The organism is Rhodococcus sp. NPDC003348, from assembly GCF_053589375.1.
The window spans coordinates 1-57,671 of sequence record NZ_JBSFRT010000034.1 but is presented as its reverse complement, the minus strand read 5'-3'; the positions used below and the strand labels follow the sequence as shown (position 1 = coordinate 57,671).

The 57,671-nt window shown below is 70.4% G+C and carries 44 protein-coding genes, 1 tRNA gene and 1 pseudogene (1 of these 46 running past the window's edge); 25 read left to right on the top strand and 21 right to left on the bottom strand.

The window, feature by feature from the left end:
* A protein-coding gene (locus ACWDU4_RS20740) for a class I adenylate-forming enzyme family protein (RefSeq protein ID WP_450115801.1) crosses the window boundary here: on the top strand, positions 1-1,098 show its 3' portion. Its footprint begins 546 nt before the window's first position; the window shows 1,098 of its 1,644 coding nt (coding positions 547-1,644); its start codon lies off the left edge, out of view; it ends in the stop codon at positions 1,096-1,098.
* Between the two features lie 180 nt (positions 1,099-1,278).
* Positions 1,279-1,905, top strand: a complete 627-nt coding sequence (locus ACWDU4_RS20735) for a malonic semialdehyde reductase (RefSeq protein WP_450115800.1) — start codon at positions 1,279-1,281, stop codon at positions 1,903-1,905.
* 72 nt (positions 1,906-1,977) lie between these two features.
* Here ACWDU4_RS20735 and ACWDU4_RS20730 read toward each other — a convergent pair whose 3' ends face one another.
* The 3 genes from ACWDU4_RS20730 to ACWDU4_RS20720 are packed head-to-tail and all read right to left on the bottom strand — an operon-like array spanning position 1,978 to position 4,196.
* Positions 1,978-3,000: a pirin family protein gene (locus ACWDU4_RS20730; RefSeq protein WP_450115799.1), complete on the bottom strand. Its 1,023-nt coding sequence runs from the start codon at positions 2,998-3,000 to the stop codon at positions 1,978-1,980.
* A gap of 7 nt (positions 3,001-3,007) precedes the next feature.
* On the bottom strand, positions 3,008-3,469 hold the full coding sequence (locus tag ACWDU4_RS20725) for a GNAT family N-acetyltransferase (RefSeq protein ID WP_450115815.1): 462 nt from the start codon (positions 3,467-3,469) through the stop codon (positions 3,008-3,010).
* Positions 3,470-3,497: 28 nt separating this feature from the next.
* Positions 3,498-4,196: a FadR/GntR family transcriptional regulator gene (locus ACWDU4_RS20720; RefSeq protein WP_450115798.1), complete on the bottom strand. Its 699-nt coding sequence runs from the start codon at positions 4,194-4,196 to the stop codon at positions 3,498-3,500.
* A gap of 123 nt (positions 4,197-4,319) precedes the next feature.
* Between ACWDU4_RS20720 and ACWDU4_RS20715 the strand changes: the two genes are divergently transcribed.
* The 8 genes from ACWDU4_RS20715 (at position 4,320) to ACWDU4_RS20680 (ending at position 15,921) form a co-directional block, all read left to right on the top strand.
* Positions 4,320-5,606, top strand: a complete 1,287-nt coding sequence (locus tag ACWDU4_RS20715) for a CynX/NimT family MFS transporter (protein ID WP_450115814.1) — start codon at positions 4,320-4,322, stop codon at positions 5,604-5,606.
* 172 nt (positions 5,607-5,778) lie between these two features.
* Positions 5,779-7,212 carry an MFS transporter gene (locus ACWDU4_RS20710; protein WP_450115813.1) on the top strand — a complete coding sequence of 478 codons (1,434 nt, stop codon included), beginning with the start codon at positions 5,779-5,781 and terminating at the stop codon, positions 7,210-7,212.
* A 12-nt stretch (positions 7,213-7,224) separates the two neighbouring features.
* Positions 7,225-9,366 carry a molybdopterin oxidoreductase family protein gene (locus ACWDU4_RS20705; protein WP_450115797.1) on the top strand — a complete coding sequence of 714 codons (2,142 nt, stop codon included), beginning with the start codon at positions 7,225-7,227 and terminating at the stop codon, positions 9,364-9,366.
* Positions 9,363-10,862 (top strand): NAD(P)/FAD-dependent oxidoreductase, encoded by a 1,500-nt coding sequence (locus tag ACWDU4_RS20700; protein ID WP_450115796.1) that lies wholly within the window; start codon positions 9,363-9,365, stop codon positions 10,860-10,862. Before ACWDU4_RS20705 ends, ACWDU4_RS20700 begins: the two co-directional genes overlap by 4 nt.
* Positions 10,859-13,393 (top strand): nitrite reductase large subunit NirB, encoded by a 2,535-nt coding sequence (nirB, locus tag ACWDU4_RS20695; protein WP_450115795.1) that lies wholly within the window; start codon positions 10,859-10,861, stop codon positions 13,391-13,393. The genes ACWDU4_RS20700 and nirB overlap by 4 nt, the downstream gene beginning before the upstream one ends.
* Before the next feature lie 103 nt (positions 13,394-13,496).
* Positions 13,497-13,916, top strand: a complete 420-nt coding sequence (gene nirD / locus ACWDU4_RS20690) for a nitrite reductase small subunit NirD (protein WP_450115794.1) — start codon at positions 13,497-13,499, stop codon at positions 13,914-13,916.
* A gap of 8 nt (positions 13,917-13,924) precedes the next feature.
* A complete protein-coding gene (locus tag ACWDU4_RS20685) occupies positions 13,925-15,142 on the top strand; it encodes a uroporphyrinogen-III synthase (protein ID WP_450115793.1) in 1,218 nt (405 codons plus the stop codon).
* The gene (locus ACWDU4_RS20680) at positions 15,139-15,921 is read left to right on the top strand and encodes a sirohydrochlorin chelatase (RefSeq protein ID WP_450115792.1); all 783 of its coding nucleotides are present in this window, start codon (positions 15,139-15,141) and stop codon (positions 15,919-15,921) included. Before ACWDU4_RS20685 ends, ACWDU4_RS20680 begins: the two co-directional genes overlap by 4 nt.
* Here the strand turns inward: ACWDU4_RS20680 and ACWDU4_RS20675 are convergent.
* From ACWDU4_RS20675 to ACWDU4_RS20660, 4 genes are all read right to left on the bottom strand, one after another.
* Positions 15,863-17,614, bottom strand: a complete 1,752-nt coding sequence (locus ACWDU4_RS20675; RefSeq protein WP_450115791.1) for an NTP transferase domain-containing protein — start codon at positions 17,612-17,614, stop codon at positions 15,863-15,865. The genes ACWDU4_RS20680 and ACWDU4_RS20675 overlap by 59 nt on opposite strands.
* A gap of 163 nt (positions 17,615-17,777) precedes the next feature.
* Positions 17,778-18,446 carry an LppP/LprE family lipoprotein gene (locus tag ACWDU4_RS20670; protein ID WP_450115790.1) on the bottom strand — a complete coding sequence of 223 codons (669 nt, stop codon included), beginning with the start codon at positions 18,444-18,446 and terminating at the stop codon, positions 17,778-17,780.
* Between the two features lie 95 nt (positions 18,447-18,541).
* On the bottom strand, positions 18,542-19,255 hold the full coding sequence (locus ACWDU4_RS20665; protein ID WP_450115789.1) for a transglutaminase domain-containing protein: 714 nt from the start codon (positions 19,253-19,255) through the stop codon (positions 18,542-18,544).
* 18 nt (positions 19,256-19,273) lie between these two features.
* The gene (locus ACWDU4_RS20660) at positions 19,274-19,699 is read right to left on the bottom strand and encodes a PaaI family thioesterase (protein ID WP_450115788.1); all 426 of its coding nucleotides are present in this window, start codon (positions 19,697-19,699) and stop codon (positions 19,274-19,276) included.
* Between the two features lie 52 nt (positions 19,700-19,751).
* Here ACWDU4_RS20660 and ACWDU4_RS20655 point away from each other — a divergent pair, with 52 nt between their 5' ends.
* From ACWDU4_RS20655 to ACWDU4_RS20645, 3 genes and pseudogenes are all read left to right on the top strand, one after another.
* Positions 19,752-20,219 carry a winged helix-turn-helix transcriptional regulator gene (locus tag ACWDU4_RS20655; protein WP_450115787.1) on the top strand — a complete coding sequence of 156 codons (468 nt, stop codon included), beginning with the start codon at positions 19,752-19,754 and terminating at the stop codon, positions 20,217-20,219.
* Between the two features lie 188 nt (positions 20,220-20,407).
* Positions 20,408-20,701, top strand: coding sequence for a hypothetical protein (locus ACWDU4_RS20650; RefSeq protein WP_450115786.1), 294 nt, complete (start codon positions 20,408-20,410; stop codon positions 20,699-20,701).
* Positions 20,702-21,028: 327 nt separating this feature from the next.
* Positions 21,029-22,945: pseudogene (locus ACWDU4_RS20645) on the top strand (thioesterase domain-containing protein); the annotation flags it as partial.
* A 149-nt stretch (positions 22,946-23,094) separates the two neighbouring features.
* Here the strand turns inward: ACWDU4_RS20645 and murJ are convergent.
* From murJ to ACWDU4_RS20625, 4 genes are read right to left on the bottom strand one after another with little or no spacing between them, the layout of a single operon-like run.
* Positions 23,095-24,576, bottom strand: a complete 1,482-nt coding sequence (murJ, locus tag ACWDU4_RS20640) for a murein biosynthesis integral membrane protein MurJ (protein ID WP_450115785.1) — start codon at positions 24,574-24,576, stop codon at positions 23,095-23,097.
* Complete coding sequence (locus ACWDU4_RS20635) at positions 24,489-25,250, bottom strand: lysophospholipid acyltransferase family protein (RefSeq protein WP_450115784.1); 762 nt, start codon at positions 25,248-25,250, stop codon at positions 24,489-24,491. The genes murJ and ACWDU4_RS20635 overlap by 88 nt, the downstream gene beginning before the upstream one ends.
* Positions 25,186-25,491, bottom strand: coding sequence for an MGMT family protein (locus ACWDU4_RS20630; protein ID WP_450115783.1), 306 nt, complete (start codon positions 25,489-25,491; stop codon positions 25,186-25,188). Before ACWDU4_RS20630 ends, ACWDU4_RS20635 begins: the two co-directional genes overlap by 65 nt.
* A complete protein-coding gene (locus ACWDU4_RS20625; protein WP_450115812.1) occupies positions 25,492-26,277 on the bottom strand; it encodes an alpha/beta fold hydrolase in 786 nt (261 codons plus the stop codon).
* A gap of 243 nt (positions 26,278-26,520) precedes the next feature.
* Here ACWDU4_RS20625 and ACWDU4_RS20620 point away from each other — a divergent pair, with 243 nt between their 5' ends.
* Both ACWDU4_RS20620 and ACWDU4_RS20615 read left to right on the top strand, forming a co-directional pair.
* The gene (locus ACWDU4_RS20620; protein ID WP_450115782.1) at positions 26,521-29,796 is read left to right on the top strand and encodes an ATP-dependent helicase; all 3,276 of its coding nucleotides are present in this window, start codon (positions 26,521-26,523) and stop codon (positions 29,794-29,796) included.
* Positions 29,793-33,209, top strand: coding sequence for an ATP-dependent helicase (locus ACWDU4_RS20615; RefSeq protein WP_450115781.1), 3,417 nt, complete (start codon positions 29,793-29,795; stop codon positions 33,207-33,209). Before ACWDU4_RS20620 ends, ACWDU4_RS20615 begins: the two co-directional genes overlap by 4 nt.
* On the opposite strand, the gene ACWDU4_RS20610 is transcribed toward ACWDU4_RS20615, so the two are convergent.
* Positions 33,153-33,524 (bottom strand): DoxX family protein, encoded by a 372-nt coding sequence (locus ACWDU4_RS20610; protein ID WP_450115780.1) that lies wholly within the window; start codon positions 33,522-33,524, stop codon positions 33,153-33,155. The genes ACWDU4_RS20615 and ACWDU4_RS20610 overlap by 57 nt on opposite strands.
* Before the next feature lie 207 nt (positions 33,525-33,731).
* Here ACWDU4_RS20610 and ACWDU4_RS20605 point away from each other — a divergent pair, with 207 nt between their 5' ends.
* On the top strand, positions 33,732-34,793 hold the full coding sequence (locus ACWDU4_RS20605) for a potassium channel family protein (RefSeq protein ID WP_450115779.1): 1,062 nt from the start codon (positions 33,732-33,734) through the stop codon (positions 34,791-34,793).
* A gap of 180 nt (positions 34,794-34,973) precedes the next feature.
* Here ACWDU4_RS20605 and ACWDU4_RS20600 read toward each other — a convergent pair whose 3' ends face one another.
* Positions 34,974-36,263, bottom strand: a complete 1,290-nt coding sequence (locus ACWDU4_RS20600; RefSeq protein ID WP_450115778.1) for an MFS transporter — start codon at positions 36,261-36,263, stop codon at positions 34,974-34,976.
* Between the two features lie 262 nt (positions 36,264-36,525).
* Here ACWDU4_RS20600 and nudC point away from each other — a divergent pair, with 262 nt between their 5' ends.
* A complete protein-coding gene (gene nudC / locus ACWDU4_RS20595) occupies positions 36,526-37,407 on the top strand; it encodes an NAD(+) diphosphatase (RefSeq protein WP_450115811.1) in 882 nt (293 codons plus the stop codon).
* A 151-nt stretch (positions 37,408-37,558) separates the two neighbouring features.
* Here the strand turns inward: nudC and ACWDU4_RS20590 are convergent, their stop codons facing one another.
* Positions 37,559-37,816 carry a mycoredoxin gene (locus ACWDU4_RS20590; RefSeq protein WP_450115777.1) on the bottom strand — a complete coding sequence of 86 codons (258 nt, stop codon included), beginning with the start codon at positions 37,814-37,816 and terminating at the stop codon, positions 37,559-37,561.
* A 132-nt stretch (positions 37,817-37,948) separates the two neighbouring features.
* Between ACWDU4_RS20590 and ACWDU4_RS20585 the strand changes: the two genes are divergently transcribed.
* A complete protein-coding gene (locus tag ACWDU4_RS20585; protein WP_450115776.1) occupies positions 37,949-40,138 on the top strand; it encodes an ATP-dependent DNA helicase UvrD2 in 2,190 nt (729 codons plus the stop codon).
* A gap of 501 nt (positions 40,139-40,639) precedes the next feature.
* On the top strand, positions 40,640-40,933 hold the full coding sequence (locus ACWDU4_RS20580) for a WhiB family transcriptional regulator (protein ID WP_450115775.1): 294 nt from the start codon (positions 40,640-40,642) through the stop codon (positions 40,931-40,933).
* Positions 40,934-41,007: 74 nt separating this feature from the next.
* Here the strand turns inward: ACWDU4_RS20580 and ACWDU4_RS20575 are convergent, their stop codons facing one another.
* The gene (locus ACWDU4_RS20575) at positions 41,008-41,946 is read right to left on the bottom strand and encodes an exodeoxyribonuclease III (RefSeq protein WP_450115774.1); all 939 of its coding nucleotides are present in this window, start codon (positions 41,944-41,946) and stop codon (positions 41,008-41,010) included.
* Between the two features lie 173 nt (positions 41,947-42,119).
* Here ACWDU4_RS20575 and ACWDU4_RS20570 point away from each other — a divergent pair, with 173 nt between their 5' ends.
* Positions 42,120-44,477 (top strand): arylsulfatase, encoded by a 2,358-nt coding sequence (locus ACWDU4_RS20570; protein ID WP_450115773.1) that lies wholly within the window; start codon positions 42,120-42,122, stop codon positions 44,475-44,477.
* 13 nt (positions 44,478-44,490) lie between these two features.
* Entirely contained in the window at positions 44,491-45,489 is a 999-nt protein-coding gene (locus ACWDU4_RS20565) for an HAD family hydrolase (protein ID WP_450115772.1), read from the top strand.
* A gap of 149 nt (positions 45,490-45,638) precedes the next feature.
* Here ACWDU4_RS20565 and ACWDU4_RS20560 read toward each other — a convergent pair whose 3' ends face one another.
* The gene (locus ACWDU4_RS20560; protein WP_450115771.1) at positions 45,639-46,811 is read right to left on the bottom strand and encodes an aromatic ring-hydroxylating oxygenase subunit alpha; all 1,173 of its coding nucleotides are present in this window, start codon (positions 46,809-46,811) and stop codon (positions 45,639-45,641) included.
* Between the two features lie 171 nt (positions 46,812-46,982).
* Between ACWDU4_RS20560 and ACWDU4_RS20555 the strand changes: the two genes are divergently transcribed.
* Positions 46,983-47,600 (top strand): TetR/AcrR family transcriptional regulator, encoded by a 618-nt coding sequence (locus ACWDU4_RS20555; RefSeq protein ID WP_450115770.1) that lies wholly within the window; start codon positions 46,983-46,985, stop codon positions 47,598-47,600.
* A 14-nt stretch (positions 47,601-47,614) separates the two neighbouring features.
* On the opposite strand, the gene ACWDU4_RS20550 is transcribed toward ACWDU4_RS20555, so the two are convergent.
* The 3 genes from ACWDU4_RS20550 to ACWDU4_RS20540 all read right to left on the bottom strand — a co-directional run bounded on the left by ACWDU4_RS20550 (position 47,615) and on the right by ACWDU4_RS20540 (position 51,346).
* Positions 47,615-48,955: an ABC1 kinase family protein gene (locus tag ACWDU4_RS20550; protein ID WP_450115769.1), complete on the bottom strand. Its 1,341-nt coding sequence runs from the start codon at positions 48,953-48,955 to the stop codon at positions 47,615-47,617.
* 22 nt (positions 48,956-48,977) lie between these two features.
* Positions 48,978-49,835 carry a hypothetical protein gene (locus ACWDU4_RS20545; protein WP_450115768.1) on the bottom strand — a complete coding sequence of 286 codons (858 nt, stop codon included), beginning with the start codon at positions 49,833-49,835 and terminating at the stop codon, positions 48,978-48,980.
* 98 nt (positions 49,836-49,933) lie between these two features.
* Positions 49,934-51,346, bottom strand: a complete 1,413-nt coding sequence (locus ACWDU4_RS20540) for a zinc-dependent metalloprotease (RefSeq protein WP_450115767.1) — start codon at positions 51,344-51,346, stop codon at positions 49,934-49,936.
* A gap of 146 nt (positions 51,347-51,492) precedes the next feature.
* Here ACWDU4_RS20540 and ACWDU4_RS20535 point away from each other — a divergent pair, with 146 nt between their 5' ends.
* On the top strand, positions 51,493-52,515 hold the full coding sequence (locus ACWDU4_RS20535) for a YlbL family protein (RefSeq protein ID WP_450115766.1): 1,023 nt from the start codon (positions 51,493-51,495) through the stop codon (positions 52,513-52,515).
* A 139-nt stretch (positions 52,516-52,654) separates the two neighbouring features.
* Here ACWDU4_RS20535 and ACWDU4_RS20530 read toward each other — a convergent pair whose 3' ends face one another.
* Positions 52,655-53,275 carry a PPA1309 family protein gene (locus ACWDU4_RS20530; RefSeq protein WP_450115765.1) on the bottom strand — a complete coding sequence of 207 codons (621 nt, stop codon included), beginning with the start codon at positions 53,273-53,275 and terminating at the stop codon, positions 52,655-52,657.
* A 158-nt stretch (positions 53,276-53,433) separates the two neighbouring features.
* Here ACWDU4_RS20530 and ACWDU4_RS20525 point away from each other — a divergent pair, with 158 nt between their 5' ends.
* Positions 53,434-56,412 carry a UPF0182 family protein gene (locus tag ACWDU4_RS20525; RefSeq protein WP_450115764.1) on the top strand — a complete coding sequence of 993 codons (2,979 nt, stop codon included), beginning with the start codon at positions 53,434-53,436 and terminating at the stop codon, positions 56,410-56,412.
* A 76-nt stretch (positions 56,413-56,488) separates the two neighbouring features.
* Here the strand turns inward: ACWDU4_RS20525 and ACWDU4_RS20520 are convergent, their stop codons facing one another.
* Positions 56,489-57,061, bottom strand: a complete 573-nt coding sequence (locus tag ACWDU4_RS20520) for a transglycosylase family protein (protein ID WP_450115763.1) — start codon at positions 57,059-57,061, stop codon at positions 56,489-56,491.
* A gap of 502 nt (positions 57,062-57,563) precedes the next feature.
* Here ACWDU4_RS20520 and ACWDU4_RS20515 point away from each other — a divergent pair.
* Positions 57,564-57,640: transfer RNA gene (locus ACWDU4_RS20515), tRNA-Met, on the top strand.
* Positions 57,641-57,671: the final 31 nt, after the last annotated feature.

Sequence of the window (57,671 nt, the reverse complement as noted above, 5' to 3'; positions counted from 1 at the left end):
CCTGCACTCGAGGTGAACGAGGACGATCCAGCGGTCATCCTCTTCACCAGCGGTACGACCGGTCGGCCCAAGGGCGCCACGCACTCGCAGCGGAACATGGTGGCCGCGGTGGACTTCCACCGGTTCAACGATTCGCTCGCCGCCGAACTGGGCCGAGTTCCGGCCAGCCGGCGATTTCTGCTCGCGACACCGCTCTTCCACATCGCCGCCCTGCACAACCTCGCCGTCCCCCGCCTCGCCTTCGGCGACACCGCGGTGATCACCACCGGTCGGTTCGACATCGACCGGGTCCTGCGACTGGTCGAGCGTGAGCGTCTCACCAACTGGGGCGCCGTCCCCACCATGGTGAGCCGGCTCGTCGAGCACGGGGATCTCTCCGCGTACGATCTCTCGTCGCTCCAGACGATCTCGATCAGTTCCGCGCCGTCTTCCGCCATGCTGAAGGACAGACTTCGGGAGATGCTGCCCGCGGCGGGACAATCCCTCGGAACGTCCTACGGCCTTACCGAGTCGTCCTCGGCGGCGACCCTGGCGACGGCCGCAGACCTGGTGGAGCGTCCGGGCACCGTCGGCACCGCCGTGCCCACGATGTGCGTCGAGGTTCGGGGCGAGCACGGTGGCCGAGTCCCGGACGGTGTCGAGGGCGAGATCCACGTGCGGGGTCCGCTCGTCATGCTCGGTTACTGGAACAACCCGGACGCGACCGCGGCGGCGATCGACGACACCGGCTGGATGCGCACCGGCGACCTGGGCATCATGGAGGACGAATACCTCCGGATCAGCAGTCGCCGTTCCGATCTGATTCTTCGTGGCGGTGAGAACGTCTACCCGGCCGAGGTCGAGGACGTGCTCGCGGAGCATCCGCGGGTGCGTGAGTGCATCGTTCTGGGTACCGAGCATCACGACTACGGCGAGGAGGTCTGTGCCGTGGTGGTCCGGTCGCCGGACGCGGAGGTGACGGAAGAGGACCTGATCGGGTACATGTCCGAGCGGATTGCGCGATACAAGATCCCCACCAGGTGGATCTTCCGGACCGACGAACTGCCGCGCAACGCCACCGGCAAGGTCAAGCGTGCGGACGTCCTGGCTGCGCTTTAGTGGTCCGACTGCGAAATCTGTTGTAGCAAAGCATATCCGGACGGTGCATACCGTGTGGGTGTGTGCCGGCTCGGTGCTGCCCGGTATTTCGGGAACCTTCCCGTGTTGCCGAAGCCCACGAGCTGCTACCTTTCGACTAGGTACTAGTTTTTTCCTAGAAGCATCGGAGTTGAAAGTCTCATGACCGATCTCATCGAAGGCGCCGCGGACCAGGTTGCCGATCGCCTCGACGACGCGGGCCGTGCGCTGCTGTTCACGCAGGCCCGCACCGCGAACACCTTCTCCTCGGCTCCCGTGACCGACGAGGAGCTCGCCGGGATCTGGGAGCTCGCCCGCTGGGCGCCGACTGCCGCGAACACCCAGCCCCTGCGTGTCGTGTACGTCCGCACCGAGGAGGGCAAGGCTCGCCTGCTGCCGCACATGGCGGAGGGCAACCGCGCCAAGACGGAGTCGGCGCCCGCGGTCGCCGTGCTCGCCGTGGACACCGAGTTCCACGAGCACATTCCGGCCCTGCTGCCGTTCCGGCCGGAGATGAAGGACTACTACGCCGCCGACGAGGCCGCACGCACCGGCGCGGGTCGTTTCAACTCCGCGATGCAGGCCGCGTACTTCATCCTCGCCGTCCGCGCCCAGGGTCTCGCGGCCGGACCGATGGCCGGATTCGACGCCTCCGGTGTCGACGCGGAGTTCTTCGCCGACGGCCGGTTCAAGTCGATTCTCGTGGTCAACATCGGCCACCCGGGCGTCGACCCCTGGTTCGACCGGTTGCCGCGGCTGGACCACGACGACGTGATCGCCTGGGCCTGACGCCCTCCCGCCCTGATGCAGCGGCCCCCACGCCGATCCGGTGTCGGGGCCGCTGCGCTGCGACGGCCGAGGTCAGGGGGTGTCGACGTGGCCACCCGGGTGCCGGGCGAAGCGGCCTGCGTCGGCGGGGTGGACCGGGTCGTCCGCCGGCCACGGCCAGCCGCCGAACCCGGTGCGGCGGTAGTCCTCGAACGCCTGCTGCAGTCCGGTGGCGTCGTTCATCACGAACGGACCGTGCTGGGCTACGGGTTCGCCGATCGGCCGGCCCTGCAGCAGCAGGATCTTGATGCCGCCGTCACCCGCGGTGAGGGTCACCGGTGCGGCGGCGTCAACGAGTGCCCCTGATCCGCTGTCCACGTGAGTGTCGCCGATCCGCACCGCGGAGCCCTCGTAGACGTACAGCACCCGGTGGGTCTCGGGTCCCGATGCGGCGGGGAGCTCGAAACGTGCGCCGGGCGCCAGGTCGAGATGCCAGATCGCCAGGTCGGAGTCGGTGTTCGACGCCCACGACTCGGGCGGAGGCGCGAGCGGGTCGACCTCGTCGAGGCTTCCGGCGATCACGGTCACCTCGGTGGCCCGACCGGCATCGTCGGTCCGCACCACGCGCGGGGTCTGCTCGCCCCAGAACATCGAGAAGTGCGGGTCGGCGGTCTTAGACGCGGCAGGCAGGTTCAGCCAGATCTGGAACAGTTCGAGGGGGTTGGGCCGGTCCCGCTTCAGGAGCGGGAACATCTCCGAGTGCGAGACGCCGCTGCCGGTGGTCAGCCACTGGGTGTCGCCGTCGCCGTAGCGTGCGGTGGCGCCGAGGGAGTCGGCGTGGTCGACGGTGCCCTGCCGCACGTATGTGACGGTCTCGAAGCCGCGATGCGGATGCTGGGGGAAGCCGGGGATGTGCCGCCCGTGGTACATGTTCCAGCCCGACGGGTGGCCGAAGTCCTGGCCGAGCGGACGTCCCGCGAGGGAGGCGTCCGGTGCGAGGTCGGCGGTGCCCTCCGGGTAGGCGTCGTGGTGGTACGCGACGAACAGGAAGGGGTCCACGGCCTGCCACGGACTGCCGAGGCGGAACTGCTGAAGCACGGGATCGCTGGTGTTCATGCAACCTTCAACTATCTGTGCGGTTGAGTTGATTCCCGCCCGCGCCGGGCGGGACGCGCCGCATCGGCACGTGGTCGATGCCGGCCTCGATGTGGCCCGGGCCGGTACGGACGAACCCGAAACGGCCGTACCAGGATTCGAGGTACGCCTGCGCGGAGATCTCGACCACGCCCCGGCAGGTGGCCAGCGCCGCCTCGATCAGCTCGCCCGCGAGACCGCGTCCGCGCGCGGTCGCGGCGGTCGCGACCCGGCCGAGGTGGGCGACGGGACCGTCGGTCAGAACCCGCAGGGTCGCGAGAATCTCGCCGTCCTCCTCCGTCCAGTACAGCGTGGTGCTCGGCTCGAGGTCGCGGCCGTCGAGTTCGGGCTCGGAGACGATGCCCTGCTCGTGGACGAACACCTCGACGCGCAACCTGATGATCCGGTACAACGTCGCCGGCGCGATGCGGGCGAGCGGTGCGTGGTGGATGGACGGCGCCGCCTCATCGTAGGAAGTGTCAGGCCGGTTCGGGGGGTCGGCGCAGCTCGATCAGATCGGTGAGGAAGCGGCTCGCCGCGGTCGCGGCGCGCTCGGGGTCGCCGTCGATCACGGACTGCACCAGTTCGCCGTGCTCGGACTCGAACGAGTTCGCCGCGTCGACGGGGTGCCCGGTGACGATCTGCTCGATCGTGGGGAGAAGGGAGTCGTAGAACTCGAGGTAGACCTCGTTGTGGCTGGCCGCGACGATCGCCCGGTGCAGTGCGACGTCGGCGGTGACCGCGGCCCGCCGGTCGTCCGGGGTCATCGGTTCGGTGCTGCGCCAGAGGAGGTTTCGCTTCTCCAGCAGCGCCTGGAGGTTCTCGACGTCGCCCTCGTCGCGGCGGCGGGCGGCGAGTGCGGCGGCGGTGACGTCGAGGGCCTGGCGCAGCTCGAGCACGTCCCTCTCGTGGGCCGACGCGAAGTACTTGCCGAGTGTGCAGCCGAGGTCGCTGGTCGCGATCACGTAGGTGCCGGATCCCTGTCGTCGCTCGAGCATGCCGGCGTGCGCGAGGGCCTGAACCGCCTCGCGAATGGTGTTGCGGCCGGTTCCGGTCAACTCGGCGAGCTCGGGTTCGGTGGGGATCCGGCTGCCGACGGGCCAGCGCCCGGATGTGATCTCGGCGCGGAGTTGCTCTGTGACCTGCGCGATCAGACTGGTACGGCGAACGGGTTGCACGGTGGCCTTTTCTCCGGGCGGGTGGGACGGCGCCGAGTTTAGTCGTTTGCCCGGATTCATCCAGTCATCCTATGATTTCTGGATTCCGCGTGAGTTCGACTACATGTGAGGTGAGTGGTGGCGGTGCAGGACACGAGACGGTCCGACTCGGAACCGTCGACGCAGGGGCTGTCGACGCGATCCCTGGTCGCCGGACGGCTCACCGTTCTCGTCGCGATCGTGCTCTCCGCCCTCACCCTGCGTATCGCGGTCACCTCGCTGACCCCGCTGCTCGACGAGATCGGGGCCGAGATCGGCTTCGACTCCACGGTCATCGGTGTCTTCGGCATGCTGCCGACCGCGATGTTCGCGGTGTTCGGCCTGCTCACCCCGCGCCTGACCGTGCGGTTCGGGCTCGAACGGGTCGCGTTGACGGCGATGGTGATGACCGCCGTCGGACTGGGAACCCGCGCGGTGATGTCCGGGACGGCCGGGTTGCTGGTGTTCTCCGCGCTCGCGCTCGGCGGCATGGGTATCGGCAATGTCGTGATCCCGCCGCTGGTCAAGCGGTACTTCTCCGACCGGCTCGGGGCGGTGAGCACCGTCTACATCGTGTGCGTGCAGATCGGCACCATGGTGCCGGCCGCGGTCGCGGTCCCGCTCGCCGACGCGTTCGACTGGCGGGTCTCGCTCGGCGTGTGGACCCTGCTTCCGGTCGCCGCCGCGCTGCCCTGGATCTCGGTGGTCGCCTCCCGCCGCGGCCGGGATGCCCGGGACGTCACCGCGGGGCCTTCCGCCGCGGACGAGGAGCCGCGGGGACAGGTGTGGCGTTCGCCGGTGGCGTGGGGCATGGCCGGGATGTTCGGCATGACGTCGCTGATCACCTACTCGATGTTCACCTGGATCCCGAAGATCCTCGCCGAGGCCGGCGCGAGTGCCGGATTCGGCGGATCCATGGTTGCCCTGTTCAGCGCGGTCGGGTTCATCGCCGCGGTCGGGGCCCCGTCGCTGTGCATTCGCATCGCCAACCCGTACCCGGTGGTGCTCGCCTGTGGGGTCGCCTACCTGATCGGGTTCGCCGGACTGCTGTGGGCGCCGATGACCGCGCCGCTGCTGTGGATCGTGGCCGTCGGCCTCGGTCCGAGCACGTTCCCGATGTCGTTGACGCTGATCAACCTGCGCACCCGCACCGGCGCCGGTTCCGCCGCCCTGTCCGGATTCACGCAGGGTCTCGGTTACACGGTGGCCTGCATCGGACCGCTGATGTTCGGTGTCCTGCACGACCTCACCGGCGGCTGGACGTGGCCGTTCGCCCTGCTCCTGGTCGCGGTCGGGGTGGTCATGGTCGCCGGGTACGTGGCGTGCAAGCCGCGGTTCCTCGAGGACAGCTGGGCCCCCGATGCGGGCCGAGGCGTGGATCACACCGCGTAACACGCCGTTCACCTGCGCAAATGTTCTCACACCGGGCCTGAACGTGGGGTGAGAGCAAGTTCATTGCGGGGTCACCGACGGCAGCACCGGGGCAACATCGCGCTCGTAGTTTCTGGGTCATCCAATCCAACGAGGAGGCCCGGTGACCACACGTTCGGACGACGCCACGGCAATGACCGTCGGCGTCGACGCGCCCGCGTCGACGCCCAAGCACCACATCGCGTACTGGGACGCGGAGGACGTCGAGGCATGGGAGGCCGGCGGCAAGGACGTCGCCAAGCGCAACCTGATCTGGTCGGTGGTCGCCGAACACGTCGGGTTCTCGGTCTGGTCGATCTGGTCGGTGATGGTGCTGTTCATGCCGACCGACGTCTACGGCATCGACGCGGCGGGCAAGTTCTTCCTCGTCGCGGTGCCGACACTGGTCGGGGCGGTCCTGCGCATCCCGTACACCGTCGCAACCGCGCGGTTCGGTGGCCGTAACTGGACGGTCTTCAGCGCGCTGGTGCTGATGGTGCCGCTGCTCGCGACGCTGTACCTGATGCTCAATCCCGGCTTCTCGTACACGACGTTCCTGCTGGTGGCCGCGCTCGCCGGCGTCGGCGGCGGCAACTTCGCCTCCTCGATGACCAACATCAACGCGTTCTACCCGCAGCGACTGAAGGGCTGGGCGCTCGGGCTCAACGCCGGCGGCGGCAACATCGGTGTGCCTGTGGTCCAGCTCATCGGCCTGCTGGTGATCGCGACGGTCGGCAACACCGAGGCGTGGATCGTCTGTGCGATCTACCTCGCCCTGTGCGGTGTCGCGGCGGTCGGTGCCGCACTGTTCATGGACAACCTGGGCAACCAGAAGGCCGACCTCCGGGCGATGGGGCAGACGCTGCGATTCGGTGACTCGTGGGTCATCGCCTTCCTCTACATCGGCACCTTCGGCTCGTTCATCGGATACAGCTTCGCGTTCGGCCAGGTCATGCAGATCAACTTCCTCGCGGGCGGCGACAGCCCGGCGCAGGCCGCACTGCACACCGCGCAGATCGCGTTCATCGGCCCGCTGCTCGGCTCGATCGCGCGCCCGTACGGCGGCAAGCTCGCCGACCGCATCGGCGGCGGCAAGATCACCCTGTACACGTTCGCCGCGATGACCCTGGCCGCCGGACTCCTGGTCACTGCGAGCACGCTCGACGATCGGACCGCCGGCGCCGCCGGCACCGGTGTCCTGGTGACCCTGGTGCTCGGCTTCATCGCCCTGTTCCTGCTCTCCGGCCTCGGCAACGGGTCCGTCTACAAGATCATTCCGTCGATCTTCGAGGCCAAGGCCCAGGGGCTCGACCACCTGGACGCCGAGCAGAAGGCGACCTGGTCGCGGAACATGTCCGGCGCGCTGATCGGCTTCGCCGGCGCCATCGGCGGTCTCGGCGGTGTGGGCATCAACCTGGTGCTCCGCGCGTCCTACAACAGCGACGCCAAGTCGGCGACCATGGCGTTCTGGGTGTTCCTCGCCTTCTACGTGGCCTGCATGGTCGTCACCTGGGCGGTGTTCATGCGGCGCCCGTCCGAGCGCACGCACGCCGCCGACGCCAAGTCCCCGGCACTGGTCACAGACTGAGGCGGTTCGCACATGCTGGTCTCCACCCCCACCCACTGTCCCTACTGCGGGCTGCAGTGCGCGATGACGATCTCGCGTGATTCTGCCTCCGCGACTCCCGGAGCCACGGCGGCCGTCACCGGCCGCAGCTTTCCCACCAACCGGGGTGGGCTGTGCCAGAAGGGCTGGACCAGCGCGGAACTGCTGCGCAACCCGAATCGGCTGACCGCCCCGCTGATGCGGCGGGGTGGTCGGCTGCGGCCCACCACGTGGGAGCATGCGCTCGACGTCGTCGCCGACGGCTTCGCCGCCGCGCAGGCCGCCGCGGGCAGGGATGCGGTCGCGATCTTCGGCGGCGGGGGGCTGACCAACGAAAAGGCCTATCTCCTGGGCAAGTTCGCTCGTGTCGCACTCGGTACCTCGAACATCGACTACAACGGGCGGTTCTGCATGTCTTCCGCGGCCGCGGCGGCGGGCAAGGCGTTCGGCCTCGACCGCGGCCTGCCGTTCCCGGTGCGCGATCTCACCTCCGCTCGCGCCATCCTGGTGCTCGGGGGGAATGTCGCGGAGACGATGCCGCCCTTCCTCGGACATCTCGCGGCGGCCGCCGAGGCCGGCGGCCTGATCGTCGCGGATCCGCGACGGACCGCGACCGTGGAGCGGGCGCTCGCCGGCGGGGGCATCCACCTGCAGTTGCGGCCCGGCACCGATCTGCCCCTCGCGTTGGGTCTGCTGCACATCGCCGTTCTCGACGGCCGGATCGACCGCGGCTACATCGCCGAGCGCACGGAGGGTTTCGACGACGCCTGGCTCGCGGCCGCGCAGTGGTGGCCGGAGCGGACCGAGCGGGTCACCGGGGTGTCCGTCGCGCTGCTGCGCAGGACGGTCGAGATTCTCTGGCGGGCAAGGCAATCCGACTCGGGCTCGTACATCCTCACCGCCCGCGGGGCCGAGCAGCACGCGACCGGCACGGACACCGTTTCCGCGGTGATCAACCTGGCGCTCGCGTTGGGGCTGCCCGGCCGGCGCGGCAGCGGGTACGGCCCGATCACCGGGCAGGGCAACGGGCAGGGCGGCCGCGAACACGGCCAGAAGGCGGACCAACTGCCCGGCTACCGCAAGATCACCGACCCCGCCGCGCGCGCCCACGTCGCCGGGGTGTGGGGCGTGGACCCCGACTCGCTGCCCGGTCCCGGCCGCAGCGCGTACGAACTGCTGGACTCGCTCGGCACGCCCGAGGGTCCGCGGGCGCTGATGGTGCACGGCGCCAACCTCGCCGTGTCCGCGCCGCGCGCCGGGCACGTCACCGACCGGCTCGCTGCGCTGGATCTGTTGGTGGTGAGCGACTTCCTGCTCTCCGAGACCGCGGCGATGGCGGATGTGGTGCTCCCGGTGCTGCAGTGGGCGGAGGAGGAGGGCACCATGACCAGCCTCGAGGGCCGGGTCCTGCGTCGCCGAGCCGCCGTTCCCGCCCCCGCCGGAGCACGTTCGGAACTCGAGGTGTGGGCGGAGCTGGCGCGCCGCCTCGGCCAGCCCGAGGGGCGATTCCCCACCGACCCCGGAGTCGTGTTCGAGGAGCTGCGCGCCGCGTCCGCCGGCGGCATCGCCGACTACTCCGGTGTCAGCTACGAACGGCTGGACGCCGACGAGGCACTGTACTGGCCGTGCCCGGCAGGCACCGACGAGGACGGCGCCCACCCCGGCACACCGCGAGTGTTCCTGGACCGCTTCGCCACCGACGACGGCCGGGCCCGGTTCGTGGCCGTCGAACACGACGGACCCGCCGAGTCCGTCGACCCCGACTACCCGCTCGTGGCAACCACCGGCCGGGTGCTCGCGCATTACCAGTCCGGTGCGCAGACCCGCCGGATCGCCGAACTCTCGGCCGCCGCGGGCCCGATGTTCGTGCAGATGCACCCGGACACCGCCACCCGGATGGGCCTGGTCGACGGTCGGATGGCGGCGGTGCGCAGCCGCCGCGGCAGGGTGCTCGCGACGGTCCGCTGCGACGACGGGATGCGCCTGGACACGGTGTTCCTGCCGTTCCACTTCGCGGGCGACGAGCGGGCGAACCTGCTGACCAACCCGGCGCTGGACCCGACCAGCCGGATGCCGGAGTTCAAGGCGTGCGCGGTGACGCTCGAGCCGGCAGCCGAAAAGGAGGCGGTGGCATGAGTACGGACCGGAAGCGAATCGTGGTGGTGGGCAACGGGATGGCCGGTTCCCGTGTCGCCGAGGAGCTGCGGCGACGAGACCCCGAGCATGCCCGGCTGGAGATCGTGGTGATCGGCGGCGAGCCGCACCCCGCCTACAACCGGATCCTGCTGTCGAACGTGCTCGCCGGATCGATCACCGCCCGCGACACGCGGCTCAAGCCGGACGGCTGGTGGGACCGGCAGGGCATCGAGGTGCGCTCGGGCGTCCACGTCACCGGCGTCGACACCGAGACCCGCACCGTCGGGTGCGACGACGGCCGCGAGCTCGGCTACGACGAGCTGATTCTCGCGACCGGCAGCCGATCCTTCCTGCCGCCGATCGAGGGTGCGGTGCTCCCGGACGGAACCCTCGCCGACGGTGTGGCGGCGTTCCGCACCATCGGCGACTGCGAGCAGATCGCCGCCGCCGCCGAGAGCGGCGGGAAGGCCGTCGTGCTCGGCGCCGGGCTGCTCGGCCTCGAGGCCGCGCGCGGGCTCCTGCTGCGCGGCATGGACGTGACCGTGGTGCACCCCAAGGACTTTCCGATGGAACGCCAGCTCGATGCAGGGGCAGGCGCCGTGCTGGTGCGGGTACTCACCGAGCTCGGCATGACCGTGGTCCTCGGCAGGCGGGCCGTTGCCCGCGACGTCGACGCGGTGGTCCTCGACGACGGCACCCGGCTGCCCGCCGAGCTGCTGGTGCTCTCCGCAGGGATCCGGCCCGAGGTCGAGTTGGCCCGGGGCGCCGGGATCCACGTCGATCAGGCGATCGTGGTCGACGACCACCTGCGCACCAGCGTGCCGCACGTCTCCGCGATCGGCGAGTGCGCGCAGCACCGCGGCGAGGTCTACGGCCTCGTGCAACCGGGATGGGAACAGGCCGGGGTCGTCGCGGAGCGCCTGGCGGGCAAGGACGCCGCGGCCCGCTACGACGGCACCGCGAACGTCACCCGGCTCAAGGCCCACGACATCGACCTGGCGTCGATGGGGGAGATCGACGCCGACCTGCACTCCGCGCACAGCGAGGTGCTCACCGTCGCCGACCCCACCCGCGGCCGGTACGCGAAGCTCGTCGTCCGCGACGACCGAGTCGTCGGAGCGGTACTGCTGGGCAACCCGGACGTCGTGGGCACACTGACCCAGTTGTTCGACGCCCGGCTGCCGGTCCCGGCGGACCGGATGTCGCTGCTGATCGGCCGCGGCTCCGGCACGGGCGGCGAGATCGCCAGCCCCGCAGGCATGCCCGGATCCGCGGTGATCTGCCGATGCAACTCGGTCACCAAGGCACAGCTGACCGGCTCGTGGAAGCAGGGCGCGCGGACGGTCGCCGCGATGGCCACCGCGACCCGCGCGACCACCGGCTGCGGCGGCTGCAGCTCGGCGGTGCAGGGCATCTGCGAATGGCTGCGCAACTCGGACCCGCAGGACACCGAAGACAGCGTCACAGGATCGATCGAGGAAGAAGGTGCGGCATGAGCCCCCAGTCTGTTGCGAGTGCCAGGTCTGTTACGAGTGCTCGGTCCGTCGTCGTGGTTGGCCACGGAATGGTCGGACACCGGTTCGTGGAGGCGTTGCGGGCGCGCGACGAGGCGGGGCAGTGGAACGTCACCGTCCTGTGCGAGGAAGCGCTACCCGCCTACGACCGGGTCGGCCTGTCCTCGTACGTCGGAACCTGGGACCCCAAGGAACTCGCACTCGCAGGCAACGACTACGCCGGCGACGACCTGGTCGACCTGCGGACCGGCGTCCGCGCCGACACCATCGACCGCGCGGCCCGCACGATCACCACCTCGGCAGGCGACACCCTGGCCTACGACGCCCTGGTGATGGCCACCGGCTCGTACGCGTTCGTGCCGCCGGTCCCCGGGCACGACCGGCCCGAGTGCTTCGTGTACCGCACCCTGGACGACCTGGACGGCATCCGCGCCCGCGCCGAGGCGGCCGGTCCCGGTGCGGTCGGTGTCGTGGTCGGCGGCGGCCTGCTCGGTCTCGAGGCCGCGAACGCGTTGCGGCTCATGGGGATGACCCCGCACGTGGTGGAGTTCGCGCCGCGGCTGATGCCGTTGCAGGTCGACGAGGGCGGCGGCGCGCTGCTGGCCCGACTTGTCGAGAGCCTCGGGGTGGCCGTGCACACCGGTGTCGGTACCGCGGCGATCACCGAGGGGCCGGCGGGCCTGAGCGTTGAGCTCTCCGACGGGTCGGTCATCGACGCGGCGCTGCTCGTGTTCTCCGCCGGCGTCCGCCCGCGGGACCAGCTCGCGCGGGACGCCGGCCTCGATGTCGGGGAGCGCGGCGGCATCCTCACCGACCTCGGCTGCCGCACCTCCGACGAGTCGATCTACGCGGTCGGCGAGTGCGCGGCCGTCGAGGGCACCTGTTACGGCCTGGTCGCTCCCGGCTACACCACCGCCGAGGTCGTGGCGGACCGGATGCTCGGCGGTGCAGCGGAATTCCCGGGCGCCGACCTGTCGACCAAGCTGAAGCTGATGGGAGTCGACGTCGCGAGTTTCGGCGACGCGCACGCCCGGACCGCCGGTGCACTCGAGGTGGTGCTCTCCGATGCGGCGAAGGGCACCTATGCCAAGCTCGTGGTCTCCGACGACGCGAAGACACTGCTCGGCGGCGTTCTCGTCGGAGACGCGTCGGCCTACGCCTCGTTGCGGCCATTGGTCGGTCGTGAGCTGCCGGGTGACCCGGCCGCGCTGATCTCGCCGGCAGGCGAGAAGCCGGGCGCCGGGGCGCTGCCCGACGACGCCGAGGTCTGCTCGTGCAACGGCGTTACCAAGGGCTCGATCTGCGGTGCCATCGCCGAAGGCGCCTGCGACATCGCCGCGGTCAAGTCCTGCACCAACGCCGGCACCACCTGCGGTGGCTGCCTGCCGACGATCAAGCAGCTGCTCGCGTCGTCGGGTGTGGTGATGAGCAAGGCGCTGTGCGAGCACTTCGAACAGTCGCGGGCGGAACTGTTCGAGATCGTGCAGGCCACCGGCACCCGCACCTTCTCCGCGCTGATCACCAAGTACGGAAAGGGATCCGGCTGCGACATCTGCAAGCCGGTGGTGGCGTCGATCCTCGCCTCCACGGACTCGGATCACATCCTGCACCGCCAGCAGGCGGGCCTCCAGGACACCAATGACCACTTCCTTGCCAACATCCAGAAGAACGGCACCTACTCGGTGGTGCCGCGGATGCCCGGTGGGGAGTGCACCCCGGAGCAACTGATCGTGATCGGCGAGGTGGCCCGCGACTTCGGGCTGTACACCAAGGTCACCGGCGGCCAGCGGATCGACCTGTTCGGCGCCCGGGTCGAGCAGCTGCCGGCGATCTGGAAGCGGCTGGTCGACGCGGGCATGGAATCCGGTCAGGCGTACGGCAAGTCGTTGCGCACCGTGAAGAGCTGCGTCGGCTCCACCTGGTGCCGGTACGGCGTGCAGGACTCGGTGGGGATGGCGGTGAACCTGGAGAACCGGTACCGCGGCCTGCGGTCGCCGCACAAGATCAAGTTCGGTGTCTCCGGCTGCGCCCGCGAGTGCGCGGAGGCCCGGGGCAAGGACGTCGGCGTCATCGCCACCGAGAACGGCTGGAACCTCTACGTCGGCGGCAACGGTGGCCAGTCGCCCAAGCACGCGCAGCTGCTCGCCGGTGGCCTCGACGACGAGACACTGGTCAAGTACATCGACCGGTACCTGATGTTCTACATCCGCACCGCGGACCGGTTGCAGCGCACCGCGCCGTGGGTGGAGGCGATGGACGGTGGACTGGACCACCTCAGGGAGGTGGTCTGCGAGGACAGCCTCGGCATCGCCGAGGAGCTGGAGGCGGCGATGGCCAAGCACGTCGACGGCTACCGGGACGAGTGGGCGGGCGTACTCGACGACCCGGAGAAGCTGTCGCGGTTCGTCTCCTTCGTCAACGCGCCCGAGGAAGCCGACCCGACGGTCGCGTTCGACGAATCCGGAGTCCGCAAGGTCCCGGTGCTGATGGGTCTGCCCGCGATGCCCCGGTAGCCGCAGCCCCGCCCGCTGCTTACCGCGAGGGAATCGTGCCTTAACGCCGGGGTAACACCAGCTCCGTAGAAATGAAGACCTGCTGTTACAGGGAGGACGGCCGATGACCGTTATCGATTCACATGCGCAGACCGTCACCGGATCGGGGCGCGACAGCGTCGCCGACGGACGACTCGAATGGACCTCGGCGTGCCCGCTGAGCCGCCTCATCCCGGGGCTGGGCGTGGCGGTGCTGCTTCGCGGAGGCGAGCAGGTGGCGCTGTTCCTGCTCGACGACGGCACGCTGCGCGCGGTCGGCAACATCGACCCGTTCGGCCGCGCCGCGGTGATGTCCCGCGGGCTGGTGGGGGACCGGGCCGGGGAACCGACGGTCGCGTCACCGCTGCTCAAACAGGTTTTCTCGCTCGTCGACGGCCGCTGCCTCGACGACGGAGAGATGCGGCTGCCCGTCTACGACGTGCGGGTCTGGGGCGGTGTCGTGCAGGTGCACAGCCCGCTGCAGGCCGGTGTGGGCACCGCGTGACGACGGCGATGGCACAGGCACAGGCTTCCCGCGGCGAGCCGCTCGGTGTTTCCGGTGGCGAACCGCTCCGGACCCCCGGCGGTGACCCGCTGAAGGGGTTCACGATCGGGGTGACCGCGGCCCGGCGTTCCGAAGAGTTCACCACCCTGCTCACCCGGCGGGGCGCAACGGTCGTACAGGCCGCGGCGATCCGCATCATCCCGCTCGTCGACGACGCCGAGCTGGAACGGGTGAGCAGGGAGTTGATCGAGCGGCCCGCGGAGATCACGGTGGCGACCACTGGGATCGGTTTCCGCGGATGGATGGAGGCGGCCGACGGCTGGGGTCTGGCCGAGGACCTGGGACAGGCGCTCGGCCGGTCCAGGATTCTCGCCCGCGGCCCCAAGGCCAAGGGCGCCATCCGCGCCGCTGACCTGCGCGAGGAATGGTCGCCGGCGTCGGAGTCCTCGGCAGAGGTGCTCGACCACCTGCTCGGTGAGGGGGTGGAGGGCAAGCGGATCGCCGTGCAGCTGCACGGTGCCACAACGGAGTGGGAGCCGCTGCCCGACTTCTGCGAGGTGCTCCGACTGGCCGGCGCCGAGGTCGTCCCCGTCCCCGTCTACCGGTGGACCCCGCCGGACGACCAGAGCGCGATGGATCGGTTGATCGAGCTGACCGTCGGTGGCGGTCTGGATGCGGTCAGCTTCACCAGTGCACCCGCAGTCGCGGCGATGTTGATGCGCGCCAAGGAGATCGGTCTCGTCGACCCGCTGTTGGCCGCGTTCGGAGGTCGGGTGATCGCGGTGTGTGTCGGTCCGGTGACCGCCGCTCCGCTCGAGGCACTCGGCGTGCGCACCACGATGCCGGGGCGGGCCAGGCTCGGCTCCCTGGCCCGGCACATCGCCGAGGAACTGCCCCGTCGTGCGATGAAGGTGAACGCCGCCGGGCACGAGTTGAGTGTGCGCGGCGGGTGCGTCGTCGTGGACGGCGAGGTACGTCAGCTCGCGCCCGCCGCGATGGCGCTGATGCGCACGCTCGCGCGGCGCCCCGGTCGGGTCGTCTCCCGTGAGGAACTCCTTGCGGTGCTGCCCGGCGGCGGGGGCGACACCCATGCCGTGGAGACGGCGATCGCGCGGCTGCGGTCCTGCCTCGGGGCGCCGAAGATCGTGCAGACCGTCGTGAAACGCGGCTACCGGCTCGCGATCGATCCCGCCGACTGCGGCGACGACGACGGGAAGCGGTCGTGAGCCGGCGCGACCGGTGCCGGCCGGCGCTGGTGCTCGTCGCTCACGGCACCCGCTCGACCCGTGGCGTCGACCTGGTCGCGGCGCTCGCGGAGGAGGTCTCGGCATCGGTCGGCATCACCCGGGTTGCGTTCGTCGACGTGCTTGGCCCGTCTCCGGCGGAGGTGCTGCGTGATCTGGGTGGGCCCGCCGTCGTGGTGCCCGCCTTCCTGGCGTCCGGGTACCACGTGCACAGCGATGTCCCGCGCGAGGTCGCCGAGTCGGGGCACCCGGCCGCCCACGTCACCCCGGCGCTCGGACCGGACCCGGTGCTGGCGCTGGTGTTGCGCGAGCGGCTCCGCGAGGCCGGGTGGCGACGCGGCGACGCGGTGGTGCTCGCCGCGGCCGGCTCGTCGGATCCCCGCGCGCTCGCGGACGTGCAGCGGGCGGCGGCGATGCTCGCCGAGCTGACCGGTGACCGGGTCGAGATCGGCTATGCCGCAACCGCGCAACCGCGGGTCCCCGACGTGGTCCGCCGGGTGCGCGAGGCGTCGGGGCGTCGGGTGTTCGTCGCGTCGTACCTGTTGGCGCACGGGCTGTTCCACACCAGGCTCGGGGAGGCCGGTGCGGACGGGGTCGCCGAACCGCTCGGCGTGCACCCGGCGTTGGTGCGCCTGCTGGTGGCGCGCTACCGGGCGGGAGTCTCGGCCGTCGAAGCCGCTGCGGCGCAGCCGCGTTCCACCGTCAGCGTGGCAACGGAAGCAGTTCCACGACTCCTCCGTCGGGTGTTGCCGGTTCGATGACCGCGAGGGCCTCGGCCCCGACGAGCGCCCCCAGGTGTGCGGTGCGCACCTGATTGACGCCGCGCCAGCTGCCGTCGGGCCGCCGGGTGACCGGCACGATCCGGGGGGTGTCCCCGCGACTTCCGGCGGGCGCGAGTTCTGCGCCGTTGGCGATCACCCCGGTGACCGGCACCGGCCGCGGAGCTCCGGTCAGGGCGGCGGTCACGGCCGGCGCGGTGAGCAGGACCGTCGCCACCGCGGCGAAGGGGTTGCCGGGTAGTCCGAGAACGACCCGGTCGTCCGGCAGCGACGCGACGATCTGTGAGCCCCCGGGCCGGCACCGCACCCGGCTCACCACCGTCCGGGCGCCCGACCGGTCCAGTGCCCGGCGCAGGTGGTCTGCGGCGCCACCGCCGGTGGCGCCGACGATGACGATGACATCGGTGTCGGTCGACCCCGCGGCGAGCAGTTCGTCGAAACCGCCGACGGTGTCCCGGAGGTGGGTGTCGGTGGCAGTGTGCAGTCCGCACCACGAAAGATAATGGGGCAGAACGGGTCCGAGGGAGTCGCGGGTCTGCCCGTCGCGCAGTGGTCCGTCGCGGCGGATCTCGTCACCGGTGACGACGACATGCGCGCGCACCGGACCCCGAACCAGCAGTTCGGTGACCTCCGCGCTACGGGCGAGCGAGGCGAGCGCGGCGGTGACGGGGGTACCGCCCACGGCCAGTGACGTTCCGGGTGCCCAGTCCTCACCGCGGCGCCGGGTGTCGTCCCGGTCGGGGGCGTCGGCGGCGCGCGAGAGTGTCTGTCCGTCGAGATCGACGTGCTCGTCACGGATCACGGCGGTGGCGCCGGTCGGCAGGTGCGCACCGGTGGCGATCCGCACCGCGTGCCCGGGGTCGAGGACCACCTCGTCCGAGGAGCCCGCGTAGCGCACGGCGTCGTCGAGACGCCACGGTCCGGGCCCGGACACCGCGTACCCGTCCATCGCCGACACGTCGACCCGGGGCAGCGCGTCGGCGGCGATCAGTGGTTGCGCGAGGACGCCCCCGATCGCGTCCAGCGGCGGCAGTTCGAGTGCGGGCAGTGTCTCGATCCGGCGGCGGACGGCCTCGCGGGCATCGGCGATCGACACCGGTGCGTCGGCGGCCCGCGCGCGTGCGGCGAGGAGATCGGCTTCGGTGTCGCAGTCGGAGATGTCCGTCATTGCCACTGTCGTCACGTTGTCGGGTACGAGCGACTTCATCGGCTGGTTGGGCAGCCCGTCGAGTGCGGCGAGCCGCGCGGTCAGCGCGGCTGTCCGCCACACCCCGAGAAGGAATTGCACGCGGCCGGATTCGTCCACTGCGAAGGCGGCGTCGGCGCTCGAGGTGTCGACGGCCTCACACAGACGGTCGACCGCCTCCGCGGTCAGTGCCGGAAGGTCGGCGGCCAGCACCACGACGATCGGGCTGTTCCCGACCTCACGCAGTCCGGCGGCGAGGGCCGCCACCGGTCCCGCGCCGCGTGGAGATTCCTGGACCTGGACGACGGCCGAATCGAGTTCGGTGCGAGGCGGACCGACGACGACGGTGACCTCTGCGTCCTCGACGGCCGCGAGCGCGGTGGCCAGCATGCTGCGGCCACCGACCTCGATCGCGGGCTTGTCCACGCCGCCCATCCGGGTGCCGGACCCGCCGGCGAGGACAATGGCGTCAAACCTTTCGGCGCTCATCGGTCCATCGTCGCACGGTCGCTCCCGGTGCACCTTCTCGCCGCCCACGCACCGGTGCACCTTCTCGCCGCCCACGCACCGGTGAACGTCGGAGAGGCGGTGACCGCGAGTTCGACGCGACGATCGCCGCCGCGACCACGCCGCGGTCTCCGCGCCCCTGGATTCAGTGGCCGTACGAGTCGAGCATCGCCTGAGGAAGAGGTTGCTGCATCACGACCGTGCCACCGTCCCACCGGTAGTCGACCGTCGCCGGACCGCCGGACGGGCAGCAGTTCGCGTCGCCCGGTCCCAACCACCTGTACTGCACGGTCACCGTGTCCGCGGTGGACCCGGCGACGGAGGTGTAGGAGTACGGCTCCGACGTCGCGGTGCCGAGGAACCGGCCGTCGTGGAAGAACACGACGTGTTCCGGGGTACTCGCGGTGGCGCCGCCGGGTGTCGCGATCAACCAGAGCAGTTCGGGGCAGTTCCCGATCGCGGCGGGGTCGGCCCGGTCGACGATCCACGAGGTGTCATCGGGGCCGAGTGAGGCCAGCGCGTCGGCGACACCGGACGAGGTCGGGTCCAGACACAGGCCGTTGCCGCTGATCGGGCTCGCGGCCGCGGGCGGTGCGGTGGTGGGCGACGCGGAGGGCTGCGGCGGCGCGGTCTGCTCGCTCGCCTCCTCGGCACTCGTCGCGGCCGGGATGGTCGTGGCTGTCGGGTCCGTCGTGACCGGGTGTGTCGTGACCGGGTGTGTCGTGACCGTGCCCGAGCCGACGTCGTCGCCGCAACCGGCGACCGCCGCGAGGAGGAGTGCCGCGCCCGCGACCGCGGCGAGGGTGGGTTTCATACCGGCTCCCGTGTGTCCGTTGGTCTGCCCGACGATATGCCGGGCCGGGTATGGCGGCGCGTAGTCAGTCGTGGGAAGGCGTGTCGCCGCGCGGGTCAGCGTGCGCGGCGACGGCGGAACACCGGGTCGATCGTGGCCAGGACGAGTGGGCGCAGGGTCTGTCCGTACGTCGCGAACAGCTCGTCGCGGGAGTCGAAGGTGCCGAGTGACTGCAGCACTGCACCTGAAAGGTCCAGACACGAAGGGGAACTAGTGGCGGTCCAGCTGATGGGGGAGCGCGCGGCGGCGTCGAACAGGGTTTCCTCGCCGCTGTTGGTGAACGGCAGCGGTGCCGCGCACCCGGAGTCGGAGAACACGACCGACGCGTCGGTCCACTCGCCGTCGACCAGGAAACTCGGCCAGGCGAGCAGCACCCGGTCCGGGACGAACGGCCTCAGGTGCCGGAATCGCGGATACCAGAACTCACCGCGCAGCACGAGGCCCTCGACACGGGTGGCGATGCCCGCCCGCCGGGCGCATGCCTCCACCACCGCCAGGCGCTGGCTGCAGGACCCGGCGGCGCGGGCGAGGGTGACGGACGACGGCTGGGTGTCGTCGAGCCCGTACACCGCGGCGACCCGGGCGCCGACCGCCCGGTGCACGGCGCGCAGGAGAGCGGACTCGAATTCGCCGGCCGTGCGTCGCGGGAGGGCGTCGAAGGCGGGGTGGCGCCAGTCGAGAATGGCGGTCGGGTCGACACCCCCGCGCGCGGGAGCGTCGACCCCGGGCAGGTCACGGCCACGCCAGGGGGTGACCAGGGTGCACGTCATTGCGCGACGCTATCCCGGTCAGCCCGGGAGCGGCACGTTCTGCAGCCGAACCTGGCCCCGGGCGAGGGCCTTTCCGGTCTGCTCGTTGGTGATCGTGACCAGCCACAGCTGTTGCACACGGCCCTGCTGCAGCGGCTCAGCGACGACGAGGGCGCGTTCGCCGCCGGTCGAGGATCGCAGGAAGTCGGTGCCGTTGTGGACACCGACCGCGAACTGGCCGCGGTCGGCGACGGCGGCGCTGGCACCGATGCTCGCCGCGGATTCGACCGCGGTCGCGTACAGGCCGCCGTGCACGACGCCCCACGGGGTGTGGTGGTCCGCGGACAGGTCGATGTGGCCGGTGACACGGCTGCCGGTGGCCTCGTCGACGATCAGGCCTGCCGCGGCGACGAACTTGCTCTCGGGGCGGGACGCGACGTCCGCGACGAAATCGGTGGAGGACATGCCTCGAAGCTAACTGCTGAATTAGAAGTTAGCAACCACTAGTATGGCGACCATGGAGTGGCTGGAGATGAGCACCGAGAACTGCTCGGTGCAGCGCACCCTCGACGTGATCGGCGAGAAGTGGACGATGGTGATCCTGCGCGAGGCCTTCAACGGCGTCCGCCGCTTCGACGACATGCGCCGCCACATCGGGATGTCCGAGTCCGTCCTGGCCGACCGGCTCAGGAAATTGGTGGCCGCCGGGGTGCTGCGGGTGGAGTCCTACCGTGAGGAGGGCAGCCGCGCCCGCAACGAGTACCGGCTCACCGAGAAGGGCATGGACCTGCTGCCCGCGCTGATCTCGCTGTTGCAGTGGGGCGACCGTTACTGCGCCGACGACCGCGGCCCCGGCATCGAGGTCCGCGAACGTGCGACCGGTCTGCCCGTGCACGCGGTGGTTCGGCCGGTCGGGGAGGAGGGGCTCACGGCGCGCGAGACGATCGGCGTTCCCGGTCCGGGCGCGCGCCCGCTTGCGGGGTGACGTCGGCGCCCGGAGAGGGCGGTTGCCGGGCCTCCGGCCGACCCGGAAAGCCGAAAGGATCACGGTCGGCGACCACTTCAGGAAACGGCCGTGGGTAACGCTCCCGATTCCAGGGCCGAAAAACAGACCAACTACTACGTACTCGGGGGTTGGGCTGGATGAGGTACTCAGGGTTTGTCGCAGCTTCCGTGCTGGCCGTCGGCTTGGGTGGCGCTCTCGCTCAGCCGGCGGCCGCTCAGGATTTCGGCAGCTTCGGGCAGTACCGGCCGTGCAGCAACCAGTTCCGACTTCCGTGGGAGCCGGCTTCGCGCACGACGAACGTCGTACTCAGCCCGTTCGGCACGGCGAACATGCACTGCGCGTCATGGCACGGCGTCACCGAGATCTATCAGGTCGATCCCTGGGGCAACAAACACCGAATCAACCGGGCGCAGGTTGTCGTGCCCCTACCGTTCTTCGTCTGGGATCCGGCAACGTTCTGAGGGCTCGGTCGAGGTTGGGGCTGCCCGGGCGGGCCTTGGTCGAACGGACCCGGCCGGCGGACGCAGTGCATGTCGCTCGGGATGCGAGGTGCGCAGCGGCGGAAAGGGGTTCGCCGCCGCCGGTCGCGGCGGTGAACACCTCGGCGATTGCGGCGATTCACCGGTCATGGCGTCGAGGACGCAGTAATCTCTTTGCGCAGCAATACTTTTGGAATCTGACGGACCGCGGGGTCGGTGGGTGTGTCATGATCGTCGCCTTCGAATCCGAGGCGGGGAGTGTTCGGATTCTGTTGCCGGCACTGGAATTGGCTGACGCTGCACCCCGGTCGGGTGGGCGCCACGGGAGGGAATGACAGGATGACGGGTACGCAGCTTGCGGCGGAGGACCGGGACGGTCAGGGGCATTCCTGGGCGCGGGTTGCACTGCCGGATGGACGTCACGCGTGGGAGGTGCCGGGATCAGCCGGTTCCAGCTTCGAGGACCTTGTCACAACCGCTGCGGCGCAGGTGCTTCCACAGGTCAACCTGGTAACGATCGTGGCTCATGCCGATGTGCCGTCCAGTGGTGCCCTCAGTGTGATCATGCTGCGGCACCCGGGTGGGGCGGCAGTCCAGGTGCACTGCAACGCCGAGAACACCACCTCGAGCATCGTCAATGCGGCGGGATTCGCACTGCTGTGTGAGGCCGTCGTCTCCTCGGGCGAAGTGGTTCCGAAGCCGATCTCGGCTGTGTCGGCGCCGGCAGTGCCGGTGGAGGAGCTTCCCGAGGTGGTCGAGAGCTTCGGTGGACGGTGGGACCCGGAGGGGACGCAGCCCCTCGAGGGCCGGCTGTCGCTCATCGTTGCCGAGGCGATGGGCTACGCACTCGAGGACCTGCCCACCGAGATTCCCCTCATCGAGCTGGGTTTGGACTCGCTGATGGCGGTGCGGATCAAGAACCGCGTCGAGTACGAGTTCGACATCCCACAGTTGCAACTGTCGGCGGTGAAGGACGCAAGCTTGCGCGACGTCGCGACCTACCTGCGCTACGCAGTCGAGAACCGGGAGGAGGTGAAAGCGCTCGCGGCGCAGCAGCAGTCCGAACGCGAAGCCGCACAGGCCTCCGAGGCGGTCGCGGTCCCCGAGGAGTGTGTGGTCGGGGCGCCACCCGAGTCCGGCGACATCGACGTGCCGCCGCGTGACGCAGCCGAACGGCTGGCGTTCGCGACCTGGGCCGTCGTCACCGGAAAGTCCGCGAGGAGCATCTTCGCGACCCTGCCGATCCTCGACGCCGACACCGCCGAGAAGATGGCCGCCCGCCTCACCGAACGTGCCGGCGGCGAGATCGGCGTCGACGACGTCCTCGACTCCGAGACCATCGAGCAGCTAGCCGAAACCGTGCGCCTGCACCTCGAAGACGGCCTCGGGATCGACGGACTCGTCCGCACGCTGCGCCCCCGCGTCGAGGGCTCGAACGCCTTGCCGGTGTTCGTCTTCCACCCCGCCGGCGGCTCGACTGTCGCATACGAGCCGCTGCTCAAGCGGCTCCCCGACCACACCCCGATGTTCGGCCTCGAACGCGTCGAGGGCCCGCTCGAGGAGCGCGCGAAGGAGTATGTTCCGTTGCTGCGCGCGATCCAAGGTGACGGCCCGTATGTGCTGTGCGGCTGGTCCTTCGGTGGCGCCCTCGCGTACGCGGTCGCGAAGCAACTCCGCCGGGAAGGCGCCGACGTGCGGCTTGTCGGCCTGATCGACACCGTCCTGCCCGGGGTGAAGGTCGAGAACACCCCGGAGGAGATCCGGGCGCGTTGGCAGAGGTATGGCGCGTTCGCGAAGAAGACCTACAACTTCGATGCACCGCTGCCGTACGACCAACTCGCTGCCGCCGGTAGCGACGAAGAGCAGATCAAGATCCTGATGGACCTGCTCAAGCTGAGCGGGGCGAAGATCCCGAGCGGCATCATCGAACACCAGCGCACGTCCTGGCTCGACAACCGGGCGGTCCCGTCCACCGACCTCGAAAGCTACGACCGCGACGTCGTGCTCTACATGGCCGAGACCTACCTCGACGACCAGATCGCTCTCGAACCGGCATTCGCGATCCGTCAGCCCGACGGCGGGTGGGGCGAGGCCGTGGAGAACCTGGAGATCGTCCACGTCGGCTGCGATCACATCCAGATCATCGACGAGCCGTACATCGGGAAGGTGGGGGCCGACCTGACGAACAAGTTGGCCGCCATCGAAGGCACGCTGCCCAGTCCATGATCCTCGCGGAGTTGCACACCATGTGCCGTGGGAGACCGGAATCGCCAAGTGGCGATGCGCCTTGTGCGAGTGCTGTGCGAGTTGAACTGCGCTTGTTTCGGACTCGACGAGCAGATTGTGTTCACGATCTGTCCAGCAGTGTTCGTTGATCAACTGGACAAGAGAGCCGCAGCGTTGCGCACCTCTGGGATGCCGATCTTCTTTGCCGCAATGAGGAATGTGGGAACCCCGAAGACGACCACCGCCGTCAGGGCTGCAGCAGCGGCCTGCCGTGGGTTACCGAGCAGGTGGTGCGACAGCCCGACAAGAAGGAGGCAGACCACTCCGGTGGCGATCGACGCCCAAAGCACCCGCGCGAATGTCCCGAGCACGATGTGGAAGCCGAGCAGCCCGTAACGGCGACGTAGGACCAGGTGTCCGCTGATGGCACCCACGAGGTAGGACAGTGAACTCGCGACCGGGAGCATCACCACGATCGCCTTGTCCGGGAGCATTGCGACGGCGAGGGCGACGACTGCGATCTTCGCGGCCACCATGCCGGCGTTGATCACTGCGGGTGCGCGCATGTCACCGCCCGCGTAGAAGACACGCAGTTGCAGCATGACCAACGCGAACGGGGGCAATCCGAATGCCGACAGTGCGAGCGCGACACCGATGAGGCGTGCGGCGTCCACATCGACGCGGCCGACGAAAATCACCGTGGTCAGCATCGGACCGAGGAGGGTCATCGCGACCGCGGCGGGGACGAGCGCGACCACCGAGTACCGGGCAGCGCGGCCCATGTCGGCGACCACCGCGTCGCGGTCCCCGACAGCTACCGCTTGGGAAATGCGTGGCATGAGCACGGTCAGCAGGGACACTCCGAGGATCCCGTACGGCACCTGGAACAGCAGGTCGGCGTACGTGTAGGTGGAGACACCGCCGTGACTGAACGCCACACCGAGCACGAGCGCGACCCCCGCCTGACTGATCGCGACGTACAGCAGTACCCACCCGGCCAGTCTCGTGCCGGCGCGGACCGGTCGCCATGTGTACGGCACCGGCCGCACCCGCCAACTCCACCGGAATCCGGTACGTCGCAACGCAGCCACCGTCCAGATGGCCTGTCCCACGATACCGATCGTGGTTCCGACACCCAGAATCAGAACTTGGGTAGTGGTCATCGTTGACGGCAACAACGTCACAGGTCCCGGTACCGCCGCGAAGATCCCGACCGTCGTAAGCACGATCAGATTGTTGACCACCGGCGCCCAGGCCGCGGGCGCATAACTGTCACGCACGTTCAGCACGGCCGTCACGGTCGCGGCGACCGCGTAGAAGAAGATTTCCGGCAACAACAGGTACGCCAGCACCGTCGCCAATTGCGACTGCTCCGCATCGGACACCAGCGCGGCGACCAGCAACGGCGCGCACGCCACCGCCAGGACGGTGATGACCGCGGCCGCGAGAACCGTTGCCAGCAGTAGACGCTGCGTGAAGATCCGCGAGTACGTTCGACCACGGAGCCGCGCACGCGCAAGCACCGGGATGAAGACGCTGCTCATCACGCCGCCGAGAAGAAGCTCGTACACCATGTTCGGCATGCTGTTCGCGCCGTTGTAGGCATCGCCGACCGCCGCTGTTCCCAACACGGCAGCCAACGCAAGGGTGCGGAGAAACCCTGTCGCTCGACTGGCCGCGGTTGCCAATGCGACAGCACCGGTCGCGCGCGCAAACCCGCTCTGAGAAACTGCCATCCGACCATCGTGCACGACCACGTGAGCCGGCGAGGGTTGCCCGCATCCGTGGCTGCGCGTCCGCCGTCCCCACCTGCGTTCCGAAAAGGTGCCAGCTCCGACGGTTCGAGGATCTCGACCCCAACCCTGCGGCACCACCACGGCACACAGGGATCGGGTCGGGTTCCCGTGATCCTCACCGGCACGAGGGGGACACAGGTGTCCATCGCGATGCGGACAGTGCCCGTGCGCCCTCGATGGAGACGACCATCGGGCGATCGTGTCCCCTCTGGGTGCTCCTCCGCTCGATGATCCGGGCCGCGGCCTCGAGCGCCGGTGACGCCCCCGCCCCCGTCGATCGACCGGGATCTGACCCAAGGCAGCGAAGAACCACCGTCGAACACGACCGTTGAAGCCGTCCCCGTTGCAGTACTCGGTCTTCGCCAGGAACGTGACCGCCTTCTCGCCGCCAGCGTCACGGTGATCCACCCGGACCCGAGCCTGTGGCCACCGGTTCGGTGTCGGCTACCCGATTCGGAACCGGTGCCGGGCGGCGCCGAGATCGATCCGCCCGTCGTGGATCGGAACATCTTCGGCGGCAAGACGTTCCAGCTGCCGTGCCGCGAGGTGCGGGGCGGGACGACCGGAGGCGGGCACCACCCGGTGCCACGGCAGGTCCGAGCTGTCGGTGCGCATGATCCAGCCGACCGTCCGCGGGCTCGTGAGGCCGGCCACCGCGGCGATGTCCCCGTAGGTGGCGACCCGCCCGGCAGGGATCGCCGCGACCAGGTCCCGGACGCGTTCGACCTGCTCCTCGGTGGTCGCGGCCATCTACAACAGCTTCTCGATCAGTGCGGCCACCTCGGCGGGCCGCGAGTTGGCGACCATGTGGTCGACGTCCATCTCCACCACCGTCAGCCGGTCGCCGAGGCGCTCGGCGAGGGCGGCGCGGAACGCGGGCGTCACGTACGGCGGCTGCACCCGCATCGCCTGAACCAGCACCGTCGGCAGGTCCGCGGGTGGGAGCACCATCGGCCGGGCCAGCTCACCCCACGACGCCACGACCGCGGGCACCGCGTATCGCCAGCCGACGCGCCCGTTGTCGAGCGTGATCAGGTGTTCGGCCATCTCCTCGTCGAGCACGCCCTCCGCGACGTCGGCCCAGGCGCCGTGCACCTTCTCCGACCGCGCCTCGGCGGCATCGGTGTAGTCGGGGTAGCGGACGGTCAGGTCGGCGATCTCGAGCATCCTCGCGGGATCGAGACCCATCGCCGGGTCGAGCAGGAGCAGCGCCCGCACCTTCTCCGGTGCGCGGGCGGCCAGGTGTACCGCGACCGCGCCGCCGTACGAGTGCCCGACGAGGACCACCGGTTCCGTGGTTTCGGCGGCCAGCACCTCGAGCAGGGAGTCGACGTGGTCGGCGAGGCCCCACGGAGGGCTCCACGTCGACCGGCCGTGCCCGCGCAGGTCGGGCGCGATCATCCGGGCGCGCGGCAGGTGCCCGTCCGCCAGATGTCGCCACCTCTTGCCGTGGCCCGTCAGCCCGTGCAGGGCGAGGACCGGAGGCCCGCCGACGGGGCCGAAACGATGGATCTTCAGGTCGGACACGGCAGTTATTGTGCCCGACCGCGCGGGGGCGGGCCGGGCGTGGTTCAGGCCGGTTCGCGACAGTGCAGGTGCACGACGCCCGATCTGAAGCGGTGCTCGTCGACCAACTCGGGTTCACGAACAGGTGGTACTCGTAGACCGGGCCCGCCCGGTGGCGGCGTCAACGGTGGGCAACGTGCAGCCCGACGGAGCCGGCGCCGGTGGGACGACGCTCGCGCGGGGCTGTCGGTGGACCGTGATGGAATGCCCGTCATGAGCGACGAGCGGGCGGATCGGCCGGGCACCACCCTGGTGCGGCGCGTCGCGCGTACCCCGGACCGTCGCACCTGGGGGCCGGAGGTTGCCCCGTTGCTCGCCGCGGCCTCGGCACGCGGGAACCGCGACCGGCGGCCGTGGCAGGTGCTCGGCGGCCCGGGTACCGGCAAGACGTCCCTGATCGTCGATCTCGCCGCCGCCCGGATCGGTGGACCGGACGGCGACCCGGAATCCGTTCTCGTACTGACGCATTCGCGTAAGGCCGCGACTGCGGTGCGGGAGCAGATCACCACCGCACTGCTCGGGGCGGGGGAGTCGAGGGCCACCCGCGAGCCGTTGGTGCGGACGGTGCACTCGTACGCGTTCGCGGTGCTGCGACTGCAGGCGGCTGCGCACTCGAACCCGCCACCGCGGCTCATCACCGGTGCCGAGCAGGACGCCGTGCTGCGCGAGCTGCTGCGCGGCGACCTGGAGGACGGCGCGGACTACTGGCCCGAGCGGCTTCGCCCGGCGCTGCCGATGGTCGGGTTCGCGGCGCAGCTGCGCGACCTGATGCTCCGCGCCGGGGAACGCGGCCTCGGCCCCGAGGACCTGATCCGGCTCGGGCGCGAGCACGACCGGCCCGAATGGGTGGCGGCGGGCACGTTCGTCACCCGGTACGAGCAGGTGATGCTGCTGCGCGGTTCCGTCGGTGTCGAGGCACCGGAGGCCACCGCGCCGGCGCTCGATGCCGCCGAACTTGTCGGTGCCGCGCTGACCGCCTTCGCCACCGACCCCGACCTGCTGGACCGCGAACGCGCCCGGATCCGGTGCCTGCTCGTCGACGACGCCCAGCACCTCGACCCGCAGGCGGCCGAGCTCGTGCGGCTGCTCGGACGCGGCGCGGACCTCGCGATGGTGGCCGGCGATCCCGACCAGGCGGTGTTCGGGTTCCGCGGCGCCGACGCCCGGTACCTGACCGACCTCGCCGATCCGGGCAGCGACCGGCAGGTGGTGCTGCGCACGAATCACCGCAGCGCCCAGAAGATCTCCGCGGTCACCGCGCGCATCGCGGGCCGGCTTCCCGGGCTGCCGCCGCACCGGGGAGCGCGGCCCGTCACGGACGAGGCGGGCGACGCCTCGGTCGCCGTCCTCGCGACCGCGGGCAAGGAGTCGGCCCTGATCGCCGACACCCTGCGGCGTGCGCACCTGCGCGACGGCGTGCCGTGGTCGCGGATGGCGGTGATCGTCCGTTCGGTACCGCGGGTGCTCGCGCCCCTGCGACGGTCGCTGCTCGCGGCCGGGGTGCCGGTCACCACCGCCGCCTCCGAACTGCCACTGGCGCGGCAGCATGCGGTCGGCGGGCTGCTGCTCGCGCTGCGGGCGATCGCCGGCGGACCGTTCACCGGTGAGGACGCGCTCGCGCTGGTGTCCGGGCCGGTCGGCGGCGCGGACCCGGTCACACTGCGTCGGTTGCGCCGTGGGCTGCGCCGCGTGGAACTTGCCGCCGGGGGCGAGCGGGATTCCGCGGAACTCCTGCGCGCCCTGATCGTCGAGGGCGAGCAGGAACACCAGCAGGTGGTCGACAAGCTGACCGACGGCGAATTCGGCGCCCTGCGCCGCACCTTGACCGTGCTGTCCCGGTCCAGGAAGGCGTACCGCGAGGGCCGTGGCGTCGAGTTCGTGCTGTGGTCGTGCTGGCAGGCGACCGGACTGGAGAAGCGGTGGTCGGCGGCGTCCGTGCGCGGCGGCCCGATCGGTGCGCAGGCCGACCGCGACCTGGACGCCGTGGTCGCGCTGTTCGACGCGGCCGCCAACTATGTCGACCGACTGCCCCGGGCCAGCCTCGCCGGGTTCGTGGACTACCTTGCCGACCAGGAGATCCCGTCCGACCCGCGGTCCGCGGCGGCGGGGCCGGAGGCCGTGTCGGTGCTCAGTGCGCACGCCGCGGCGGGCCGGGAGTGGGACGTCGTCGTGGTCGCCGGCGTCCAGGAGGGATTGTGGCCGGGGCTGCGCGCCCGCGGCACCCTGCTCGGTACCGAGGCCCTCGTCGACCTGACCGCAGGCGTCGCCGACCCCGGCGAGACCACGCTGTCGCGGACGGCGCCGCTGCTGGCCGAGGAACGCCGGCTGTTCCTGCTGGCGTGCAGTCGCGCCCGTCGCACCCTTCTCGTGACGGCGGTGCGCGCGGCCACCGGCGACGCCGACCTGGAACCGTCCCGGTTCGTCGACGAGCTGCTCGGCGCCGACGAGGAACTCGGCGACTCGGCCGCCGACCTGGCACCCGCCCTGCCGAGCCGGGTGCTGGCGCTGCCGTCCTTGATCGCGGAACTGCGCCGCGTGGTGTGCGACCCGGAGCTCGCCGACACCGATCCCGACAAGCAGCACCGCGCGGCAACCCAGCTCGCCCGGCTCGCCCGCGCCGGGGTGCGCGGCGCCCACCCCGAACACTGGTACGGGGTGGCCGACCCCAGCACCACCGAGCCGCTGTGGCGGCCCGAGGACGGCCCGGTCCCGTTGTCCCCGTCCACGATCGAGCAACTCGACGCGTGCCCGCTGCGATGGGCGCTCGAACGCCACGGCGGCAGCGACGGGGAGAACACGCACGCCGTCACCGGCACCCTCGTGCACACCCTGGTGCAGGCGGTGGCCGGGAAGATGCCACCCGACCAGGTGCGCCGGGCCCTCGCGACCGCGTGGGACGCAGTCGATCTGGGATCGCAGTGGTATTCGCGCCGCGAGATGGACCGGACCGCGCAGATGATCGACTCGTTCTCCGAGTGGCTGCGGCGCACCCGCGGTGAACTGACCGAGGTCGGTGTGGAGGTCGCAGTCGACGGGGTGCTCGAGGCCCGCGTGGAGGGGGAGCCGGCGGTGCTGCTGCGCGGCCGGATCGACCGGCTCGAACGCGACGCGGACGGCCGCCCCGTCGTCGTGGACGTCAAGACCGCTCGCACCCCGGTCAGCAAGGAGACCGCCCAGCAGCACGCTCAGCTCGCCACCTATCAGCTCGCAGCCGCGCGGGGCGCGATCGACGGCGAGCCCGCCGCGCAGCCCGGCGGCGCGCGACTGGTCTTCGTGGCCAAGGCGAACCGCAAGGACGGCGCCACCCAGCGACTGCAGGAACCGCTGACCGAGGAAACCGAGGAACAGTGGCTCGACGTGGTGCACGCGGCAGCGGCGGCGACCCAGGGCCCCGGATACTGGGCACGGCCGAACGACGGGTGCCGGCACTGCCCGGTGATCGGGAGCTGCCCGGCCCAGGAGGAGGGACGGCAGGTGACCCAGTCGTGAGCGCCCGGATCTCGCCCGCGGCGGTGGCCGCCGCACTCGGGCAGTTCCCGCCGACCCCGGAGCAGGCCGCGGTGATCGCCGCGCCGCTCGGCCCGACCCTGGTCGTCGCAGGCGCGGGCGCGGGAAAGACCGAGACGATGGCCGCGCGCGTGGTGTGGCTCGTCGCCAACGGACTCGTCGACCCGGAACAGGTGCTCGGCCTGACCTTCACGCGAAAAGCCGCACAGCAGTTGACCTCCCGGATCCGCAAACGCCTCGCGCGCCTCGCGCATCCCGAGGTGGTCGGCGTGCTGGGGCTGAGCGAGGAACTGCGCGGCCGCATCCTCACCGGGGAACCGGAGGTCAGCACCTACCACTCCTACGCGGGCCGGCTGCTCACCGAGCACGGGTTGCTGCTGCCGATGGAACCGTCCGCCGAACTGCTGTCCGAGACCGCGCTGTGGCAGCTCGCGCACCGAGTCGTCAGCGCCTACGACGGCGACCTCGACACCGACCGCAACCCCACCTCGCTCACCGAGGCGGTGCTCGCGTTGTCCGGGCAGCTCGCCGAACACCTTGTCGAACCCGACGACCTGCGGGAGGCCCACACCGAGCTCGACAAGCTGATCCACACGTTGCCCGCCGGGCCACGGCAGCGCGGCGGGCCGAAGAAGGACCTGCTCGACCTGCTCGAGACCCAGCACGAGCGGGTGGCGCTGCTGCCGCTGGTACAGCGGGTCTCCGACGCGCTGCGCCGCGAGGGCGCCCTCGACTTCGGCAGCCAGATGTCCCTCGCCGCCCGCGTCGCCGCCGAACATCCCGAGGTCGGCTGCTCCGAACGGGAGCGGTTCCGGGTGGTGCTGCTCGACGAGTACCAGGACACCGGGCACGCGCAGCGCGTGCTGCTGTCGTCGCTGTTCGGTGGCGGCGAGGACGGTTCCCTCGCGCTGACCGCCGTCGGCGACCCGATGCAGTCCATCTACGGCTGGCGGGGTGCGTCGGCCGCGAACCTGCCCCGCTTCGCGACCGACTTCCCGCTGCCGGACGGGCGGCCCGCGCCACGCCTCGAGTTGCTGACCAGTTGGCGAAACCCTTCGGAGGCACTCGAACTCGCCAACGCCGCCTCGGCGTGTCTGCGCGAACTCGGGGTGCCGGTGCCGGAACTGCGTCCGAAACCCGATGTGGCGCCCGGCGACATCCGTCTCGCACTCCACGAGGACGTCGACCGCGAACGCGACTGGATCGCCGAACGGATCGCCGCCGAGTACGCCGACGCCGCCAACCGGGGCGAGGCGCCGCCGACCGCGGCGGTGCTGATCCGTCGCAACGCCGACGCCGCGCCGATCGCCGCGGCACTGCGCCGCAGGGGACTGCCCGTCGAGGTGGTCGGGCTCGGCGGCCTGCTGCACGTCCCCGAGGTCGCGGATGTGATCGCGATGCTCCGCCTGGTCGCCGACCCGCTCGCGGGCAGCGCGGCCGTGCGCGTCCTGACCGGTGCCCGCTGGCGACTCGGCGTCGCCGACCTCGCGGCCCTGTGGCGGCGGGCGCGGGAACTCGCGGTCGGCGCGGCGCGCGGCGCGGGAGGTGCGGTCACCGACGCCGCCAGCCTCGACCAGGCCCTGGACGCGGCGCTGCCCGGGGAGTACGCCGAGCAGGCAGGCCTGGCCGACGCGATCGCCGATCCCGGGGCGCCGTCACGGTATTCACCCCTCGGTCACGCCCGTATCGGCGCGCTCGCGGCGGAACTGACGTCGCTGCGCGAACGGATCGGGCAGCCGCTCACCGAACTCGTCGCCGAGGTGGAGCGGGTGCTCGGCATCGGCATCGAGGCACAGGCCCGGCTGCCGTGGACCGGCCCCGGTGGCGCCGGGCGCGAACACCTCGACGCGTTCGCCGACGCCGTCGCCGGCTACGGCCGCAACCCGTCCGCCACCCTGACCGGGCTGCTGGCCTTCCTCGCCGCGGCGGAGACGGTCGAGAACGGACTCGCCCCGGGCGAGGTCGAGGTCGCCCCGGACCGGGTGCAGGTGCTGACCGTCCACTCCGCGAAGGGGCTCGAATGGCAGGTCGTGGCCGTCCCGCACGTGGTCGAGGGGGTGTTCCCGTCCGGCACCGCGACCGGCACCTGGCTCGGCTCGGTCGCCGAACTGCCCCCGCAGTTGCGCGGAGACCGAGCCCAGGACGGTGACGGGTCCGACGGGGTGCCGGTGCTGGACCTGGAGAACGTCTGCGACCGCAAGGATCTCGAGGACGCGCTCACCGCCCACAAGGAGGCACTCGGGCGGCGCAAGCTCGAGGAGGACCGCCGGCTGTTCTACGTGGCGCTCACCCGCACCGAACGGGCGCTGTATCTGTCCGGGTACCACTGGTCCGAGTCCGGCAGCAAGCCGAAGGGGCCGTCGGAGTTCCTGACCGAGATGCGCGCGGTGGTCGAAATGTCATCGGAGGCCGGTCGTCCGATCGGGATCGTCGAGCACTGGGCTCCCGACCCCGAGCCGGACGTGGAGAACCCGCTCACCGCGGACCCGGTGAACGTGCAGTGGCCGCAGGACCCGTTGGGGGACAGGCGTACCGCGGTCGATCACGGGTCGGAGCTGGTGCTCGCCGCGCTGTCGGCGACCGAACCGGCCGCGGCTCCCGAGGCCGCCGACGAGAATCCGGACCCGGAGGGCTGGGCCGCGGACGTGGACGCGCTGCTCGCCGAGCGAGCGGCCCGGGCGGCGGCCCGGGCGGAGGTGGCACTGCCGAACCAGATGTCGGTCAGCCAGCTGGTGGACCTCGCGGCGGCCCCCGACGAGCTCGCCGCTCGCCTGCGCCGGCCGCTGCCGTTCCCGCCGAACCCGCTGGCACGCCGGGGCACCGCGTTCCACGCCTGGATCGAGCGCAGGTTCGGGGCGACCCGGCTACTGGACATGGACGAGCTGCCCGGCGCCGCGGACACCGACGGCGCCCCCGACGGTGACCTCGAGGCACTCCAGGAGGCATTCCTGCGGTCGCGGTGGGCGCACCGCAGCCCCGTCGAGGTGGAGGTGCCGTTCGAGACCTCCATCGCAGGCACCGTGGTGCGCGGCCGGATCGACGCGGTGTTCGCCGACCCCGACGGCGGGTGGACGGTGATCGACTGGAAGACCGGCGCCGAACCCAGCGCCGCGAACGAGCATGCCGTCGCAATGCAGTTGGCGGCGTACCGGATCGCGTGGGCGGAGCTGATGTCGGCGCGGGTGCTGGCCCGCGGCGGCGACCCCGTCGATCCCTCCCGTGTCCGGGCCGCGTTCCACTACGTGCGGACCGGCCGCACCATCGCACCCGAGGACCTGCCCGACGCCGCCGACCTGGTGCGCCTGATCGAGACCGCAGGCGCCGAGGCGACGGCGGGCTCAGCCCTTGCGCCGCACCTTCAGCGCGGCGACGACGAGCGGGATCTGCAGCGGTAGCCGGGCCACCGCGACGGCCTTCGCCGGCACCGACTTCCTGTCGCTGCGTAGCCAGTCGACCGCCATCTGGACGTTGGCCGGGAAGACGGCGACGAACAGGGCGGCCGCGAGGGTGCCGCCGATCCGGCGGGTGCGGGGCACCGCCAGCGTGGCCCCGATCGCGAGTTCGGCGGCGCCGGAGACCTGGGTGTAGGTGCGGGCGCGCCCCGGCAGCAGGCGCGGGACGATCGCATCGAACGGTTTCGGGGTGGCGAAATGCAGCGCACCGGAACCGAGCAGCAGCGAGGCGAGGGCGGGGGCGGGGGAGATGGGCACGGCTCCACCCTGGCCCACCGCGGTGGAACACGCCAGGGCTGGGGAGGTGACGGTGTCGTGGCCGGGGAGATGGGGGCCGTGTGGTCGCGGAGTCGGGTGCGGGGCCCGGGCGCGGGCGGGTCGGAAGACTGACCGCGTGGCCGCGCGCGATCCGCCGGTGGCGAGGGTTAGGCTCCCTGCCGATGTATGCGAACTGGAGTACCAACCATGGCCGGTAAGTTGCGCCAGCGACTGCGCGTCCAGGAGAACCTCACCGAGCGGCCCGACTACGCGCTGGTCGGTGTGTTGCGGATCCCGGAGGCGGTGCGCAGTCCCTCCCAGCTGATCTTCCGGCGCCTGATGATGGCCGCTGCGGTGCTGGCACTCGCCGTCGCCGTCGTGTACATCGACCGCGACGGGTACAAGGACGCGCAGGAGAACCCGCTGTCGCTGCTCGACTGCATCTACTACGCGACGGTCTCGCTGTCGACCACCGGATACGGTGACGTGACGCCACTGTCCCCGAGCGCGCGGCTGACCAACGTCCTCCTCATCACCCCACTGCGGGTGCTGTTCCTGATCATCCTGATCAGCACGACCTTGGCGGCGCTCACCGAACGGTCGCGACAGGCATACAAGATTCAGCGTTGGAGGCAGAGCATGCGCAATCACACCGTCGTCGTCGGCTACGGCACGAAGGGTCGGACCGCGGTCGACGCGATGCTCGGTGACGGCATCAAGCCGTCCGACATCGTGGTCGTGGACACCGACCAGGTGGTGCTGGACACGGCGGCCGGGCTCGGCCTGGTGACCGTGCTCGGCGACGCCACCAAGTCGGACGTGCTGCGCCTCGCCGGCGTGCAGAACGCGGCGTCGGTGATCGTCGCGGCGAACCGCGACGACACCGCCGTACTCGTGACGTTGACCGCGCGCGAGGTCGGTCCGAAGGCGAAGATCGTCGCCGCGATCCGGGAGACCGACAACGCTCACCTGCTGCGGCAATCCGGTGCCGACTCGGTGGTGGTCTCCTCCGAGACCGCGGGCCGCCTGCTCGGCATCGCGCGGACGACCCCGACGGTCGTGGAGATGATCGAGGACCTGCTCACGCCGGAGGCCGGGTTCGCCATCGCCGAACGAGAGGTCGAACCCGACGAGGTCGGCGGCTCGCCGCGGCACCTGTCCGACATCGTCCTCGCCGTGGTGCGCGACGGGCACCTCGTGCGGGTCGGCGCGCCCGAGGTGGACGCGGTCGAGGCGACCGACCGACTCCTCTACATTCGCCGCGTCTGATCCCGGTCGCGCGTACCCGCGCACCGCGCGCCGATTCCGGCCCACCGGCAGTTGTCCGCCTCGATGGTGGGAGACCGCCGGGATGACCTGAAAATGGCCCGGCGGTGTCGGATCGAGTCGAGGCAGACGGTCCGGGCGCCCGCCGTTCGGTGAACGTCGGTGCGCAGGGCCGGGTTCGGGTCAGCCCAACGGCTCGAGAATTCCCTGTGGCGCAGATGGCACGGGGCGCTTCTCCGACATGAACCGACCGGTCGCGAACACCACGGCGCACGCGAGCACCGCCAGGCCCGCCCCGACCGCCACCGAGATCGCGGCCGAATGGCCACCCGAGTCGGCGACCTCCCCACCGAACCAGTTGCCGACCGCGGTGCCCAGGGTGATGCCGGCGCTGAGCAGGGTCATGACGAAGCCGAGCCGCCGCGCGGGTGTCCGGTCGCCCGCAACCTTGAACAGCGTCACGAGGATCGGGCCGATCGGGGCGCCGATCAGCAGCAGGACGACCGCCATCTGCCACGGAACACCCGGCAGCCACAGCAAGGCCAGCGCAGGGACCAGCACGACGGCACACGCAAGCCACCGCGTCGACGCGGTCAGACGATGACTCCACCGAGACACGCTCAATGCAGCTGCGCCGGACGTCAATCCGAGTGCCGCATAGATGAGCCCGCCGCTCCCCGGATGCCCGGTCTCGTCGGCGAAGACCGCGGTCGTGGTGGCCAGCGAGCCGAAAATCGTTCCGACACCCACCATGCCGGCGAGGAGAACCGAAACCAGGCTCCACGGCACCGGGACCGGCTGGTCGCCGAGTTCCCGATCGGCGGTCGGGCCGCTCCTCGTCACGGGAGCCGCGAAGTCGGCGCTGGGGTGCAGCGCAAACCAGGGGACCACGATCGCGGTGAGCGCGACGATCACATAGAGCGGTGCTGCGGGGCCGAAAATCGAGGCGATGATGCCAACGGCCGCGGGACCGAGGACGAAGCCGAGTTCGTCGATCGTGCCTTCGTAGCCCTGCGCTTCCGCCACGGCCCGCTCCGAACCGCGTTCGGACAGCCCCCGGATCCAGCGCACTCGGGTCATCGGACCACACTGCGGCACCACGATGCCGGCGGCGACCGCCGCGACGAGCAGAGGCGGTGACACGGTGTGAGCATCACCGCCGGTTGCCCCGGTGGCGAGCACTGCGATGACGGCCGCCGCATAGGCCACGGTCGCGACGAGGAGGGTCAACCGTTGGCCCCAGCGATCGGATGCCACCCCGGACAGTGGTGCGCCGACAGCGACACCGACACCCGTTGCGGCCGCGGCGATGCCGGCTGCGGCGAAATCGGACGACGACGCGACGACATAGGTGAGAACACCCATGACCAGCATCGACAGCGGCAGTCGAGCCAACGCCGATATCGGGAAGTACGCGGTTCCGACGAGATCGTGCATGGCACGGAAGTGGGAAGGGTTCGAGTTGTGGGTCATCCGCACCTTTTCGGACGGTTTTCTCCATGGAGAAACCACGCGCGGCGTCCCTGCCTCCCGCCGTGCCGAACCCTGAAGCAACCCGCCGAGTCTAACGGAACGTTCGCGCATGCCACCGGCGGCAAGTTCGACCGCAATGTCGGCGACGGAGAATCCGCCCGGGGGCGACGCGCGGTTCCGCTGCTCGCCACCGCCTCTCCACGCGCCTGCTGCCGACGTCCGCGCCGTGTCCACCTAATGTGGGTGCGTGGCTGATTTCGTGATGACCGAGGTCCCGTTGCTGTCGCGCTCGGCGCTCGATCGGGCGGAGGAATTGCGTTCCGACACCGACGCGTTGCGCGCCGGATGGGCGGAGGCGCTGGTGTTGCGGATCAACCATCGCGGACAGGCGCGTGTCGACGGAACGGACCTGGTGCTCGAACCGGCCATCTCGCTCGGTGACGAACCCGTCTCGGGCGCGGTGTTCCTCGGCCGACGCGAGGGCCGTCACCTGTGGGCGGTGCGCGTGCCTGCGATGACCGGCGAACTCGCCGACCTCCGCATGATCGGGCACCGACTCGACGATTCCAGTGCGGGCCTGCTGACCACCGCGGTCGCGGTGCTGAACTGGCACGCCGCCGCCGGATTCAGCGCAATCGACGGGGCGACGACCACGCCGACGATGGCCGGCTGGTCACGGCTCAGCAGCAGCACCGGCCACGAGGAGTTCCCACGCACCGACCCGGCCGTGATCTGCCTGGTGCACGACGGCGCCGATCGGGTGCTGCTGGCGCGCAACGGAACCTGGCCCGAGCGGCGGTTCTCGGTGCTGGCCGGGTTCGTGGAGGCCGGGGAATCGCTGGAGTCGTGTGTGGCGCGGGAAATCGCGGAGGAGGTCGGGGTGACGGTTCACGACATCCGATACCTCGGTAGTCAGCCGTGGCCGTTCCCGCGGTCGGTGATGATCGGCTTCTCGGCGGTTGCGGATCCCGATGCGCCGCTGATCTTCGCCGACGGGGAGATCGCGGAGGCCCGCTGGTTCGGTCGCGACGAGGTGCGCGACGCGCTCGCGCTGGGGGACTGGTCGTCGCCCGCGGAGGCGCCGCTACTGGTCCCCGGCTCGGTCTCCATCGCCCGCGGCATGCTCGAGGCGTGGGCCAAGTAGCCGGCTCCGCCGGCGCGGCCAAGTAGCCGGCTCCGCCTGCGCGGCGAAATAGCCGGCTCCGCCGGCGTGGCCAAGTAGCCGGCTCCGCCTGCGCGGCGGACACACGGCGACGGCCGCCTCCTCCCGGGGGGCGGCCGTCGTGCGGTCCGGCTCAGACGCCGAGGACCTTCTTCACCTCGGCGAGGCTGGGGTTGGTGGCCGTGCTGCCGTCCGCGAACTTCACGGTCGGGACGACGTGGTTGCCGCCGTTGACGCTGCCGACGAACTCGGCCGAGGCGGGATCGTCCTCGATGTCGATCTCGACGTAGCTGATGCCGTTCTCGTCCAGCTGCTTCTTGAGCCGGCGGCAGTACCCGCACCAGGTGGTCGAGTACATGGTCAGGGCGGGGGCGGTCTCGGTTGCGGTCACGCGGCTTATAACACCACGGTCGCGGCGAATTGTTCCGTGCCGCGTCGCCGCCGGTGAGTGATCTTCACCCCAACGAGGGTGAAAAACACTCACATGCGGCGCAGGCGCATCAGGCTGTCGGACCGCCCTGTCATGATGGAGTCCATGTCAGCGCGCGCCCAGGATTCCCGAGACAACGTCACCGGTGACAACGTCGAGGGCCTGGACCCGCAGCAATCCGCCGCCGTCCTCGCGCCGCGCGGTCCCGTCTGCGTCCTCGCGGGTGCGGGCACCGGCAAGACCCGCACCATCACGCACCGGATCGCCCGGCTGGTCGCGGACGGTCACGTCGCGGCCGGTCAGGTCCTCGCCGTGACGTTCACCGCGCGAGCCGCGGGCGAGATGCGTGGCCGGCTGCGCACCCTCGGCATCGGCGAGGGCGCCAACCAGGTGCAGGCCCGTACCTTCCACGCCGCGGCGCTGCGGCAGTTGCGGTACTTCTGGCCGCAGGTGATCGGCGACACCCAGTGGGAGCTGGTGGACCGCAAGTTCGCGATCGTCGCGCAGGCGGCGAACCGCGTGGGATTGCCGACCAACACCGAGAGCGTGCGGGACCTGGCCGGGGAGATCGAGTGGTCGAAGGCGTCGCTGGTCGCGCCGGAGGACTACCCGGCCGCCGCGGCCCGGATGCGCCGCGAGCCCCCGGCCGACGCGGCGAAGGTGGCCGACGTGTACGCAGCGTACGAGTCGCTCAAGGTCCGCGGCGACACGATGCTCCTCGACTTCGACGACCTCCTCCTGCACACCGCAGGCGCCCTCGAGGAACACACCGCGGTGGCGCAGGAGTTCCGGGACCGCTACCGCTGCTTCGTCGTCGACGAGTACCAGGACGTCACGCCGCTGCAACAGCGGGTCCTCGACGCCTGGCTCGGCGAACGCGACGACCTGACCGTCGTCGGCGACGCCAACCAGACCATCTACTCGTTCACCGGAGCGTCGCCGCGCTACCTGCTGGACTTCTCCAGGCGGTTCCCGGACGCGACGGTCGTCCGTCTCGAACGCGACTACCGGTCCACGCCCGAGGTGGTCTCGCTGGCGAACCAGGTCATCGGGGCCGCACGCGGGCGGATCGCAGGCACCCGGCTGCAACTGATCGGCCAGCGCCCGCCCGGCCCGGCGCCGACGTTCGCCGAGTTCGACGACGAGCCCGCGGAGGCCGCGGCGGTCGCGCGGTCGGTGAAGAAGCTGATCGACTCCGGAGTGCCCGCCGCGGAGATCGCGGTGCTGTACCGGATCAATGCGCAGTCGGAGGCGCACGAGCAGGCGCTCACCGAACTCGGCATCCCGTTCCAGGTCCGAGGTGGCGAGGGGTTCTTCACCCGGCCGGAGGTCCGGCAGGCCGTCGGCGCGTTGCGGCAGACCGCATCCCGCGAGGACCTGCCGGACGGCGCGGACCGCGGCCAGGCTCTGGTGACACTGGTGCGGGCCGTGCTCGTGCCGATGGGCCTGACCGACACCGAGCCCGCCGGTGCGCAGGCCCGAGAGAAGTGGTCGTCGCTCACCGCGCTCGTCACGTTGACGGAGGAGCTGCTCGTTCACCAGCCCGACCTCGACCTGGCCGGGCTGCTACGCGACCTCGCCGCCCGCGCCGAGTCCCGGCACCCTCCGACCGTCCAGGGCGTGACGCTGGCGTCGTTGCACGCCGCGAAGGGTCTCGAATGGGACGCGGTGTTCCTGGTCGGGCTCACCGACGGCACCCTGCCGATCCAGCATGCGTTGGGCGACAAGTCGACTCCGCCCGACGAGGCGGCGGTCGAGGAGGAGCGCCGGCTGCTGTACGTCGGGGTCACCCGTGCCCGCGAGCACCTGCAGCTGTCGTGGGCGTTGTCCCGAACGGCGGGTGGACGCCGCTCACGCCGCCGGTCGAGGTTCCTGTACGACCTCGTTCCGGAGGATTCGCCGGCCTCCCGGATCGCGGCACCCGTCGCGCAGAAGAAGCGGCCCCGCTGCCGGGTCTGCGGAAAACAACTCCTCGGCACGGCTGCGACGATGCTCGGCCGCTGTGAGACCTGCCCGTCGAACATCGACGCCGCGTTGTTCGCCTCGCTCAAGACGTGGCGGCTGGAGAAGGCGAAGGAACTGAAGGTGCCCGCGTACGTCGTCTTCAGTGACACCACCCTCACCGCGATCGCCGAGCAACAGCCCAGTGACGACCGTGCACTGGTCGCGATCCCGGGGATCGGCGCGAAGAAACTGGAACGGTTCGGCGCCGACGTCCTGGCGGTGGTGCGCGGGGAGGATCCGCTCTCCGTCGCGCAGCCGACCCTCATCGAGGGCGCATAACCGCAGGTCAAAAATGGGTTGTGCGGTTCCGGCGGTACCGCTTACCCTGGTTTTCGACGTTGCGGGCTTTCGGCCTGCCGTCACGGCCGGCCTGCGATGCTCGCGCATCGACGGGATAGCACGAACGACAGTTGTCGCACGAACGACAGCGGTCGCACACAGGAGAGGGAGGTGATCGGAACCATGATCGATCGGAACAGCAGCGCGCAGGGATACGCGTCGTCCGTTCTTGTCGGCGGCGCCGCTCACTTGCCCGCCGCCATGTGGGCGGAGGCGCCGAAGCGCGTCGTCCGCCGTCGCACACATGCAGCAGCCCTGTCGTCCGTGCCCCGGATCGCACACCGAGACCACACTCGGTAGCAATCTCCTCCCCGGCCACGGACGCCCCAGCGGACCGTGGCCATTCGTGTTTTCGAGTACCTCCCCGGAAGGGGACGACGCTCCAGGACAGGTCACCGGTTCGCACCCCGAACCCATCGACGAGTCCGTAAGGAGCACGACGTGTCCACCGCGACAGTCCGCACCATCACCGAACCCACCATCACCGGGCCGGTGCAGCGCGAATTGCCTTGCCGTGCCGACAATCCCGACCTCTGGTTCGGGGAGACCCCCGCCGAACTGGAAACGGCCAAGTCCCTCTGCGCACAGTGCCCGGTTCGGGCGCGCTGCCTGAGCGCGGCCCTCGACCGCGCCGAGCCGTGGGGTGTGTGGGGCGGAGAGATCCTCGACCACGGCGTCGTGATCGCCCGCAAGCGCCCCCGCGGCCGTCCCCGCAAGGTCGCCGTCTGCGCCTGAGGCGGCGCCGCACCGCCGCACCGCCGTTCGGCTCAAGGGCACCTTTGTACGCTTCAGGCGCACGAAGGTGCCCTTCAGCCGGGGGTGGGGCCGAGCGAATCGAGCTGGTAGTCGACGACGACCGGTGCGTGGTCACTCATCCGGCGGTCCGCGCTCGGCTCGCGGTCGGTGCCCGCGGCGACGGCCGCCCGCGCGAGCCCGGGCGTCGCGAGGTGGTAGTCGATACGCCACCCCGTGTCGTTGGCGAACGACTGCCCCAGCCACGACCACCACGAGTACGGGCCGTCGGTGTCGGGATGGTGGCTGCGGACGACGTCGACCAGCGTGCGGGGCGACAGGATGGAGCCGAACCACTCCCGTTCCTCGGGGAGGAATCCCTCGGCCTGGTTGCTGCGCCGCCAGTTCCGCACGTCGTGGCGGGTGTGCGCGATGTTGAGATCACCCATCAGCAGCAGTTCCCGGCCGCGGGCACGCGCGTCCAGACGCGAGCGCGTCAGCTGGCGCGCGAACCCGTCGAGAAAACGCATCTTGCGTTCGTAACGCGCACCGCCGTCCGGTGCCTCCCGCATCCGCCCCGGCTTCTGGAGATGCGCGGGCAGGCCCCCCTTCGGCAGGTACAGCGACGCGACGGTGATCGGCGCGTCGGCGAGGTCGACCTCGACGTACCGGCCCTGCGGGGCGAACTCCCGTAGTCCCCGGGCCAGCGGCACCGGGTCGAGTTCGGTCGTGTCGGTGTGGACTTCGCCGGGTGCCCGTACCAGGGCCGTGCCGCTCCACGTCCGCACCGCGACGGGAGCGTGCCGCGTCAGGACCGCGACGCCATTGCGTCCGGCCAGCACGCCCTCGTCGTAGGCGAGGTGACAGGAACCGAAGACTCCGGGGGGAATCGCCGCCGCGCGTGCGCGCACCTCCTGCAACGCGACCACGTCGGGTTCCCGCTCGGCCAGCCACTCCTCGAAACCGCGACGCTGCGCGGCCCGGATTCCGTTGATGTTGAAGGTCGCGATCCGCACGGTCGCCCAGTGTATGCAGCCGCGCCAGGCGGTCACCCGGATGGCGGCTGCGCGGTGTGTCGACCCGGAATTGCGTGTCCGGGTTCGCGAATACCGGTCTCGTGTCGACTCTAGCGATCGTCGGACCGATCGTGCTTGGCTGGAAGAGGGGACCCCGATGAGGAGCCGACATCATGGCCAAACCATTCCGAGGCGTCGTCAATCTCGACATTCGTGACTCGGTCCCGGACTGGGGACCGTACGAGCAGCCGAAGGCCCCGCCAGGTGTGCCGAACGTGCTCTACATCGTTCTCGACGACGTCGGGTTCGGTGCCCTGGGCTGCTACGGCGGCCCGATCGAGACACCGAACATCGATCGGATCGCGGCGAACGGGCTGCGGTACGGCCAGTGGCACACCACCGCCCTGTGCTCACCGACCCGATCCTGCCTGCTGACGGGCCGCAATCACACCACCAACGGTATGGCGTGCATCAGCGAGGCAGCTGTTGGCTTCCCCGGCGCGAACGGTCACATCCCACCCGAATGCGCCACCCTCGCCGAGATCCTGGTCGATCACGGTTTCAGCACCGCGATGGTCGGCAAGTGGCATCTGTGCGCCGAGGACGAGATGAACATGGCGTCCAGCAAACGGCACTGGCCGACCGGCCGCGGCTTCGACCGCTTCTACGGCTTCCTCGGTGCCGAGACTAACCAGTGGTACCCGAACCTCGTGCACGACAACCACACCGTCGAGCAGCCTGCCACCCCGGAGCAGGGCTACCACTTCAGCGTCGACATCACCGACAAGGCCATCGAGTACATCGACGACGTCAAGGCGATCGCGCCGGACCGGCCGGTGTTCCTGTACTACGCCCCCGGCTGCGCCCATGCCCCACACCATGTTCCGCAGGAGTGGGCGGACCGGTATCGCGGCAGGTTCGACGAGGGATACGAGGCGATCCGCGAGCGCACCCTCGCCCGGCAGAAGGAACTGGGTCTGGTCCCGGAGAACACCGAGTTGCCGCCGCTGAACCCGATCGGCACCCCCGACGGACGGACCGGTCCCGACGGGCAGCCGTTCCCCCCGTTGGACTACACGCGGCCCTGGGACACCCTGTCCGCCGACGAGCAGCGGCTGTTCGCCCGGATGGCCGAGGTGTATGCCGGTTTCCTGTCGCACTGCGACGACCAGATCGGTCGAATGCTGGACTATCTCGAGGAGATCGGCCAGCTCGACGACACGCTGATCATGCTGGTCGCCGACAACGGTGCCAGCGGTGAGGGCGGTCCCAACGGCTCGGTCAACGAGAACAAGATCGCCAACGGTGTGCCCGACGACCTGGCCGAGAACCTCGAGAAGCTGGACGAGCTGGGCGGCACCAAGACCTACAACCACTACCCCAACGGGTGGGCGATGGCGTTCAACACCCCGTTCAAGATGTGGAAGCGGTACTCGTTCAACGGCGGTACCTGCGATCCGTGCATCATCTCGTGGCCGGCGAACATCGCCGCCCGCGGTGAGACCCGAGACCAGTACCACCACGCCATCGACCTGGTGCCGACCGTGCTGGACTGTCTCGGCCTCGAACTGCCCGACGCGATCAAGGGTTACACGCAGCATCCGTTGCAGGGTGTGAGCATGCGCTACAGCTTCGACGCGAAGACCATCCCGACGGCGAAGCACACCCAGTTCTATTCGATGCTCGGCACCCGGGGGATCTGGCATGACGGGTGGAAGGCCGTCACCACCCATCCGGCGATCAGTGGGTGGAGTCATTTCCCCGACGACACCTGGGAGCTGTACCACACCGACGTGGATCGGGCCGAGCTGCGCGACCTCGCCGCCGAGGAGCCCGGCAAGCTCGCCGAACTCGTCGGCCTGTGGTTCCACGAGGCAGGCGCCAACCGGGCGTTCCCGCTCGACGACCGCTCGGCCGTCGAGATTCTCACCACCCCGCGTCCGCAGCTCGCGGCGCCCCGGAACCGCTACGTGTATCGGGGCGGGGGTGCCGAGGTGCCCGAGTCGGTCGCGGTCAACATCCGCAACCGGTCCTACTCGATCGGGGCCCTGGTCGATCTGCCCGGACCGGGAGCTGCCGGGGTGCTGCTCTCGCACGGCAGCCGGTTCGGCGGGCATGCCCTGTACGTCAAGGACAACCGGCTGCACTACGTGTACAACTTCCTCGGCAGCGAGGAGCAGCGCATCAGTGCGACCGAGGACTTGCCGACCGGGGAGAAACTGGTCTTGGCCGCGTCGTTCGACAAGGAGGGCGAGGACCCGCCCGGCACGGCTCACGGGGTGCTGCGCCTCTACTACGGCGACCGCCAGGTCGGCGAGGGCCGGATCCGGACCCAGCCCGGAAAGTTCGGCATCGCCGGCGAGGGTCTCACGGTGGGTCGCAGCACCGGGGAGACGGTCACCGACGACTACCCGGGCACCGCACCGTGGGCGTTCACCGGCGGGACCCTGGACCGGGTGGCGATCGATGTCAGCGGCGAACCGTACGTCGACCTCGAACGCGAGGCGGTCGCGATGCTCTCCCGTGAATGACGGGGGCGTCACCATGACGGACGCGGCGCCGGCCGCACCCGCTGCGGGCTCGCCGCAGGGGGAGTCCCGCCGGCTCGGGAGCGGAGATCCGCTCCCGAGCTGGCGGGAGGGCGCCACCAAGCGGGCCATCCTCGGCTTCGTCCGATCCGTGACCGCCGAGGGTTCCGCCGTCCCGATCGAGGAGCGGATCGCGGTCTTCGACAACGACGGCACGCTGTGGTGCGAGAAGCCGATGCCCATCCAGCTCGACTTCATCCTGCGTCGCCTCGTCGCCATGGCAGAGCAGGATCCCTCGCTGCGTAGCCGCCAGCCCTGGCAGGCCGCCTGCGCCCGCGACTACGGCTGGCTGACCGGCGTCCTCACCGACCACTACCGCGGCGACGACAGCGGGGTGAAGGTGTTCGCCGTCGGGGTACTGACGGCGTTCGCCGACATCACGGTGGAGGACTTCGAAACCCAGGCCGACCGATTCCTCCGCACCACCGACCATCCCACCCTCGGTCGTACCTACCTGACGTGCGGCTACTCGCCGATGATCGAGTTGCTCGGCTACCTCGACGCCCACGGGTTCCGCAACTACATCGTCTCCGGCGGCGGCCGCGACTTCATGCGGCCGATCAGTCAGGACGTGTACGGGGTGCCCCGCCAACGGGTCATCGGAAGCAGCGCCTCACTGACCTGGAGCGGCGACGGCCCTGGCGGCGCGCTGATCCACCAACCCGAGTTGGACGTGCTGGTCGACGGTCCCGAGAAGCCGATCCGGATCTGGAGCCGCGTCGGCCGACGGCCCCTGCTGGCGGCCGGGAACAGCAACGGCGACATCCCGATGCTGCGGTTCTCCGAGCAGCCGGACCGGCCCTCGCTGCAACTGCTGGTGGTCCACGACGACTCAACCCGTGAGTTCGACTACCGGGAAGGCGCCGAACAGGCGATCGACCTCGCAGGCACCAGGGACTGGACAGCCGTCAGCATCAAGGACGACTGGGCGACCGTGTTCGACCGGCGCGGGTAGAGCCGCGACCCCCGGCCGTGCGCCCTTCTCGCCCTTTGCCGTGTCGGACAGTCGACCGGGTTTCGTCGAACGGCAGATTGCGGTGTCCTGCGACCTTTCTGTGCAGGTCGGCAGCCCTCTTCATGCCGCCAGGCCTCGAGTCGGCGTCGTCACCCGAGCGCCACGCCGAGTTCGGCGGCGAAGGTCTTGATCATGTGCTGTACGCCGATCTCGTTGCGGCCGATGATCATGTGGTCGTGCTGGCCGCGCCGCACCCCCTCGCCGCACTGCGGCAGCATCGCGAAGTCCTCGTCGCGGACCGCGCCGTGCACCTGGGCGAAGACGGTGTCGTACAGGTCGCGTTGTTCGTCGGTGGTCGCGGGGATGCGGGCCATCCAGCTGTGGCGAAGGGTGCACCGCGTCGGGGATCCGGCGGGAAGCATGTCGAGGATCTCGACGCCGACCGGGCTGTTCGCGAGGATGAGATTGGGGTAGATCCAGTAGATCACCCCCATGTTCGCCAACGGGTCCCACGAACCCTCTGGATTGGTGTCCAGGTCGGCAATCCAGTTGAACGGGAAGCCCATTCGGTGGTGTCTGCCGAACGCGTCGTGAATCGAGGTGTTGGCGACGGTGTTCTGGCCGATCACGCTCTCGGAGTGGACGAACGGGAAGTGGTAGCTCTCGGCGAACGCCTCGAGCGCACCCTTCCAGCTGACGTCCGACTCGAACTCGCGCTCGTCGTGGTAACCGTAGGACCGGTAGTCGAACCGGGCCAGTTCCGGCCCGAGGGGGCCGAGATGTGCGTCCACGTCGATGGATTCGTCCGCGTTCAGGACCGCCCAGACGAATCCGTGCCTCTCCTGGCTCGGGAGTTCCACCAGTCCGTAGTCGGCGCGGTCCATGCCGGTGAAGCCCTCCTTGCCCGGTACGCCGATCAGGTTCCCGGTGTTCTTGTAGGTCCAGGCGTGGTACGGGCAGGTGAACCGGGTGGTGTTGCCGGACCCGCAGGCGGGCATCGCGCCGCGGTGCCGGCAGTAGTTGAGGAAGACGTGCGCTGTGCCTGCGCCGTCCCGGGTGACCAGCAACGAGTCGCCGAGCACGCTGCGCACGACGTAGTCGTTCGGTTGCCCAACCTGCGCGCTGGGCACGATGGCCAGCGGGGTGCGACGCAGGATTTGCGCCTCCTCGACCTCGGTGATCTTCGGGTCCCGGTAGTAGTGCAGCGGCACGCGCAGCGGTGAGTCCGCCATGTCGGTCGTGCCGTCCAGCACATGCCGGAGCGCGCGCCGGGTGAGGTCGTCCACCGTGTCGGAGTGTCGGGTGTCGGGCTGTGTGGTCATCGTCTGTCCTTTCCCGCGCCGGTCGGCCGCAGTGTCGAGACCATACAACAGGGCATGTTTGTATGGCCTGGTTTCGGTGGATCCGCGCCGCCGCCCGAGGTCCACCCGGCGTGATCGCGCACGGGTAGGGTTCGACCGACAACTTCGCTGGACAGGAGGGATGACGGGCCGATGCGCACACACGGCTGGTCGGGCGCCACCCCCGCCGACGACGACGAGGCGATCGCCCGCATCCTCGCCGCGGCCCGCCGCGCCGTGGACCGCTCCGGCGGTGACATCAGCATCACGGAGGTGGCCCGGGACCTCGGTATCACCCGGCAGACCGTCTACCGGTACTTCCCGACCGCGGAGGCACTGCTCGGCGCCACCGCGATCGCCCAGGCCGGCCCGTTCCTCGACATTCTCGCCACGCATCTCGGTGGGATCCGCGACCCCGCGGAGGCCGTCGTGGAGGGCATCGCCTACACCCTCGAACAGATACCCGAGGAGAAGTACCTGAACATGGTGCTCGCGCCCGGACGGGCCAGTGCCTTCTCTGCGGGCGTCACCTCGGACACCGCGCTGGCGTTCGGCCGGTCGATCCTCGAACGGTTCGCCGTCGACTGGGCCGAGGCCGGTCTGGCCGGTGCGAACCTCGACGAACTGGTCGAGCACATGCTCCGCATCGTGCAGTCGTTCGTCATCGATCCCGGTCGTCCACCCCGCAGCGGCGACGAACTGCGGCTCTACCTGAGGAAGTGGGTCGCCCCTGCTGTGGACCGAATCCGGTCACAGGCCGGCGCGCACTGACCGGACCCCAGGTGTTACTCGGCTCGCCGTACGTCCTCGGTGAAGCCGGGCAGCCACCGCGTCAGGATCCCCATGTAAGGGGCCTCGGCGTCGAGCTGGGCGCAGATACCGACCGACCCCAACAGCACCCGGAAGATCATCACGTACTCGGGCGGCATGTTCAGCGCGCGGGCGGTCCGGAAGTGTTCCGACGAGAAGTCGGTCGCGGTGCCTGCCGCGCGCTGCAGCCACGACCGGGTGAAGTGGAACGACTCGGTGTGGATCGGGTCGGTGAAGGGGCGCAGGTAGTTCGCGATCTCGGCCTCGGTGACATTGCGCCCGGGAAGCACGAAACCGTTGCCGCGCAACAACTCCGTCAGCTCGTCGAACCGTTCCTCGAGGGCGAGCCGGACCATCCTGCCGAGGACGGGGGGAAGTCCGCCGGGCATCGGGGCACAGGCACCGAAGTCGAGGACGCCGAGGCGGCCGTCGTCGCACAGCATGAAGTTGCCCGGGTGAGGGTCGCCGTGCAGCAGCTCGACGCGGGCGGGGGAGGCGAAGTGGAACTCGGCCAGCCGCGCACCGGCGATGTTGCGCTGCTCGGCCGTGCCGCTGCTGATGACCGTCGACAGCGGGGTCGCGTCCATCCACTCGGTGATCACCACCTTCGGGGAGCTGGCCACCACCTTCGGGATCGCGAACTGCGGGTCGCCGGCGAACTCGGCGGCGAACGCGCGCTGATTGTTCGCCTCGATCCGGTAGTCCAGTTCGTCCTCGGTGCGAGCGCTGAGTTCGTCGAGCACCGGCTTGATGTCGGCGCCCGGCATCACCGCGGTGAACATGCCCGCCATCCGGGACAGCGTCTTCAGGTCGGCCCGCAGTGCCTCGTCGGCGCCGGGGTACTGGACCTTGACCGCCACGTCACGACCGTCCGACCACACCGCCCGGTGCACCTGCCCGATGCTCGCCGACGCGGTCGGGGCGTCGTCGAAACTGGCGAACCGTTCCCGCCACCGGGTGCCGAGCTGCGCGTCGAGGACGCGGTGCACCTTGCGGGCGGGCAGTGGCGGCGCCTCGGCCTGCAGCTTCGTCAGCGCGTCCCGGTACGGCTCGGCGAACTCCTCCGGGACCGCCGCCTCCATCACGCTCAGCGCCTGGCCGAGCTTCATCGCGCCGCCCTTGAGCTCGCCGAGCACCGTGAACAACTGTTCGGCCGCCTGCTGGGTCAGCTTCGCGTCGATCTCGTCCCGGTCGCCGCCGGCGAGCTTGCGACCGAAGCCGACGGCCGCACGCCCCGCGATCCCCAGCGGGATGCTCGCGAGTTTGGCGGTGCGGGCTGAGCTGCGGCGGGGAATGTCGGGCACGCCCTCAATCATGGCGGACGATCGCCGCCTTCGCCTACACCTCAGGTGAGCAGCCGCAGTCCGGGTGTGTCGGCCACGGTCGACGCACCAGCCGCGGCGACCGAAGGTCGAGTTCCAGGGTCGCGTCGAGGCTGGCGGGAGGGCGACTCGGGTCGCCGTCGATCAGCGCGGTGAGTTCGCTCACGGCCAGCGCGACGGTCGCGAGCACGGCGTCCGGGGTGGCGGTCCCGACCCGGCCGAGCAGCTGCGCCGCCAGGTGCGGCCACTCGGCGTCCAGGCCGGTGCGGATCAGGTCGGCGCAGCGCAGGCAGCTGGTGCGGCCCGGCACCACCAGCGGCCCGACGACCCCGCGTCCGTCCCGCAGCCGAACCGGAAGGTGCGCGGTGCCCGCCGCCATCAGGTCGGCGACGGTCTGCGGATCCGGAACGAGGTCGTCGGTGAGCACCACGCAGTCGATGCCGTCCGTCGGTGGGCCGACCCCGGCACGGTCCGGGACCGACCGTCCGATCCGGACGCGGCCGTCACCGAGCGCGGTCGTGAGACCGTCCGCGAGCGGGCCGCGGCCGTGCAGGTGCACGCTGCGCACCGTCGGCTTCCGGCGGAACGGCAGCAAGGCGCCCACCCGGGCGAGCTCGGACAGGATCTGCCCGATGTCGTCGCTGTCGACGCCCACACGGTTGGCCTGCCAGACGATCTCGGCGCGGCTGTGGTGCCCGTCGAGCAGTCGCAGCAGGTCGGCGAGCGCGGCGGCGGTGACGCCGGCGGGCGGCCGCAGCAGCAGCGCGGTCTCTGGGTTCCAGCCGAGTTGAAGGGTGCCGCTCGGCCGGGTCAGGACCGGGGTGCGGGGGTCCAGGCGCGGGCCGTCGAGCGGGGTGGTGGCGACGCGGGTCATGCGGGCAGCGTGCCAGCACACACCCGCCGCGGAGGTGCCCCGCGGCGGGTTGTCCACAGGGTGGCAACACCGTGGACCTGCGGTTTCGTCCCTATCCGCTAATTGCTCGGGGAGTCGGGTTCGCCGGTCTCGCCGCGCTCCTCGCGTTCGCGGGCCTGCAGCGCCTCGAGCTGGGCGATCGGATCGTCGAACGTGCTCGATCCACCGCCGACCACCCGGTCGACGAATCCGGCCGGGCTGTCCAGGTCGCTCGAGTCCGGAAGCAGGTCCGGGTGCGCCCAGACCCCGTCGCGGCCCTCGGCGCCGGAGGCGTCGGTGAGCTGTCGCCACAACTGCGCCGCCTCGCGGACCTTGCGGGGGCGGAGTTCGAGTCCGACCAGGGTGGCGAACGTCTGTTCCGCCGGGCCGCCCGTCGCGCGACGGCGGCGCAGGGTCTCGCTCAGCGCCGCCACCCCGGGCAGTCGCTCGCCGAGAGCCTGCGCGACCACGACCTCGACCCAGCCCTCGACCAGGGCGAGCAGCGTCTCCAGCCGCTCCAGCGCCTGCTTCTGCTCCGGCGTCGTCTGCGGCTCGAACGTGCCCTGCTGCAGCAACTCCTCGAGCTTCGACGGGTCGCTCAGCGCGCTCGGGTCGAGACCCTGTGCCGCCTCCTCGATCGCCGAGAAGTCCATCTTGATGCCGCGCGCGTACTCCTCGACGGTGGCGAGAAGGCGCTGCCGCAGCCACGGCACGTGCACGTACAGCCGCTGGTGCGCGGCCTCGCGGGCGGCCAGGAACACCAGGACCTCGCGGTCCGGTTGCTCGAGGCCCTCACTGAACTTCTCCACGGCCGCAGGCAGCAGCGCGGCCACCCCGTTCGGACCGAGGGGAAGCCCGATGTCGGTGGAGGTCAGCACCTCGGACGCGAGCTGCCCGAGGGCCTGCCCGAGCTGAGAGCCGAACGCGAGGCCACCCATCTGGCCGATCATGCCCAGCATCGGTCCGGCCATCTGCCGGGCCTCCTCCGGCAGTCCGGACACCCACATACCCGACACCTGCTCGGCGACCGGGTCACACAGCCGCTTCCAGGTGTCGATGGTGTTCTCCAGCCAGTCGACCGGCGTCCACGCGACGGTCCGGGTGGCGCCGGCGGGCAGCTGCGTCGCGCCGTCGAGCCACAGCTCGGCGAGGTGCGCGGCGTCGGCGATCGCGGACGCGGACCCGGACGACACCGAGGTGACGGAACCGATCTGCTGCAGCGCCAGCTTCTTCGCCACGTCGTAGTTCACCGGACCGGACTGGCCGCCGGTGCCCATCGCGCTGCCCATGCCGCTGAGCATCTGCCCGAACTGGGTCAGCATCTGACCGAGCGCGGCGGGGTCGAAGCCCTCGGCGTTGAAGCCGAACGGCATCCCGCCCGGCCCCGTCGGACCGCCGCCGGTGTTGTCCCCACCCGAACTGCCCCCGCCCGTGTTCTTGTCGCGGTCGGGGTCGTCGTCGGAGTTCGAGAAGCCAAACGGCGGATTGCTCATACGTCAACGGTACAAGGCCGTGCGGGCGTCGGTGGCAGCGGAAATCACGCCGAGCGCGAACACGCGGACCGAGAACACGGAGAAACCGGCCCGCGTGCGGCCGGTGCAACGGCGGCCGCCGACCGCCGCCCTCTACGCTGGGCCGAGTGAATCGACGGATGCTCACCCTGGTTGCTGCGCTGGTGCCGGTCGTGGCGTTGCTCGGGCTCGGGACGGTCGTGCAGGTGCCGTTCGTGGCGCTCGGACCCGGTCCGACCTTCAACACGCTCGGGGAGGTCGAGGGCAAGCAGGTCGTCGAAATCGAGGGCACCGAACTGGATCCGACGACCGGGAACCTGAACATGACGACGGTGTCCGTGCGCGACGGGCTGACCGTGTTCGATGCTTTCGGGTTCTGGCTCAGCGGCCGCTACGGCCTCGTGCCCCGCGAGGAGGTGTACCCGGCCGACCGCAGCCGTGACCAGGTGCAGGAGGAGAACGCCGCCGACTTCGCCCAGTCCGAGGAATCCGCGGAACTGGCCGCACTGCACTTCCTGAACAAGCCGGTCGCGCTGGAGGTCACCGACGTCTCCGCCGACGGTCCGTCCCACGACCTGCTGCGCACAGGTGACCGCATCGTGAGCATCAACGGGACGCCGGTCCGGACCGTGGGTGAGGTGCAGCGCTCCGTGGCGGACCTCGCGCCGGGAACCGTCGCGACGATCGTCGTCGAACGCGACGGCGGTCAGGTGACGGTGCCGGTCACGCTCGGCGCCCGGCCCGGACACGACGACGTGGGCTATCTGGGGATCACCCCCACCGAGAAGCCCGACGTGCCGTTCACCGTCGACTTCAACCTCGCCGAGATCGGCGGCCCGTCGGCCGGGCTGATGTTCACGCTCGCCGTGATCGACAAGCTGTCGCCGGGCGAACTCAACGGCGGCGGGTTCGTCGCAGGCACCGGCACCATCGACTCGGACGGTGACGTCGGCCCGATCGGCGGCATTCCGTACAAGCTGATCGCGGCCCGGGAAGCCGGCGCGACCACGTTCCTGGTGCCGGCGAAGAACTGCGACGAGGCCAAGCAGCGGGTTCCGGACGGGCTGCGACTGGTGAAGGTCGACAACCTCACCGGCGCGGTCGACGCGCTCGAGTCGCTGAACTCCGGCGGCGACGCCCCGTCCTGCTGACCGGCCGCTCCCGCTGACCGACCGCTCCCGCTGACCGACCCGCTCCCGCTGACCGACCGAATGTGGGATTCGGTCAGTCAGACCGACCGAATCCCACATTCGGTCGGAAGGGTGGGGGTCGGGTGGCGGGGGACAGGGGTCACCAGTCGTCGTCGGTGGCCTCGAAGGTCGCGTGCAGTGCGTGGACCAGTCCGGGGGCCAGGTTGTCCCCGGTGCGCAGTTCCGGCTCGGCGAACGGGTCGTCGTCCTCGTCGGGCGCCAGCGCGATCGCGCACTCGGACCGGCCGTCCCGCAGGACCGCGGCGAACAGCCTCGCCGCACGGCGGTCGGGATGCGAGCCCGCTGCCGCGCGGATGACGTCGTCGGCGGCGTTGTCGCCGGACAGGGCGACCGAGACGGCGGAGTCCAGCTCCACCTCGGCGGTCGGGGGCAGCACCAGGATCTCCTGGACGAGCAGGCATCCGGCCACCCCGTGCGACCAGCTGGTGGTGCCGAGGTACTCCTCGAGCGCGGCGGCTCCGCCGTGCAGGTCGTCGGGAAGTGGATGCTGTTCGATGGGCGTCAGCTCGGACCCGGCTTCGAGCTGGTCGATCAGATGCGGTTCGGCCACGGCGATCGCCGCCGTCGGGACGAGTGCGAACATCCGCGGTGGCTGCCCCCAGCCGTCGGGCTCGACGTGGCCTGCGACCTCCTGAACGCACCGCGGCAGGGCGTCGTCGGAGATCGGGTCCGGGTGGGATGTGCCGTCGAAGTCGCTCACCTATTCATCCTCGCACCCGGACGACGCAGCCGGACAACCCGGACGACGCACCCGGACAACCCGGACGACGCCGGTGGTCACATCGGTAACCCACGTAGAGTGGGACAAAACACCCTGCGGCCCGCTCGTCGTGCCGCCCGACCACGGGAGCGTGACACGTGGGCATGCGGCCCCCCACCGGATTACCTTCGTTGTCCAGACGGAGCCGAGTGTTGTTGGTACTGGCGCTTGTTGTGGCCGTACTGCTGCTGATCGGGCCGAGGCTGATCGACACGTACGCGAGCTGGCTGTGGTTCGGCGAGGTCGGGTTCCGAGGCGTCTTCACGAAGGTCCTTGTCACCCGGATCCTGCTGTTCCTCGCCGTCGCCCTCCTCGTCGGCGGTGCCGTGTTCGGCGCGTTGCTGCTCGCGTACCGGTCCCGTCCGGTGTTCGTACCGGCCGCGGGGCCCAACGACCCGATCGCCCGGTACCGGACGACCGTGATGAGCAGGCTCAAGCTGTTCGGCGTGGTCGTGCCGGTCGTGATCGGCGTGCTGGCCGGGCTGGTCGCGCAGTCCAGTTGGGTTGCGGTGCAGATGTTCATGCACGGCGGCGACTTCGGGCAGCATGACCCGCAGTTCAACCTCGACGTCGGGTTCTACGCGTTCGATCTGCCGTTCTACAGGTTGGTCCTGAACTGGCTGTTCGTCGCGGTGCTGATCGCGTTCTTCGCGAACCTGGTGACGCACTACATCTTCGGTGGTCTGCGGCTGACCGGGCACGAGGGAGCCCTGACCAAGGCGGCGCGCATCCAGTTGGCGGTCCTTGCGGGCACCTTCGTCCTGCTCAAGGCCGTCGCGTACTGGCTCGACCGCTACTCGCTGCTGTCGAGCAGTCGGAAGGAACCGACGTTCACCGGCGCCGGTTACACCGACATCAACGCGGTGCTGCTCGCGAAGCTCATCCTGATGGCCATCGCCATCATCTGCGCAATCACGTTCTTCGCGGCGATCTTCCTGCGGGACATGCGGATTCCGGCGCTCGCTACCGCGCTGCTCGTGCTCTCGTCGATCCTGGTCGGCGCGGTCTATCCGCTGCTGGTCGAGCAGTTCTCGGTCAAGCCGAACGCCGCGGTCAAGGAGCGCGAGTACATCGAGCGCAACATCGCGGCGACCCGGCAGGCGTACGGGATCTCCGACGACAAGGTGACGTATCAGCCGTACTCCGGTGACGGCACGAAGGCCCCGCAGGACGTGCCGGCCGATGTCACCACGATCGCGAACGCCCGACTGCTCGATCCCAACGTCCTCTCGCCGACGTTCACCCAGCAGCAGCAGCGGCAGAACTTCTACGGGTTCCCGCCCACCCTCGACATCGACCGCTACGACCTGGGCGGCGAGAAGCGGGACTACGTGGTCGCGGCGCGCGAGCTGTCGCCGAACAACCTGCAGGGCAACCAGACCGACTGGATCAACAAGCACACCGTGTACACCCACGGTGACGGTCTGGTCGCGGCGCCCGCCAACCGGGTCACCGCCCCGGTGCTCGACCCGACGCAGGACACGTCCAACAACGCGGGCTACCCGATCTACACCGTGAGCGACATCGCGTCCCAGCAGCAGGGGACGCAGGTCATCAAGGTCGATCAGCCGCGCGTCTACTTCGGTGAGGTGATCGCCCAGGGTGACGCCGACTACGCGATCGTCGGCAGCGGCGACGGCTCGGCTGCCCGTGAGTACGACACCGACACCTCGAAGTACACCTACACCGGGCAGGGCGGCGTCCCGATCGGGAACTGGTTCAACCGGTTGACGTTCGCGGCGAAGTACGCCGAGCGCAACATCCTGTTCTCCAGCGTGATCGGCTCCGACTCGAAGATCATCTACAACCGGGACCCGAAGACGCGCGTGGAGAACGTCGCGCCGTGGCTGACGACCGACGGTGATCCGTACCCGGCGGCGGTCGGCGGCCGGATCGTCTGGATCGTCGACGGGTACACCACCCTCGACAACTACCCGTACGCGCAGCGCAGCTCGCTCGAGGGGATGGTCGAGGACAGCATCGACCAGACGACCGGTCGGCCGTTGCCGCGCAAGGAGGTCTCCTACATCCGCAACTCGGTGAAGGCGACCGTCGACGCGTACGACGGCACGGTGACGCTGTACCAGGTCGACGACCAGGATCCGGTGCTCAAGGCGTGGATGGGTGTGTTCCCGGACACGGTCCAGCCGAAGAGCGCGATCAACGACGACCTGCGTTCGCACTTCCGCTACCCGGAGGACCTGTTCAAGGTGCAGCGGGAGATGCTCGCGAAGTACCACGTCGACGATCCGGGCGAGTTCTTCACCAACAACGCCTTCTGGTCGGTGCCGAACGAGCCGACGGTCGAGGGCTCGAAGCTCAACGAACCCCCGTACTACGTGCTCGTCGGTCAGGAGGGAACCGGCAAGCCGGTGTTCCGGTTGACCAGCCCGATGGTCGGTTTCCGCCGCGACTTCCTGTCCGCGTACATCGCGGCGGACTCGGACCCGGAGAACTACGGCAAGATCACCGTGCTGCAGTTGCCGCGGGACAAGCAGACACAGGGTCCGGCGCAGGCGCAGAACTCGATGATCTCCGACGCCCGAGTCGGCTCGGAGAAGGCACTCCTCGAGCGCACCAACAAGATCCAGTTCGGCAACCAGCTGACGCTGCCGATCGCGGACGGCGGGATCCTGTACGTGGAGCCGATGTTCACCGAGCGCAGCGGCGCGAACAACGCGACGTTCCCGCAGCTGACCAGGGTGCTGGTCAGCTACCAGGAGCCCGGGCCGACCGGTCGCGTGCGGGTGGGGTACTCGGCCACCCTGGCCGATGCCCTGAACCAGGTGTTCGAGATCGGAACGGGCAGCGCCGCAACGGCTCCCGGCGGAACGGTCACCGAGCAGCAGTCGACCGGTAACACGCCCGCACCGGTGGTCCCGGCGCCGGAGCAGACGACCCAGCAGCCGGCACCGCAACCGGGTGGAACCACCAACCGGGATGCCGTGGTTGCCGAGCTCGACGCCGCGCTCGCCGCAGTGCGGTCGAGCCAGCAGAGTGGCGACTTCGGTGCCTACGGTGCGGCGCTCGACCGGCTGCAGAAGGCGGTCACCGACTACCAGAGCCTGCCGAAGTAGTCGGGCCGGAACCGGCGAAAAGGGCGCCCCGCCGATCGAATTCGATCGGCGGGGCGCCCTTTTTCGTGTGCTCGGCTCAGCGGGTGATGCCGGCCAGGTAGATGCTGTTGGCGGCGATCAGCTCACGCAGCTGGTCGCCGTAGCCGTACTGGTCGGCGGTGGCGACAGCGGCGTCGGTGGCCTGCTGCACCTGGTCGGCGCTGGGGGCCGGGAAGTTCTCGGGCAGGGCCGGCACGGTCGCGACCGGCGGAACCGCGGCGGGCAGGTCGACGGCAGGCGCGGGGGCGGGCTCGGGAGCCGGCTCGGGCTCGGCGGCCGTCAGGTACTGACCGCAGTGCGGCCACGCGCCCGCGCCTTGGGTCGCGAGGACGTTCTCCGCGACGCGGATCTGCTCGGCCTTGGAGGCGGTGTGCGGGGAGCCGCTGCCGCCGTTCGCGGCCCAGGTGCTCTGCGAGAACTGCAGGCCGCCGTAGTAGCCGTTGCCGGTGTTGATCGCCCAGTTGCCGCCGCTCTCGCACTGCGCCACGCCGTCCCAGTTGTAGGTGGCGGCGGAGGCGGTGGCGGTGCTCAGGGCCATCGGGACCGCGGCGAGGGCGGCGGTCGCGGCGACGGCGCCGAGCGTGCGCGTGGTTGTCTTACGGATGGTCATGCGGGGTGAATCCTCTCCGCGCTTGCAGACGGGGCCGCGTGGTGCGATCGGTGCCGGTGTGGCCGTGGCGGACAGACTGCTGTTCGTCGCCCGGCATCGTCACTGGCACGCCCGTCCCTGCCCCTCGAAGGTTTGGGGGTTCCGATCCCGCGGGGCAGGTCGAGCAGCGGCGGGTCGGCTGGGCCCGGTGGTTTCGGGCCGGGATCGACGCTAGCCAACAAATTGCTGTGGGTCATATCCGTCGAACTTCGGCCTGCCGCAACGCAAGTCGCCGATGTAACGCGGCTTTCGCCAGGTCATCCCGGCGCGTTGCGTCTCGCGGGCAGCTCCGTTATCCCGTCGTAATGTGGTGGGGATCACCGAATTTCGGTGAAGTGCGCCACAGGTTTCCGTCGCCCCGGGCGCGCGTCGGTGGCGCGGTGGCGCGATCGGCGGCCGGTTTCCCCGGTTGTGCAGGCGATTTGTGTTCGGTTCTTCCGTTCGTGTAACTTCGTTCATGCAGCGCGGGGTGGAGCAGCTCGGTAGCTCGCTGGGCTCATAACCCAGAGGTCGCAGGTTCAAATCCTGTCCCCGCTACCAAGAACGAAGGACCCGGTACCCAGGTACCGGG

What these genes read in the sequence shown, in the direction of transcription:
- ACWDU4_RS20700 (WP_450115796.1), top strand. Translation starts at nt 9,363, where the DNA reads ATGAGTACGGACCGGAAGCGAATCGTGGTGGTGGGCAACGGGATGGCC.
- ACWDU4_RS20570 (WP_450115773.1), top strand. Translation starts at nt 42,120, where the DNA reads ATGGCCAAACCATTCCGAGGCGTCGTCAATCTCGACATTCGTGACTCG.
- ACWDU4_RS20560 (WP_450115771.1), bottom strand. Translation starts at nt 46,811, where the DNA reads ATGACCACACAGCCCGACACCCGACACTCCGACACGGTGGACGACCTC.
- ACWDU4_RS20660 (WP_450115788.1), bottom strand. Translation starts at nt 19,699, where the DNA reads ATGTCCTCCACCGATTTCGTCGCGGACGTCGCGTCCCGCCCCGAGAGC.
- ACWDU4_RS20620 (WP_450115782.1), top strand. Translation starts at nt 26,521, where the DNA reads ATGAGCGACGAGCGGGCGGATCGGCCGGGCACCACCCTGGTGCGGCGC.
- ACWDU4_RS20665 (WP_450115789.1), bottom strand. Translation starts at nt 19,255, where the DNA reads ATGACGTGCACCCTGGTCACCCCCTGGCGTGGCCGTGACCTGCCCGGG.
- ACWDU4_RS20710 (WP_450115813.1), top strand. Translation starts at nt 5,779, where the DNA reads ATGACCGTCGGCGTCGACGCGCCCGCGTCGACGCCCAAGCACCACATC.
- nirD (WP_450115794.1), top strand. Translation starts at nt 13,497, where the DNA reads ATGACCGTTATCGATTCACATGCGCAGACCGTCACCGGATCGGGGCGC.
- ACWDU4_RS20555 (WP_450115770.1), top strand. Translation starts at nt 46,983, where the DNA reads ATGCGCACACACGGCTGGTCGGGCGCCACCCCCGCCGACGACGACGAG.
- ACWDU4_RS20675 (WP_450115791.1), bottom strand. Translation starts at nt 17,614, where the DNA reads ATGAGCGCCGAAAGGTTTGACGCCATTGTCCTCGCCGGCGGGTCCGGC.
- ACWDU4_RS20630 (WP_450115783.1), bottom strand. Translation starts at nt 25,491, where the DNA reads ATGGCCGCGACCACCGAGGAGCAGGTCGAACGCGTCCGGGACCTGGTC.
- ACWDU4_RS20540 (WP_450115767.1), bottom strand. Translation starts at nt 51,346, where the DNA reads ATGAGCAATCCGCCGTTTGGCTTCTCGAACTCCGACGACGACCCCGAC.
- ACWDU4_RS20585 (WP_450115776.1), top strand. Translation starts at nt 37,949, where the DNA reads ATGATGGAGTCCATGTCAGCGCGCGCCCAGGATTCCCGAGACAACGTC.
- ACWDU4_RS20670 (WP_450115790.1), bottom strand. Translation starts at nt 18,446, where the DNA reads ATGAAACCCACCCTCGCCGCGGTCGCGGGCGCGGCACTCCTCCTCGCG.
- ACWDU4_RS20705 (WP_450115797.1), top strand. Translation starts at nt 7,225, where the DNA reads ATGCTGGTCTCCACCCCCACCCACTGTCCCTACTGCGGGCTGCAGTGC.
- ACWDU4_RS20550 (WP_450115769.1), bottom strand. Translation starts at nt 48,955, where the DNA reads ATGATTGAGGGCGTGCCCGACATTCCCCGCCGCAGCTCAGCCCGCACC.
- ACWDU4_RS20545 (WP_450115768.1), bottom strand. Translation starts at nt 49,835, where the DNA reads ATGACCCGCGTCGCCACCACCCCGCTCGACGGCCCGCGCCTGGACCCC.
- ACWDU4_RS20565 (WP_450115772.1), top strand. Translation starts at nt 44,491, where the DNA reads ATGACGGACGCGGCGCCGGCCGCACCCGCTGCGGGCTCGCCGCAGGGG.
- ACWDU4_RS20685 (WP_450115793.1), top strand. Translation starts at nt 13,925, where the DNA reads ATGGCACAGGCACAGGCTTCCCGCGGCGAGCCGCTCGGTGTTTCCGGT.
- ACWDU4_RS20520 (WP_450115763.1), bottom strand. Translation starts at nt 57,061, where the DNA reads ATGACCATCCGTAAGACAACCACGCGCACGCTCGGCGCCGTCGCCGCG.
- ACWDU4_RS20735 (WP_450115800.1), top strand. Translation starts at nt 1,279, where the DNA reads ATGACCGATCTCATCGAAGGCGCCGCGGACCAGGTTGCCGATCGCCTC.
- nirB (WP_450115795.1), top strand. Translation starts at nt 10,859, where the DNA reads ATGAGCCCCCAGTCTGTTGCGAGTGCCAGGTCTGTTACGAGTGCTCGG.
- ACWDU4_RS20600 (WP_450115778.1), bottom strand. Translation starts at nt 36,263, where the DNA reads ATGACCCACAACTCGAACCCTTCCCACTTCCGTGCCATGCACGATCTC.
- ACWDU4_RS20605 (WP_450115779.1), top strand. Translation starts at nt 33,732, where the DNA reads ATGGCCGGTAAGTTGCGCCAGCGACTGCGCGTCCAGGAGAACCTCACC.
- ACWDU4_RS20635 (WP_450115784.1), bottom strand. Translation starts at nt 25,250, where the DNA reads ATGTTCCGATCCACGACGGGCGGATCGATCTCGGCGCCGCCCGGCACC.
- nudC (WP_450115811.1), top strand. Translation starts at nt 36,526, where the DNA reads ATGACCGAGGTCCCGTTGCTGTCGCGCTCGGCGCTCGATCGGGCGGAG.
- ACWDU4_RS20730 (WP_450115799.1), bottom strand. Translation starts at nt 3,000, where the DNA reads ATGAACACCAGCGATCCCGTGCTTCAGCAGTTCCGCCTCGGCAGTCCG.
- ACWDU4_RS20655 (WP_450115787.1), top strand. Translation starts at nt 19,752, where the DNA reads ATGGAGTGGCTGGAGATGAGCACCGAGAACTGCTCGGTGCAGCGCACC.